Annotated in this window: 50 protein-coding genes (1 of these 50 running past the window's edge); 16 read left to right on the top strand and 34 right to left on the bottom strand. The window is 58.5% G+C overall.

Going from position 1 to position 57671, the window contains the following annotated elements:
* On the bottom strand, window positions 1-224 hold the 5' portion of the coding sequence (gene pgm, locus GY33_RS0115725) for a phosphoglucomutase (alpha-D-glucose-1,6-bisphosphate-dependent) (RefSeq protein ID WP_031388249.1). 1429 nt of this gene lie to the left of the window's left edge; the window shows 224 of its 1653 coding nt (coding positions 1-224); it begins with the start codon at window positions 222-224; its stop codon lies off the left edge, out of view.
* Window positions 225-326: 102 nt separating this feature from the next.
* Between pgm and GY33_RS20010 the strand changes: the two genes are divergently transcribed.
* On the top strand, window positions 327-1715 hold the full coding sequence (locus GY33_RS20010) for a VgrG-related protein (protein WP_051822716.1): 1389 nt from the start codon (window positions 327-329) through the stop codon (window positions 1713-1715).
* Window positions 1716-2375: 660 nt separating this feature from the next.
* Here GY33_RS20010 and GY33_RS0115715 read toward each other — a convergent pair.
* The gene (locus GY33_RS0115715) at window positions 2376-2669 is read right to left on the bottom strand and encodes a hypothetical protein (RefSeq protein WP_035272456.1); all 294 of its coding nucleotides are present in this window, start codon (window positions 2667-2669) and stop codon (window positions 2376-2378) included.
* Window positions 2670-2886: 217 nt separating this feature from the next.
* On the opposite strand from GY33_RS0115715, the gene GY33_RS21845 reads away from it, so the two are divergent.
* A complete protein-coding gene (locus GY33_RS21845; RefSeq protein WP_326923853.1) occupies window positions 2887-3600 on the top strand; it encodes a RidA family protein in 714 nt (237 codons plus the stop codon).
* A gap of 102 nt (window positions 3601-3702) precedes the next feature.
* Here the strand turns inward: GY33_RS21845 and GY33_RS0115705 are convergent, their stop codons facing one another.
* The 10 genes from GY33_RS0115705 to GY33_RS0115655 form a co-directional block, all read right to left on the bottom strand.
* On the bottom strand, window positions 3703-4452 hold the full coding sequence (locus tag GY33_RS0115705; protein ID WP_031388245.1) for a TlyA family RNA methyltransferase: 750 nt from the start codon (window positions 4450-4452) through the stop codon (window positions 3703-3705).
* A gap of 3 nt (window positions 4453-4455) precedes the next feature.
* Complete coding sequence (gene thrC, locus GY33_RS0115700; protein ID WP_031388244.1) at window positions 4456-5910, bottom strand: threonine synthase; 1455 nt, start codon at window positions 5908-5910, stop codon at window positions 4456-4458.
* A 5-nt stretch (window positions 5911-5915) separates the two neighbouring features.
* Entirely contained in the window at window positions 5916-6215 is a 300-nt protein-coding gene (locus GY33_RS0115695) for a Uma2 family endonuclease (RefSeq protein WP_051822715.1), read from the bottom strand.
* 57 nt (window positions 6216-6272) lie between these two features.
* Complete coding sequence (locus GY33_RS0115690) at window positions 6273-7559, bottom strand: ATP-binding protein (protein WP_031388242.1); 1287 nt, start codon at window positions 7557-7559, stop codon at window positions 6273-6275.
* Between the two features lie 629 nt (window positions 7560-8188).
* Window positions 8189-9007: an Eco29kI family restriction endonuclease gene (locus GY33_RS20005; protein ID WP_084185226.1), complete on the bottom strand. Its 819-nt coding sequence runs from the start codon at window positions 9005-9007 to the stop codon at window positions 8189-8191.
* 11 nt (window positions 9008-9018) lie between these two features.
* Entirely contained in the window at window positions 9019-10188 is a 1170-nt protein-coding gene (locus tag GY33_RS0115675; RefSeq protein WP_031388239.1) for a DNA cytosine methyltransferase, read from the bottom strand.
* A 2-nt stretch (window positions 10189-10190) separates the two neighbouring features.
* Window positions 10191-10607 (bottom strand): very short patch repair endonuclease, encoded by a 417-nt coding sequence (locus tag GY33_RS0115670; protein WP_031388238.1) that lies wholly within the window; start codon window positions 10605-10607, stop codon window positions 10191-10193.
* 159 nt (window positions 10608-10766) lie between these two features.
* Window positions 10767-11900, bottom strand: a complete 1134-nt coding sequence (locus tag GY33_RS0115665) for a PDDEXK nuclease domain-containing protein (protein ID WP_235185544.1) — start codon at window positions 11898-11900, stop codon at window positions 10767-10769.
* Window positions 11901-11907: 7 nt separating this feature from the next.
* Window positions 11908-13617 carry an FAD-dependent oxidoreductase gene (locus GY33_RS0115660; protein WP_031388236.1) on the bottom strand — a complete coding sequence of 570 codons (1710 nt, stop codon included), beginning with the start codon at window positions 13615-13617 and terminating at the stop codon, window positions 11908-11910.
* 25 nt (window positions 13618-13642) lie between these two features.
* Window positions 13643-16267, bottom strand: a complete 2625-nt coding sequence (locus tag GY33_RS0115655) for a PAS domain-containing sensor histidine kinase (RefSeq protein ID WP_031388235.1) — start codon at window positions 16265-16267, stop codon at window positions 13643-13645.
* A 259-nt stretch (window positions 16268-16526) separates the two neighbouring features.
* On the opposite strand from GY33_RS0115655, the gene GY33_RS0115650 reads away from it, so the two are divergent.
* From GY33_RS0115650 to GY33_RS0115595, 11 genes are all read left to right on the top strand, one after another.
* Window positions 16527-17510: a Tim44 domain-containing protein gene (locus tag GY33_RS0115650; RefSeq protein ID WP_051822712.1), complete on the top strand. Its 984-nt coding sequence runs from the start codon at window positions 16527-16529 to the stop codon at window positions 17508-17510.
* A gap of 306 nt (window positions 17511-17816) precedes the next feature.
* On the top strand, window positions 17817-18179 hold the full coding sequence (gene dksA, locus GY33_RS0115645; RefSeq protein ID WP_031388233.1) for an RNA polymerase-binding protein DksA: 363 nt from the start codon (window positions 17817-17819) through the stop codon (window positions 18177-18179).
* On the top strand, window positions 18180-19781 hold the full coding sequence (locus tag GY33_RS0115640; RefSeq protein WP_031388232.1) for an NFACT RNA binding domain-containing protein: 1602 nt from the start codon (window positions 18180-18182) through the stop codon (window positions 19779-19781).
* A 120-nt stretch (window positions 19782-19901) separates the two neighbouring features.
* On the top strand, window positions 19902-20912 hold the full coding sequence (gene moaA / locus GY33_RS0115635; RefSeq protein ID WP_235185543.1) for a GTP 3',8-cyclase MoaA: 1011 nt from the start codon (window positions 19902-19904) through the stop codon (window positions 20910-20912).
* Window positions 20913-21077: 165 nt separating this feature from the next.
* A complete protein-coding gene (locus tag GY33_RS0115630; RefSeq protein ID WP_031388230.1) occupies window positions 21078-22055 on the top strand; it encodes a PhoH family protein in 978 nt (325 codons plus the stop codon).
* Window positions 22015-24321: an HD family phosphohydrolase gene (locus GY33_RS0115625; protein WP_161788491.1), complete on the top strand. Its 2307-nt coding sequence runs from the start codon at window positions 22015-22017 to the stop codon at window positions 24319-24321. Before GY33_RS0115630 ends, GY33_RS0115625 begins: the two co-directional genes overlap by 41 nt.
* Window positions 24251-24814: an rRNA maturation RNase YbeY gene (ybeY, locus tag GY33_RS19380; protein ID WP_084185224.1), complete on the top strand. Its 564-nt coding sequence runs from the start codon at window positions 24251-24253 to the stop codon at window positions 24812-24814. Before GY33_RS0115625 ends, ybeY begins: the two co-directional genes overlap by 71 nt.
* 21 nt (window positions 24815-24835) lie before the next feature.
* Window positions 24836-26557 carry an NAD+ synthase gene (locus GY33_RS0115615; RefSeq protein WP_031388227.1) on the top strand — a complete coding sequence of 574 codons (1722 nt, stop codon included), beginning with the start codon at window positions 24836-24838 and terminating at the stop codon, window positions 26555-26557.
* Between the two features lie 13 nt (window positions 26558-26570).
* Window positions 26571-27515, top strand: a complete 945-nt coding sequence (locus tag GY33_RS0115610; RefSeq protein WP_235185542.1) for an AAA family ATPase — start codon at window positions 26571-26573, stop codon at window positions 27513-27515.
* Between the two features lie 278 nt (window positions 27516-27793).
* Window positions 27794-28021: a DUF4160 domain-containing protein gene (locus GY33_RS0115600; protein WP_031388225.1), complete on the top strand. Its 228-nt coding sequence runs from the start codon at window positions 27794-27796 to the stop codon at window positions 28019-28021.
* Entirely contained in the window at window positions 28009-28464 is a 456-nt protein-coding gene (locus GY33_RS0115595) for a DUF2442 domain-containing protein (RefSeq protein ID WP_031388224.1), read from the top strand. The genes GY33_RS0115600 and GY33_RS0115595 overlap by 13 nt, the downstream gene beginning before the upstream one ends.
* Window positions 28465-28726: 262 nt before the next feature.
* On the opposite strand, the gene GY33_RS0115590 is transcribed toward GY33_RS0115595, so the two are convergent.
* From GY33_RS0115590 to GY33_RS21565, 8 genes are all read right to left on the bottom strand, one after another.
* Window positions 28727-29122, bottom strand: a complete 396-nt coding sequence (locus tag GY33_RS0115590; RefSeq protein WP_051822709.1) for a TraR/DksA family transcriptional regulator — start codon at window positions 29120-29122, stop codon at window positions 28727-28729.
* 48 nt (window positions 29123-29170) lie between these two features.
* Window positions 29171-29740: a hypothetical protein gene (locus GY33_RS0115585; RefSeq protein WP_152555217.1), complete on the bottom strand. Its 570-nt coding sequence runs from the start codon at window positions 29738-29740 to the stop codon at window positions 29171-29173.
* A gap of 335 nt (window positions 29741-30075) precedes the next feature.
* On the bottom strand, window positions 30076-30936 hold the full coding sequence (locus GY33_RS0115580; protein WP_031388221.1) for a peptidylprolyl isomerase: 861 nt from the start codon (window positions 30934-30936) through the stop codon (window positions 30076-30078).
* A gap of 382 nt (window positions 30937-31318) precedes the next feature.
* On the bottom strand, window positions 31319-32524 hold the full coding sequence (locus tag GY33_RS0115575; RefSeq protein WP_031388220.1) for a type II secretion system F family protein: 1206 nt from the start codon (window positions 32522-32524) through the stop codon (window positions 31319-31321).
* A gap of 382 nt (window positions 32525-32906) precedes the next feature.
* Complete coding sequence (locus GY33_RS0115570) at window positions 32907-33281, bottom strand: endonuclease domain-containing protein (protein WP_031388219.1); 375 nt, start codon at window positions 33279-33281, stop codon at window positions 32907-32909.
* 401 nt (window positions 33282-33682) lie between these two features.
* Window positions 33683-35353: a GspE/PulE family protein gene (locus GY33_RS0115565; RefSeq protein WP_031388218.1), complete on the bottom strand. Its 1671-nt coding sequence runs from the start codon at window positions 35351-35353 to the stop codon at window positions 33683-33685.
* A 3-nt stretch (window positions 35354-35356) separates the two neighbouring features.
* Window positions 35357-36535 (bottom strand): type IV pilus twitching motility protein PilT, encoded by a 1179-nt coding sequence (locus GY33_RS0115560; protein ID WP_084185221.1) that lies wholly within the window; start codon window positions 36533-36535, stop codon window positions 35357-35359.
* A gap of 145 nt (window positions 36536-36680) precedes the next feature.
* Complete coding sequence (locus tag GY33_RS21565) at window positions 36681-36950, bottom strand: hypothetical protein (RefSeq protein WP_153304591.1); 270 nt, start codon at window positions 36948-36950, stop codon at window positions 36681-36683.
* A 107-nt stretch (window positions 36951-37057) separates the two neighbouring features.
* Between GY33_RS21565 and GY33_RS0115550 the strand changes: the two genes are divergently transcribed.
* A complete protein-coding gene (locus tag GY33_RS0115550) occupies window positions 37058-37342 on the top strand; it encodes a hypothetical protein (protein ID WP_031388215.1) in 285 nt (94 codons plus the stop codon).
* 372 nt (window positions 37343-37714) lie between these two features.
* Here GY33_RS0115550 and GY33_RS0115545 read toward each other — a convergent pair whose 3' ends face one another.
* The 14 genes from GY33_RS0115545 to GY33_RS0115475 all read right to left on the bottom strand — a co-directional run bounded on the left by GY33_RS0115545 (window position 37715) and on the right by GY33_RS0115475 (window position 54487).
* Window positions 37715-39493, bottom strand: coding sequence for a type II secretion system protein GspD (locus tag GY33_RS0115545; protein ID WP_031388214.1), 1779 nt, complete (start codon window positions 39491-39493; stop codon window positions 37715-37717).
* 235 nt (window positions 39494-39728) lie between these two features.
* A complete protein-coding gene (locus GY33_RS0115540; protein WP_031388213.1) occupies window positions 39729-40109 on the bottom strand; it encodes a hypothetical protein in 381 nt (126 codons plus the stop codon).
* A gap of 79 nt (window positions 40110-40188) precedes the next feature.
* Window positions 40189-40734 (bottom strand): hypothetical protein, encoded by a 546-nt coding sequence (locus tag GY33_RS0115535; RefSeq protein WP_031388212.1) that lies wholly within the window; start codon window positions 40732-40734, stop codon window positions 40189-40191.
* The gene (locus tag GY33_RS0115530) at window positions 40709-42307 is read right to left on the bottom strand and encodes a hypothetical protein (protein ID WP_031388211.1); all 1599 of its coding nucleotides are present in this window, start codon (window positions 42305-42307) and stop codon (window positions 40709-40711) included. The genes GY33_RS0115535 and GY33_RS0115530 overlap by 26 nt, the downstream gene beginning before the upstream one ends.
* A 281-nt stretch (window positions 42308-42588) precedes the next feature.
* Complete coding sequence (locus tag GY33_RS0115525) at window positions 42589-42843, bottom strand: DUF4282 domain-containing protein (protein ID WP_031388210.1); 255 nt, start codon at window positions 42841-42843, stop codon at window positions 42589-42591.
* 207 nt (window positions 42844-43050) lie between these two features.
* Window positions 43051-45300 (bottom strand): type II secretion system protein, encoded by a 2250-nt coding sequence (locus tag GY33_RS0115520; protein WP_031388209.1) that lies wholly within the window; start codon window positions 45298-45300, stop codon window positions 43051-43053.
* Between the two features lie 359 nt (window positions 45301-45659).
* On the bottom strand, window positions 45660-46715 hold the full coding sequence (locus GY33_RS20000; RefSeq protein ID WP_051822708.1) for a type II secretion system protein: 1056 nt from the start codon (window positions 46713-46715) through the stop codon (window positions 45660-45662).
* A 433-nt stretch (window positions 46716-47148) separates the two neighbouring features.
* Window positions 47149-48318, bottom strand: coding sequence for a type II secretion system protein (locus tag GY33_RS0115505; protein ID WP_031388207.1), 1170 nt, complete (start codon window positions 48316-48318; stop codon window positions 47149-47151).
* Window positions 48319-48456: 138 nt separating this feature from the next.
* Window positions 48457-49173: a hypothetical protein gene (locus GY33_RS0115500; RefSeq protein WP_031388206.1), complete on the bottom strand. Its 717-nt coding sequence runs from the start codon at window positions 49171-49173 to the stop codon at window positions 48457-48459.
* A 92-nt stretch (window positions 49174-49265) separates the two neighbouring features.
* Window positions 49266-49982 carry a hypothetical protein gene (locus GY33_RS21370; protein ID WP_031388205.1) on the bottom strand — a complete coding sequence of 239 codons (717 nt, stop codon included), beginning with the start codon at window positions 49980-49982 and terminating at the stop codon, window positions 49266-49268.
* Window positions 49983-50469: 487 nt separating this feature from the next.
* Window positions 50470-50679 (bottom strand): hypothetical protein, encoded by a 210-nt coding sequence (locus GY33_RS0115490; RefSeq protein WP_199221549.1) that lies wholly within the window; start codon window positions 50677-50679, stop codon window positions 50470-50472.
* Between the two features lie 857 nt (window positions 50680-51536).
* Window positions 51537-52373, bottom strand: coding sequence for an HD-GYP domain-containing protein (locus tag GY33_RS0115485; protein ID WP_235185541.1), 837 nt, complete (start codon window positions 52371-52373; stop codon window positions 51537-51539).
* A gap of 1 nt (window position 52374) precedes the next feature.
* Window positions 52375-53364 (bottom strand): GGDEF domain-containing protein, encoded by a 990-nt coding sequence (locus tag GY33_RS19370; protein ID WP_051822707.1) that lies wholly within the window; start codon window positions 53362-53364, stop codon window positions 52375-52377.
* Between the two features lie 328 nt (window positions 53365-53692).
* Window positions 53693-54487, bottom strand: a complete 795-nt coding sequence (locus tag GY33_RS0115475) for an amidohydrolase family protein (protein ID WP_031388202.1) — start codon at window positions 54485-54487, stop codon at window positions 53693-53695.
* A 486-nt stretch (window positions 54488-54973) separates the two neighbouring features.
* Here GY33_RS0115475 and GY33_RS0115470 point away from each other — a divergent pair, with 486 nt between their 5' ends.
* Window positions 54974-55456 carry a chemotaxis protein CheW gene (locus GY33_RS0115470; protein ID WP_051822745.1) on the top strand — a complete coding sequence of 161 codons (483 nt, stop codon included), beginning with the start codon at window positions 54974-54976 and terminating at the stop codon, window positions 55454-55456.
* Window positions 55457-55481: 25 nt separating this feature from the next.
* Window positions 55482-57632, top strand: coding sequence for a methyl-accepting chemotaxis protein (locus GY33_RS0115465; RefSeq protein ID WP_031388200.1), 2151 nt, complete (start codon window positions 55482-55484; stop codon window positions 57630-57632).
* The last annotated feature ends 39 nt before the right edge of the window (window positions 57633-57671 follow it).

The raw sequence follows: 57671 nt of genomic DNA, 5'->3' as shown, positions 1-57671 counted from the left end.
GCCCCGGCCCGGTACTCACAGACCGCCTGCGTCACGGCCAGGATGTGCGCCTCGTTGAAGGAGCACGCCTCGGCCACGCCGCGATGACCCGACGTGCCGAAGGCCACCCGTTCCTCGGCCCGGCCCGGATCCGGTTCCAGGGTGTAGTACCGGGAAAGGGCGCGGGGAATATTGGGCAGCATGTCTTGGGGAGCGATTTTTCCGGCCAAAGGATGAACGGGCATGGGGCCTCCTGGAATTGTTGAGAGGAAATGGGACAACGCCGACAACGACTGGCCCGATTTTTGTAAAACTTCAGGGAACAATTCACAACCAAGGATGAGGAGATGATCGTCAACCAACCCTGGCCGCCTTTGCTCTTTCCCGGCCAACAGCACATCCCTTCTCCGCTCTCGGGGCAATCGCCGGGATCGGAGCAGCGTCAGAACGCCGACTTTTTGGCCGAGATGCTCAAGATGTCCTTGAACGCCTCGGCCATTCAATCCATAGGCGATCTTCCCCAGCAGCCGGGAGGATCATCCGCTGATCCCACAGCCCAATTGCTGTCGGGCACATCCCCCTTGACGCACATGAGCCGGAAAGCCGCCTCGACACATGCCGCCCCGGAAACACCTACGGGAATACTCCCGGAATCGATCTCCAAAACAGTCTCGGATCATATTCCGGAAACACTGCAAAAGACCGTGTTGGACTCTCTCGCCCCAATACTGAACGGAACCGGCGCTCCAGGTGCGAGCGGGCCTGATCCCCTCTCCCAACTAATCGGCCACGTCACCGGCTCCACGCAAAACCCCGCGGCAAGTTCCCTGATCGGCTCCCCGGCGGCCCTGGTCGCCCTGATCCAGTCCGCGGTGGAGCAACCGCCCTCTTCCCCCAAGCCGTCGCTCGCGAACCCGTCCACCCTGCGCCGGGCCATTTCCGCTTATACGCCCCAGTATTCAGCGGATGGCTTGCGCCAAAAAATTGACCATTCAACACGCAGGGATTTGGGCCCGGCCCACCCCGGCCACGCGACACCGACCGAGCGACTGCATGCCGGGCGTACAGGAGTGGTGGACTCCGTCCCAACAAAGGAAAGCATTTCACAGTCCCAGCCCGGGATTCTGGCGGCCCGGTTCGAGTCCGCCAATCGCCCGAACGCCATCGGCTATGATCGCCTGGGCGGCACCTGCTACGGGACATACCAGTTGTCCTCCAGGATGGGTGGGCTGGACGCCTTTCTCAAATTCCTGGACACCGAAGCCCCCCAATGGGCCAAGCGACTGCGCGAGGCAGGGCCGGCCAACACCAAAGGCCGCACCGGAGCCATGCCCGCGGAATGGAAACGCATCCACCGGGAAAACCCGGAACGGTTCGCCGGGTTGCAGCACGCCTTTACCCAGAAAACATACTATGATCCCGCGGCCGATCTGGTGAATCGCCGCACCGGCATCGATCCGAACCAGGCTTCCCCGGCCCTGCGCGAAGTGCTCTGGAGCACGGCGGTGCAGCACGGCGTAAACGGGGCAGCAAACATCTTCCAACGCGCCCTGGACAACGTCTCCGCCAACGGTCCTCCCCGAGAGAGCGACTTGATCCAGGCCATCTACAACGAGCGGAAAACCCGATTCACCGGCTCCACCCAGGCCGTGCGCTCCGCGGTCCAGAACCGCTTTGAGCAGGAAATGCAACTGGCCCTGGCTTTACTGCCCGAAGAGCGGGACGTTCTGGTCTGATACCATTTCCAATTCAAAGCTTCTCTTTCGGTATCGGTATCGGAGTCGATTTGAAGGTTAAAGGCGAACATACAGTATCAATATCGATACCGATCCCGATAGCGAAGCGCAGACGCCGACCCCGCTAACTGCATTTTCTCAAGCAAATAACGCATAACACTACAGCGAAAGTTTGGGAGCAACCACGCATAGTCACGACCATTAAAGTTGAATCAGAAGACATTCTGGTATCTTGGGGATAATTTATCTCGACCTTGATTATTCCGTGCGGTTTCCAAGGAAGGCCGTGTGGCATCTTGCTCCATCTCCCTGAAGGGGAGAAATCGTATAGCCGGTGGTTTCAACCACCGGGTTGGGGGATATAATTGGCTTGAGTCCTGAAGGGACGACATTTCATGCCGAAAAAATAAAAAAATGTCGTCCCTTCAGGACTCACACCCTGTAATTTTCATCTCCCGGTGGTTGAAACCACCGGCTATACGATTAAATCCCTTCAGGATTGCTGAAACCTACTTCGGTAAAACGTAGTGAACGAATACCATTTCCGTAGTTCCAGATTTAAAAAAAATGAACATGCCGAAGCTTCCTCGGACGGAGAAAACGGAAGTTTCGCTGTAGTGATAATCGAATTAGATTTTAACACTCAGCTAAGCAACCTGTTCAAGAAAAATCCCGCATGGAGTCGAAAAACGTCTCCGAGTCCCAATCTTCTCCGACCATCCCTTCCATCTCCGTAAAAAACGCATCCCATCCGCTGATTTCACCCAGCTTGGAACCGTTCCTGAAGACCTTGAACGTTGTTCCCTTGGGACACTTGGTCATGTTCACCTCCACCGAGGCCCCGGAAGGCATCTGCTCGGTCCAGTGCGCGGACCAGGAACTCCGGTCCCCTTCGGTTTTCTTGTACTTCTCAAAAAAATCCTCAAAAACGCGAACGATTTCCTGCTGATCCATCGCGACGACTCCTGTTTCGGCGTGAGCCGGTTTTGTTGTTTGGGTGCTGGATGTTTTCACGAAACAGGCGCATACTCAACACTTCAGTCCCTCACTTCAGTCCCTTACAACACGCATCTTGAGAGCCGCATCGTGTCCACCAGCAACAGCCCTGCCTCCTCCCGGCATTGTCCACTCGGGATCATCACGACGATCAACGTCCGGGGGAGCGTTTTCCATGCCGACTAAACCCTGCGTCGGTTGCGGCTGGTGTTGTCTCACGGACCAATGCATGGAATCCCATCGCAAGCACGGATATCTGCCGCGTTGTCCGGAAATTGTCTGGGACGTGGAGAATGTTCGCTATAATTGTCGCTTGATGCAGGACCCCGTCAGCGGCGGGGCGTCACGAAAGGCCCTGCTCCAGGGCAAGGGGTGTTGCGCTCCGCTGAATCCCTGGAGAGACCACGTCCGCAATCGCGATCCGCTCCCGGCCGTCCGAATCGATTTATCGCCCGCTCTGATCCCCGCAACCAAACCATCTTCCGAAACCTTCGAGGAGCCCCACATGAAGCACTGCATCGCCACTTCCGACGCACCCAAGGCCATCGGCCCCTATTCCCAGGCCGTGCGCACCGGCAACCTGCTCTTTCTCTCCGGCCAACTGCCCCTGGATCCGCAAACCATGCAGTTCGTGCCCGGCGGCATCGCGGAGCAGACCCGACAGGTGCTGACCAACGCCCGGGCCGTACTGAGAGCGGCCGGCTCCGACCTGGAGCAAGTTGTCAAGGCCACGGTCCTGCTCAAGGACATGAATGACTTCGCCGCGATGAACGGGGTTTACGGCGAATTCTTCACGGCCGACCACCCGGCCAGGTCCACGTTCCAGGTGGCCAAACTGCCCCTGGACGCCTTGGTGGAGATCGAGTTGATCGCGGAAATACAGGAGTAGCGTATTCGGCTCACGCAAAGGCGCGAAGACGCTTAGGTTCAGAAAGCTTCGCAGCTTCGCGGCTTCGCGTGAGCCCCAGGCCGATTCCCACGCACCCGGCGCTCACCGTCGCGATCCGAAGCGAGCCAGGTATTCCTGGTTGCCCTTGGGTCCCAGAATCCCGGACGGGACGATCCCCAGGCAGGTCAGTCCCAACACCGCTTCGGCATGGGAGCGGACACCCGCGACCACCCTTTCCCGGACCTCCGGGTCGCGGATCACGCCCTTGGTCCCGGCCCCGGGTCCGGCTTCGAACTGAGGCTTGATCAGGGCGATGATTTCCGTGGTCGGTTTGCGGAATTGCAGGCAGGCGGGCAGGATCAGCCGCAGCGAAATGAAAGAGCAGTCCGCGACGATCAGATCCACGGGCCCGGGCAGCAGATCCGGCCCGGCATGGCGAAAGTTCACCCCTTCCAGATTGACCACCCGGGGATCCTGGCGCAGCTTCCAGTGGAGTTGACCCCGCCCCACGTCCACGGCGTAGACCTTGGCCGCGCCGTGCTGCAGGAGGCAATCCGTGAATCCGCCGGTGGACGCGCCCACGTCCAGGGCGACCAGCCCGGAAACATTCAGGTCAAAGGATTCCAGGGCCGTAAGCAGCTTCTCTCCTCCCCGGCTGACGAACCGCTCCCCTGGAGCAATGCGCAGTTCCGCGTCCAAGGGCAACGCATGTCCCGGCTTGTCCACCGGCCGGGTTGAACCGCCATGCACCAAGGTCACGCGCCCGGCCATGATCAGCCGCTTGGCCTGTTCCCGGCTTTCGACCAGGCCCTGCTCCACCAGGACCTGGTCGGCCCGAACCTTGGCCGGCAAAGCCTACCCTCGCTCCCTGACCTGCAAGCCGAGCACGCCCGCCACGGCCTGGGCCGCCTGGACCGTGAACTCCTGGGCCGGAAGTTCGGCCTTGACCTCCGGGGACAGAACCCGTCGCGGCGCGTTCATCAGTTCCTCTTTGGGCGTAATCCCGTATTCCGGCGGGAAGCTGTTCTCGAAGTACATTTTCTGGAACCCGATGAACTTCAGGGCGTGGGCCGTGGCGTCCAGCACCGCGGTTTCCCCGGCTTGCATCAGGCCTAGCTCCCGGGCCCGCAACAGCCCGGCCAGGCACTCCCCGCCCTGGGTGCAGGCAATGTGGCCGTGGCGGTTGGCCAGGAGCATGCCCTCGATCACGGCCTGTTCCTCCACCTGGACCACATGGAACAGTCCCGCCCCGCCGGCCTGCTCGTACCGGTCCACCAGGTGGCGCACCCGGGGAAAGGAGACCGGATTGCCGATCATCGCGGCCTGGGCCACGCTGGCCCGGACGGTCACGGGATGATACGCCCGCCTGGCCGGATCAGATTCGTGATAATACCGAAATACCGGGTCGGCGTGAGCCGACTGGACTCCGAAAATCCGGGGCAACTTCTCGATGATGCCCAGACTTCGCAGCTTCAGAAAACCGCTCATGATCGCCGTGACGTTGCCCGCGTTGCCGATGGGCACGAACACCGCCTTGTCCGCCACGTCCCAGCCGTAATGCTGGGCCACCTCAAAGGCATAGGACTCCTGGCCCAGGATACGCCAGGCGTTCTTGGAATTGAGCAGGGCCACCCGGTAGTTCTCGGCCAGATGCTCCACCACCTTCATGCAGTCGTCGAACACGCCGGGCAGCTCCAGGACCACGGCCCCGCTGCCCAGGGGCTGGGCCAATTGCTGCGGGGTGACCTTGCCCTGGGGCAGCAGGACCACGCTCTTCACGGCCCCGCCAACATAGGCGGCGTACAGGGCCGCGGCCGCGGAAGTGTCCCCGGTGGAAGCGCAGACCGTGAGCACCTGATCCCAGCCGTGCCGCCGGATCAGGGCCTTGAGATAGCTGAAGGCGCAGGCCATGCCCCGATCCTTGAAGGAGGCGCTGGGATTCTGCCCGTCGTTCTTGAAGGCCATATCCTGGCCCACATGCCCGGCCAGGGCGGGCGACGCGGGAATGATCGGCGTATTGCCGTCCCCCAGCCAGATGATGTCCTCGGGCTCCAGCACCGGGGCCATCAGTTCATAGAACCGAAAGATGCCCTTGAGTTCCGGACGCCTGGTGGCGGCCCGCAAGTCAAAGATCTCCCGCCACTGTTCGGGATTCGTTTGCCGCAGTTCGTCGAAGTCCAGGTCTTCCAGCAGCAAAACCTCGCTGCACTCTGGGCAGGTGTAATACAATTCATCAATATCCAGCCGGGCCCCGCAGCCCAGACAAACATATTCCATCCGCCCCCGACGGGACGGAAACTGATCGAGCATTGTGTTCATGATATCGGCTCTATGGTTTGATTGTTGAAAAACACTTCCCCCTCCTCCGCCACGTTCCGGAACACCCGTTGCCAGGCGATCTCCAGTTTCAAGCTGTCCAAATGCAGCGGCTTTTCAGTCGGCACATCGCGCAAGGTCCAGACGCCCTCATCCGTACGCCGATAAACTTCCATGGCCAAACGCTCCGGATCAATCAGTACATATTCCCGCAAGGATGAAATCAAGCGATACTTGGCAAACTTCTCCCCCCGGTCATAGGCTTCGGTGGAAGGCGAGAGCACCTTCCCGATAATCATGGTCATATCCGGCGCTGGAAGTGTTCGCCGGGTCGATGCAAGGCCGCCTTCCCATCTTCAAACCTCACCCTCCACCAGCCATTTCCACAAGGGAAGGATGGTGATGGTTCTGCCGTCATGGATCACGGTTTCTTCGTGGCTCCTGGTCAACAACCATCCCTGGTCGGAGTCGAAGTATGCCAGGGCTTCGGCAAGGCCGTTCAGCTCTCTTTTGCGCGTATCCGGGGCGTGCAGGTCGAGGCAGACATTGGCAATGACCCGACGGCCCTGGATCCGGCAATAAAAATCCACTTCCTGCTGCTGAAGAAAGTAGTACACCTCCCTGGTATGGCGACGCAGGTGCAGAAACGTCGCATTCTCGTAGAGCCTCCCGTAATCCGGGGACAGAGAGGCATCAAAGATGGACTTGAACCCGTTGTCCACGGCATAGATTTTTTTCGGGTTGCGCTGCTCTTCCCGCACGGAATTCCTGAATACCGGCACGCTGAACACGGCATACGCGTCACTCAGGTAGGAAAAATACTCGAACAGCGTGTCCTTGCCGACCTTGAAGCCCTGGGATTTAAAATCATTGAAAAGCCTGTTCATGCTGGCGCTGGTGGCCATGTTCGTCAAGCAGTATTTGACGAGGTGCTTCATCAGGGCGAGGTTCTTGATGCCGTGGCGCTCCACAATGTCCTTGTAGATGATCAGGTCCGCGTAGTCCGACAGGGTCCGCGTCCTGACGTCCGACGTGGCGGCAATGGTCTCGGCAAAGCCCCCGTGGAGGATGTAGTCCTCAAAGGCATTGGCCGCAAAGCTTGATGATCTGGACGAATGCGGGGTGATCTCAATGCCTCGGGCGCGCAGATACTCCTTGAACGAGAAGGGAAAGACCTCGTAGGTGATGGTCCGGCCCCGCAAAGCAGTGGAAAGGTCAGCGCCCAGCAGCTTGGAGGATGAGCCCGTGATGAAGATTTCCAGGTTCATGGTATCGTAAATGCGGCGCACAAAAAGTTCCCAATTCCGGACATTCTGGATCTCATCCAGGAAAAGCCAGACCTTGTGGTCCCTATTGTATGGATAAATCTCGTAATAAGCTTCCACGAGGGCGTCCAGATGCGGCAGTTCCAGCGGAAAAAGCCGGTCGTCCTCGAAATTCACGTACACGATGCTGGTTGGATCAACCTGTTCCCGCAAGGACTCAATAATCTGGTACAGGAGTGAAGTCTTGCCGCTGCGCCTGACCCCGACCAGGGAAACGACCTTTCCGGACTCCAGGGGGATTTTCATGTCCCGGGGAACAGTCGGCTTGATTTTCGACTCCTGAAAGTCCGTGATGATTTTCTTGAAAAGCTGTTTCACGTTTCATCCTTTTCTGGAAGGACAAAAATGAAAGATTGCATACTTTCTGTCAAGGACATAAGTGGTCACATGGCGTTGACACGCTCGCCGGGTTTGCTCTGGGCCCTGAATCATTCGGATAAATGCGGCGCGGAGAGAATGTTCCGCGGTTCAGCACATTGGGCGGCAGCGGAAATTTGGCGGCTGGCTGCTCGGAAAGCTGCCGCCCCCATCAACGATCATGCCTTCAGGTTATCTTTGTCTTTGCGGAAAGATCCCCGTTCATAGTGAGAATGGTGCCAGTGAGAATGGTGCCAGGTTTATTTTTCATGGCAAAGACTTCGCCGTAATAATATTCATGCTTGCCCGCCTGCTCCACCTCCCAGGCGAGATAGTCCCGGCTGTTAATGGGGATATGGGTTGGGGTTGGCCCATGCTGTTTGCTCCTTAAGAGTTTCAGTGAGAACTCAAGCTGGTTGTCAGCGATACAGACATAGTGGGGCCAGTGCCAAGACAGTCGTGCAGGCACCTCTTACACAAATCCGGCCTCCGGCCATGCATCGTCAGCGATTCGGCAGGGATGAGATGGTTGGATCAAGACGGACAAAGGGTTATCCGCCCACGCTCTTTACACATCATCAAAAGGGCGATTACTCAAGAGCAAGCAGCTTGAACAAGTGCTCTTTATCCCGAACGATAGGGTGGGCCTTGAAATGCTCGGCAATTTTGGCCTCAATTTCATGACGTTGCATTTGGTCCGCCGTCGTGGCTTCGGCCCATTTCCGGCCAGGATGCATGGTGTCCCAAGGTGAACGCTTGTTGGCGCGAGTTTTGGCGCTGTCTCCATGCTTTCCGATGCCGTAACAAATTTTGACTTCCTTGTTCCAGATGGGACGAAACAGACGAATCATGAAGTCCTCCACCGCTGACTGCATGCCGGTTTGGATGGGGGACGCTCGAAAAAAGAAATCCTTCAAGGGCAGGTTCACCTTGATCATGCTGTTGGCGTGGTCCCGAATTCGGGCATGGAGAACGTTCCCTTGTTCCTCCGTGGTTTCGGCTTGAGGATTCCTGGGATCGGCCTTCCCCACGTAAATCGGCGTCTCGGTGCATGAAATTGGGAGATACGCCAGTTCCGCTTTTCCATGGTAGTAGATGGCGTAGACCCCGGAGCCGAAAAAAGGAGAGCCCGCCAAGGTATCCAGGGGGCGCTTCTCCTGACTCGTGAAGCTGAACGCGAAAAACTTGGCGATGCCGTCGGACCGCCCAAGCGTAATGCCGATTCTTCCGAAACGGATCGGGGATATCTTTTCCCGGAATGACGTCAACTCCTTGATCAACATCCCGGACTCGTCCACGATGTTCTTGACCGTTCGTGCGTTTTTTCCGGACGTCTCTCCCATTTCGAAGACATGGATCGAATTTTTCAAGTCCTGGATTCGACGCAACAGATCACTTAATGATGACATGTCCACCCTCTTCAATCCAATTGTCGCAAAATACTGTCGCCCACGACGGCGGCCAGTCGCACGGGTACGGCGTTGCCGATCTGCCTCATGGCCTCCGTCCACGACCCGCTGAACACGTAGTCGTCAGGAAAAGTTTGAATTCGCGCACTTTCTCGGACGGTGTAGTACCGGTAGGTTCCATCGGGAAACGCGATCATGTTCTCGCCTCCAGGCACCCCGTGATCACCCGCCTTCAACGCTTTGGAAGGCGCGTCCAGGATGCTCCCCGTGTGTCCTGGATAAGGTCGGGCTCCGCCTCGGTACTCATGGTTGGCCACCGTCCCAGTCTTGCTTGTGGGATCCGGAAGGCCGACAAGCGCGTCGCGCACGGTTCCGCACCTTTTGCCGGGGGGAGGAAGGAGCCTGTAGTCCACCCTGATTCGTTCGATACGCGACGCGAACCGCTCCGGTTCGGCGGGCCTACCTTTCTTGGAAACTCGGTGTTCGTCCCAATACGAACCCGAAACCCATTGTTCCCAAAGCAGTCTATCAAATGAATGGGTAGGTTCGGGAAATGACCATTGCTTTCGAAGATCAGCCCTGAACCCAACGATGAAGACGCGGTGACGATGTTGGGGAACGCCGTAATCAGCGGCGTCGAGCAATCGATGGATGACCCGGTAGGAAAGGTCGCTTTCCACGCATCCCGTATGGTGGCGCTCAAGGCGTGACAGGTGCGAGTTCCATTCCTCCGTTGGATCCTTGACCAGCGAGGGATAGGTCAATTGCAGGATGATGTAGTTGAAGTAACTCGCGAAATTCCGTCGCAACAGTCCTTTGACGTTCTCAAAGACGAAGCATTTGGGACGAAGTTCACGCACGGCCCGAACGGCCTCGGGGAACATGTCGCGGTTGTCCTGGTACGCGCGGTGTTTTCCTCCGAGGGAAAACGGCTGACATGGGGGGCCGCCGGCCACCATTTCAATATCGCTGAACAATTCGGAGTAGCGGATCATGCGCGCGTCGTCGTTGTAGAGCCGCCACTCCTTGGCCAGCGGATGGCCGAGCGATTCGTTCAAATGAAGAGTGGAACAGGCGTGCTCGTTTCGCTCAATCAACGCCTTGTGACGCCATCCGCTTTGCTCCAGACCAAGCGCCATACCTCCGGCCCCCGTGAAAAGTTCCACTGACGAACGACACATAATCAACTCTCTTCCAAAAAAGATTTGACTCGACTTCGCAACAAGGCCTTTTCCTTAATCTGACATTCCCAGATCACCAGAGCACGCCAGCCAAGTTCCTCAAGCGCCTTGAGCACTTCGGCGTCCCGAGCCTTGTTTCGGGCAAGTTTCGCCTCCCAAAACGAAAGCTTCGATCGTGGTTGTTGATATTGACGACAGCCATGCTGATGCCAAAAGCACCCGTGAACAAGGATTACCTTCATCCGTGACCGGAAGACAAGGTCGGGATGGCCCGGCAAATCACGGGCATGAAGCCGATACCGGTAGCCCATGCCGTGAATCAAACGCCGGACGGCCATTTCCGGCTTCGTGTCCGCGTTGCGAATCCGGGACATCCGTTCGCTGCGCTGCGCCGGAGTCAATGGATCATGCCTGGACATGCGCCCGCACTCATGACTTTTTCCCCTTGTTTCCGGAGAGATGCCAGACAAAGGCTGGTTAATCAGCTTGTCAGACAATTCTCGCCTCGCCTCCCGTGATCCTTCCTGACGAGCCATGAGAAATCTTCGGCTGTTTCTCGAAGAATTGGTGCATACCTATCACGGGATGTCCCGCAACTCGTTTTCAATCTGCTCAATGCTCGGCAGACTGGTCCTCAAGGATTCCGGCAAGGCACGGGTCAGCTCAAAACCAGAAACGCCGATGGGTTTGTCTATGCCCCGCAAGGTGTATTCAGCCAAAACGCGATTGGGTTGCTGGCAAAGAATCAGGCCGATAGTGGGCTTGTCGTCAGGATGGCGGAGCTTGTCATCAACGACGCTGCAATAAAAATTCATCTTGCCGGCATATTCGGGCTTGAAATCACCGCGTTTGAGGTCGATGACCACATAACGGCGCAGCTTGAGATGGTAAAACAGCAGATCAATGTAAAAATCCTGATCTCCAATGTCGAGGTGGTATTGCCGACCGACAAAAGCAAATCCTTGGCCCAATTCCAGCAAAAATTTTTCCAAATGAGCAATGAGGCCAGTTTCCAGCTCTCGTTCGTGAAAGCCGGCTTCAAGCGTAAGAAAGTCAAATATGTAGGGATCTTTCAGCGCCTGTCGTACGAGATCGGAATCCGGAGGAGGTAATCGCCGCGCAAAATTGCTTGTCGTACGCCCCAACCTCGCATGGGCTGAAGTTTCAATCTGCATCACCAGAATATTGCGACTCCAGCCATTTTCTATAGCGGCTTGCATGTACCACTGCCGCGTGGCTGGTTTCTTGACCTTGGCCATCAATTCAGCGTGGTGACCCCAAGGAAGAGCGAGGATGAGTTCCGCTGGGAAAAGCGAGGCAAGCCTCCCCCCCGCATCGTTCACTTGTGCCACAGGCTGTGGCACTTTTGGGGGAGAAGCCGTTTGTGCCACAGGTCGCGGCACAAATTCCAGGTGAGGATATTCCCGGTAGAAAGCCAGCATTCGTTTGATGTTGCGCTCAGAAAAACCCTTTTCTTCGGGTAACTCGTTATGCAGGTCGCGAGCAAGCCTGGGAATAACGCCAGCGCCCCAGCCTTCCTTCCTTTGGCGGGCATCAATCAGCGCGCCGATTTCCCAATAGAGGCGGATCAACTCAGCGTTGACCGCCAGCATGGCGCTGGTCTGGGCGTACCGCACACGCTGCTTGATGTCGGCCAACAGACTGAGATAGTCAGCGGGTAGTTGGTTGGATTTCTCGCTCAGATGTTTCACCGGACTCCTACACCTCATCCATCCCGCTTTTCCGTATCGCCGCCACGCCCCCTTGCAGATTCAGGGAGCCCTCGATACCGGCCTCTTTCAGGGTGATCTGGGCTTCGTAGGAGCGGCCTCCGGCGTTGCAGACCAGGACCAGCGGCTTGTCCCGGGGTACTTCATCCAGCCTGACCCGCAATTCGTCCTGGGGGATGTTCATCCAGACGTCGGGGTGCTTTTCCAGGAACGGTTGGGCATTGGCGGGTCCGCGGCAATCCAGGACCTGGAAGTTGCGAAGGGGGTCGGCCCAGAGCCGGGCGAACTCGGAGACGGTCATGGAGGCGCAGCGCCCTTCCAGGATGTTTTCCGCCGCGTTGGCCGCGGCGTTGACGATGTCCATGGCCGAGGAAAAGGGCGGCGAGTAGGGATATTCCAGATTGCCGATCACGGAAACATGGGGATGGTCGCCCAGAACCGCGGCCACGGCCCCGACCCGGCCCACCAGACCGTCCCCCTTGGCGCACAGCCCCTGTACGCCCAGGACCCGGCCCTTTTGAGGGCCGCTCTTTTCCACGACCATTTCCAGGTGCATCAACTCGTTTTCCGGGAAAAAGTGAGCCCGGTCCGACTGAACGACATGGGAGTGGACGGCGTCCAACCCGGCCCGCCGAGACGCCTCCGGACACAACCCGGCCCCGGCCACGGAAATTTCGAACAGCTTGACCGCGAAGCTTCCCACGGCCCCGGGAAACTCGGCGTCGCCGCCGGCCAGATTGGTGCCGATCACCCGGCCCTGACGGTTGGCCAGGGAGCCCAAGGGGTAATATCCGGGTTGGCCCGTGATCAGATTGGTCACCTGGACGCAGTTGCCTCCGGCGTAAATGTCCGGATCCGAGGTCCGCAGATGGGTATCCACGATGACGCCGCCCCGGGGCGAGACCTCCAGCCCGGCGTCCCGGGCCAGTTCGGAGTTGGGAATCACCCCCACGGACAGGATCACCAGATCCGCTTCCAGTTCTTCTCCGTCCAGCAGCACCCGCTCCACGCCCTTGTCTCCGGCAAAACCCCGCACCGTGGCCGACAACCGGAAGCTCACCCCCTGCTCCTGCATATGGTTCTGGGCCATCCCCGCCAGCTCCCGGCTGACAAAGCCGGGCAGGATCTGCTCCGCGATTTCCACCACCGTGGTTTCCACGCCCCACATGTCCGAAAGAGCTTCGGCGATTTCCAGGCCGATGAACCCGGCCCCGACCACCACGGCCTTGCCCACCTTGCCCGCCTCCACCCGGGAGCGGATGCCCTCGGCTTCCTCCAGGTTGGACACGGCGAAAACCCCGTCCAGATCCACCCCGGGCAGATCCGGCCTGCGCGGACGGCTGCCCGTGGCCAGGACCAGCTTGTCGTAGGCAAACGCCAAGCTCTCGCCGGACTCCAGATCCCGGGCATGGACGACCTTGGCCCCGCGATCGATGCGCTCGGCCCGCTTCCGGGTCAGGACGTCCACCCCCTTGGCCTCGTGAAAGAACTTCGGGTCGCGGATCATGTGAAAGCTGGTGGCCTGCAATTCCTTGACGTCGCTGACGTCCCCGGAAACATAGTACGGGATGCCGCACCCGCCGTAGGAAACCCTGGCCCCCTGGTCGATGATGGTCACCCGAGCCTCCGGCATCAGCCGTTTCAACCGACACGCCGCCTTGGGGCCCAACGCCACTCCGCCGATGATCACAACATTCATGGTTTTAGTCCTTTCATGACAAAGGTTATTGCCGGTCAGTCGGCAAGGTGAAAAACACGCTCGTTCCCTGCCCCGACGAGCTCTCCACCCGGATTTCCCCGCCGTGCTTTTCAATAAAGTCCTTGCAGAGCATCAACCCCAATCCCGTGCTGCTCTCGCCTTCGGTACCGGGGCGGGCCGTTCTCTGGTCCAGCAAAAAAAGCTTGGACAGCATTTTCTGGTCCATGCCGATGCCGTCGTCATGCACGCCAACCTCGATCCGCGATCCTTGCCGCCCGACTCGGACTTCCACCTTTCCCTTTCTTTTCGTGAACTTGATCGCATTGCTCAAAAGGTTCCGCAGCACGGTGCTGATCATTGACGGGTCCAGCAGCGCGGTCAAGTCCCTGGAAACATGGCTCGACAAGGCGATGTCTTTTTGTTCCGCCATGGACGTCAAAAAGTGGATGTTGGCATCGACTATATCCGCCAATCGGCATTCCTTCGGCGCATACTCGATCAGCCCTTGCTGCATCCGCGCCCATTCCAGCAGATTTTCCAGCAAATCAAACACTCTTTCGGCGCTTTTATGTAAGTTCCCGGATACTTCCCGCAATTCCTTAAGTGTCCAGTTTTCGGCGTCCTCGGCGAACATCCGTGACAGCGAGAGCAGGCCGGACATGGGGGATTTGAGGTCGTGGGCAATGATCGAGAAGAATCTGTCCTTCTCCGAAAGGGCCTGTTGCAATTGTTCGCGGGATTCAAGCAGGGCGTCCTCGGCCTTTTTTCTTTCGGTGATGTCCCGCACCGCGGCCACGCGCAACAGCTCGCCCTGCACTTCAAAATTCCGGGCCTCGATTTCCGCAAAAATGACCTCTCCGTTCTTCCTGACGCACTTGGCGACATATGGGGCCGCGTAATCCTTGACAATGTTACCGAGGACAATCTCCCTGTCGTCTTGGTGAATAACCAGTTCCAGAAGGTTTCTTCCAAGCAGTTCCTCCCGCCCATAGCCCAACCCCTTAGCCAGAGCGACGTTCACATCCCTCACAATACCGTCTTTATGCAACACCACTCCTTCCATCGTCAGGTCGGAGAGAAGGCGGTAACGCTCCTCGCTCTCCTGCAGATCCTTCTCGATTTTCTTGCGAAACAGCGCTTCCCCGATATGGCTGGCAATCCCTTCCAAAATGGCGATCAGGTCCGAATTGAACTTGCCCGGGGCGCGGTGGTTGAGTTGCAACAGGCCGACGATTTCCTGGCTTTTCCGGATGGGAATCAAGGCCACGGAGGCATAACCGTCATGAATGCAACGGTTGCGCGGGTGCAGCCGCGGATCATCAGCGGCTGGGAGATCGAGAATCGGAAAGGAGTCGTTGGTCCAGCAACTGCCACCGGGAGTGAACATGGAATTCTCACGGTGATCGGCCTTTCCGGAAATGACCAGACCGCAAGTACATTCCAGTTTGATCGTTCCATCGGGATCGCGGCAAATGTCGCCCTGCGCATCGAGGGCAATCAAAGAATTTTCCATAAGCAGAAAATCCTCGGAAAACCCTGCCTGCTCGTAATAAGGGTAGTCGTCATGCTCTTTCAGTCGAATCCCCACCGCATCGCAGCCGGAGGCCTGTTTGACGGCCTGAAGGACGCGCCGGATGGACTCGGAAAATTCCGTCGTTTCATTCAAGATGGCCAGCACGTCGACGGAAAGTCCGCGATACTTCTCCATGAGCTTTCGCTCAGTGATGTCCTGGACGGTCCCTACCAGGCCGGTCACACACCCCCACGCATCAACCAGCGCGGCCTTGTGAAAGACCACGTCATGCGACCCACCCCGTGCATCCGTGACCTTGGCCTCGTAGACCTGGACACCCAACTTCTCGAACAGTTCGGCGTCCTTGGCATGGTACAGCCGCGCCAGTTCCGGCGGACTGACATCAAAGACGGTCTTGCCGACAAGTTCGTCCTTGCTTTTGCCGAAAAAATCTTCGAAAGCCTTGTTGAATCCCTGGTAGCGCCCATGCCTGTCCTTGTAGAAAACAGGCATGGGAATGGTTTCGAAAAGACTATTCAGGAATGTCTCTTTTGCCCGTAATTGCTCTTCGAGCTTGGTCTGCTCGGTTACGTCGGTAATCACGAGCATCAGGCTTTCGATATCTTCAGCGTCAGCCTGATCGCCGGGATCATGCTCCATTCTCCCAATACACCTGACCTTGATCGGCCTGTCTTTTCCGGTCAGAGAAAAATCCAGTTGTTTGCCTTCAGGCATTTTGAAAAAGGCCTTGAATCGGCCATAAAACGACGGGCGATCTTCTGGAAGCAAATAATCCGACAACGCCTTGCCGGAAAGCTGGTCCGGAGAAAGCCCGACCATGGCCGCGAACGTCGCGTTGGCCTCCTTGATCACTCCGCGCCTAGTGATGATCAGGTATCCGGCGGGAGCTTCATTGAAGAGCTTGGCGTACCGGTCCCTGGCGACGCGCAACCGCACCTGGGCGTCTCGAAGTTCTTCGTTTTGCAGCTCCAACTCGATCTGATGCACGTGATAATCATGTACGAGCGCCTTGATCTGATCCGGAGAAAATTCCTCAAAGGATCGTCCCGATTCAGCCAGGCGCTCCTCGGCCAACCTGCGCAACGCACTGATTTCGTTTTCGGTCATCTTCGCCATGGGTACACCTTTTTTCACGCCGCTTTCGAAATCGCCCCTCGCCGAGTCGCCCTTTCACCTTCCTGAAAATCCGCTGCCATCCACATTCATTAACGTGGAATACTCCCACCTTCAACCAATTTGCCGCAATATGGCCTCCCGGTCCCGGCAAAGCGTTTCCAGGCCTCCGTTCTTCCGTCGAGGATTCATCCTCTGACCGCCAAACTTGACACCACCACCCCGTGCATTAAGGTTCCGAAAATTTTTCGGGAGGTACGACGTGTCACGATTTACGGTTTTTCTTGGTTCCCTGGTCTGTCTGTTCGCTATCGGCGGATTTATTCTGACTGAAATCGCGGAGGCTCAACGCATGGGCGGAGGTCGCTCCTTTGGTTCCCGGCCCAGCTATCAGCGTCCGGCGCAACAACCCGCGCAACCCACGCAACGCCAGACCCAACAGCAACAAACGCAGCAGCAAACCGGTCAACAAAGCCAGCAGCAGGGGCAGCGGTCCGCCCAGCAGGCCCCGGCGCGGCCCGGAATGGGCGGCATGCTTGGCGGGATGTTGGGGGGCATGCTTTTGGGCGGGTTGATCGGCTCCTTGCTGTTCGGAGGCCTGGGCGCCTTTTCCGGGATCAACTTCATCGACATCCTGGTCATCGGCCTGATCCTCTTTCTGATCTACCGCTTTGTCCGCTCCCGCCGCCTGGCCGCCCAGCCCGCCGGTCCGATAGCGGCCCAAGGACCGCCCCACGGCGGAGCGGGAGACCGTCCGGAACTGGTCCTGCACCGGAGTTCGCCCCCTTCTGCTTCCAGCTCGTCTGGAGAAAAAAGCGCCTGGGACACCCTGAACGCCGAACCGTCCGGAGCGCCGTCCTCCGGAGTCACCGTTCCCGAAGGCTTTGACGTGGACGAATTTCTCACCGGCGCCAGGACGGCCTATGCCCGCTTGCAGCAGTCCTGGAACAACCGCGACATTGACGACATTCGCAACTTCACGACCCGGGAAGTCTTCGCGGAAATCAAGCGTCAACAGGCCTCCGCGCCGATGCTGGGTCAGACCGAACTGCTTCAGGTGGACGCCTCCTTGCTTGAGGTCCGGGAAGAAGGCGATAACACCGTTTGCAGCGTGCTGTTCGACGTCCTGCTTCGGGAAGACTCCGGTTCCCCCCAACCGTCGCAAATCCAGGAAATCTGGCATTTCAGCAGACCTTCCGACGGAAAAGGCGTCTGGCTGCTGGAGGGCATTCAGCAGGTCGAGTGACGACGTTTTTCCTGAGTCTTTTTACCGTTTCCAGGAGCAGCCCCATACTCCCCTGCCGGAGCAGAGGCTGCTCATTTTCTACATCTCACCACGCGAATGCCTACGACGTATGGTTGCATATTGCCATTGTAAGTAGTCATTCGTATAATACTTGTTTTCGCCAAGAGCGGCGGCGGGCGACAGCGAACTTGCAGACACCTTTCGTTCGAAACAAACCTTTGTTTCGTCCTTGGCTGTCTCGACACCGCATCAGTACCTATCCGCCCAGCATGCCTCGCAATCGGCTTTCATCACCACGGAGGGACCATGGAACAGAAAGACTTGGAATTTTTTGAAAAAATGCTCAAGGATAATATCCGGGACATCAACCAGCGCGGTTCCGACACCCTGGACGACATGACCGACAACCGCGAAGTCCATGCCGATCCCGCTGACAGGGCGACCATGGAAACCGACCGTTCCTTCATGCTGCGCCTGCGAGACCGGGAACGGAAGCTGATTCCAAAAATCCAGGAAGCTCTGGGCCGGATTCAAAACGGCTCTTACGGCATCTGCGAGGACTGCGGCGACGATATCAGCATCGAACGGCTTAAAGCCCGGCCGGTGACCACCTTGTGCATCAAGTGCAAAAGCGCACGGGAAGAAGAGGAGCAGTTACGCGGCGATTAAATGGAAGCGCTCCTCTTTCGCGGCTTGGTGGGTGAAATCGGTCCCATGCTGCTGGGCAGACGCCTGGAGCGGATCTATTCCCCGCACCCCGGTTGGTGGTCCTTTCGGCTCCAGCCTGGAGACCATCCCCGCTTTCTGCTCTTCGCCCACCACCCGGCGGACGTCGCCCTGACCCTCTCTCCCCATGCCCCGGAAAACCCGCCTGCCCCAACGGCCCAGGTGATGCGTTTGCGCAAGCATGTTCAGGGCTTGCGTATTCTGTGCTGCAAAGCGGACTGGACTCTTCGCCGTCTCTCCTTAGGCTTGGGACGTCATGATCCGCACACATGGCTCGTCCTGGACGCGCAAAAAGGCGTATTCATGGCTGACCAGCCGGAGCCTCGCGATATCGACGCATCAACAACCTCGGCAACGGATTTGAACGACTCGGAAGCCATCTCCTGGCCGACCTGGGAACAAATCCGCGACAACGACCAAATCTGGCAAAGCCACCCCCACGTCTCCCCCCTCTTACGCCGCACCATCCAGACCTTACCCGAAGATCAAGGGCGCTCCCTGCTTCAAGCGCTTCAATCCGGCATCGCGCCTGAGACATACTTTCTTTACCGCGCTCCTGGAGGCGGCAAGTCCTCGAGCACGATCCGACCGTGGGCACTTCCGTGGCCTCTTCCGCCGTCCCTGCGCCAGGGGCGCGATGAACACCCCTGTGCATCGGCCTTCCAAGCCACGAACCTTCTGGCCCAGACCATCTTCTTTCCGGATCAAGCCTCAAACGGCACAGCCGCCCCCGACCCCCGAGAGATCAAGCGCATCGCGCGACTGCGCCGCAATCTGGACGCGGATGAACACCGGCTGCGCGAGTACGTTCGTCTCGCGGACCAAGCCGAGTTAATCCGCTGCCATCTCTACCAACTTCCGGCGAAACAGCTCGCGCCCCGCTCCAAGATCGACCGGCTGACGCTGAACGATCCGAAGGGCGAAACCGTTGAGCTGACTTTAAACAAACGTCTGACCATTCTTGAGAACATGCAACGCTGGTTTCAGTTGGCCGACAAGGGGCGGCGCGGCTTGGCGCATGTGCAAAGACGACGCGACCAGATCCACTCGAATCCGGATACGAATTGGGTCGAAACAATGGGAACGCGAACCACGGCGTCTTCGAATCATCGTCCGCCGGTCCAAAAAGCCCGAAATCGCCCCAACGACAAAGGTACCTTGCCCCTGCATCGCTTTTTGAGTAGCGACGGCTTTGTCCTCTTGCGCGGCAAGAACCAAAAGGCCAATCACCACCTTCTGACCAAGGCGGCCAGCCCTTTCGACTACTGGTTTCACGCGGCGGACGGTCCCGGAGCGCACCTGATCCTGAAGCGGGACTCGCCGGGACGGGACGTCCCGGAGCGAACCATGGAGGAAGCCGCCGGCCTGGCCGGATTGGCCAGCCACTTTTCCGGGGCAGCCCGAGCCACGATCATCTGCGCCCAGGTCAAATACGTGCGCCCGGTCAAGGGAACGCCGGGTATGGCCGTCGTGGACCAGGTTCTGCGCACCCTGAGCGTGCCCTTGGAGCCGGATTTGGAAACCAAGCTTCGAATCACGGCATAGACAGAGAGTCAAACAGCCTTATATTTCCCTTTACTCTTTTTCCAAACGCTGCCTTCCCAAACGCCCACCATGACGCTTCCCAAGCCCCCCGACCCGAGCCTCCTCACAGGTCTCGACCCCATGCTTTCCGGAACCATGACCGACCAGCATGGCCGAAGCATCAACTACCTGCGACTGAGCATCACGGATCGCTGCAACCTGCGCTGCCTGTACTGCAGATCGTCCTGCACGGACCTGAAAATGCTGCCCCACGACCAGATGCTCAGTTACGAGGAGAGTTTGGAATTGATCGCCGTGGCCTCGGAACTGAACATTTCCAAAGTCCGTCTGACTGGTGGCGAACCCTTCATCCGCAAGAATTTTCTGCACTTTCTGGAACAGATCCTCCAGCGTCATCCGCACCTGGACATGCGCCTGACCACCAACGCCACGCTGTTGTCCGGCAAGATCCCGGCGCTCAAGGAAATCGGGGTTCAAGGACTGAACATCTCCCTGGACACGCTAAATCGCGAGAAATTCCAGCGTATCACCGGACGGGACTTTTTTCTTCAGGTTCGCGGGGCCATTGATCAGTGCCTGGAGCACGGGCTGAGGGTCAAGATCAACGTCGTGGCCCTGAAGGGAGTCAACGACGACGAGTTGCCGGACTTCGTCCGACTGGCGGAACGCCTGCCCCTGGATTTACGATTCATCGAGTTCATGCCCATGGGCGAGCAAACCGTCTGGACCCCGGACCAGCTCTGGACGGCCTCGGAAATTTTGCGCGAGGCTGGCGCCATCACCTCTCTCGTGCCCGTAGCCGATCGGGACAAGCGCAAGGGCCCGGCCCGAATGTTCTCCCTGGCCGACGGCAAGGGGCGCATCGGCGTGATTTCTCCCTTGAGTTCCCATTTCTGCGGGCAGTGTAACCGCCTGCGGATCACCCCTGACGGACGGTTGCGCACCTGTCTTTTTTCAGACAAGGAGTATCGTCTGCGCCCCATCCTTCGCTCGCCCAAGCTGGGACGGGAACACCTGCGCCAGGTGATCATCCGGGCCGGCAAAAACAAGCCCATGGGCCACGAACTCCTGGCCGCCCAGGGCCGGGAGCGTTCCGTGTGCCGGAAGATCATGTCCGCTATCGGGGGATAACTGAGTGTTAAAAAAGTCCTTATCCGGCAGTCCGTTCAAAAACCCCAAGTGCAAGGAGCAAAAAAAGTTCAAGGTCGAAGCGTATTTATTCATACGTGAGAGTTTGAACTTTTTGCGGCGACGCAGCAATTGGGAGTTTTTCAACGGACTGATAAGCCCAAAAAGATGACCGTTGAACGCACCTTGGAATTTCAAAGCGCTGCCGAGGCCCAAAAACTGTTCGGCCCGCACAACGCCCATTTGCGCCAACTCGCGGAGTTGAGCGGCATCACGGCGGACAGTCGGGGGTCCGTGGCCGTGCTGCGCGGTGAGGACCAACAGGCGGTGGACCAGGCCGCCAACTGCCTCGTGCAGCTTCACGGCCTGCAACGGGCCAATACGTCCATCCAGGCCCAGGACGTGGACCATGCCTGGCGCATCCTGTGCCGCGACCCCCAGGCCGACATCAAGACCGTGTTCAAGGACGTGGTCTACGCCGTGTCCCCCAAGCGGACCATCACGCCCCGGACCGTCAACCAGCGCCGCTACCTGCAGGCCCTCCGCGGCAACGACCTGGTTTTCGGCATCGGCCCGGCGGGCACGGGCAAGACCTACCTGGCCGTAGCCATGGCCGTAGCGGCCCTGACCAAAAAGGAAGTCAAGCGGCTAGTGCTGACCAGGCCGGCCGTTGAGGCCGGAGAAAAACTGGGTTTTCTGCCCGGCGACCTGGTGGAAAAGGTCAACCCCTATCTGCGCCCGTTGTACGACGCCCTGCACGACATGCAGGAATTTCACAAGGTTCAGGAGATGGTGGAGACCGGAGTGATCGAAATCGCTCCCCTGGCCTTCATGCGCGGACGCACGCTCAATGACGCGTTCATCATTCTGGACGAGGCCCAAAATACGACCCAGGAACAGATGAAGATGTTCCTGACCAGGCTGGGCTTCGGCTCCAAGGCCGTGGTCACCGGAGACGTCACCCAAATCGACCTGCCCGTGCACGCCAGGTCCGGACTGGTCCAGGCCGAAAAAGTGCTGTCCGGGGTCGCGGGGCTCGAATTCATCCATTTTCATGAGGAAGACGTGATCAGGCACCCGCTGGTGGGCCGGATCGTCCATGCCTATGACCGATTCACACGCCAAGACGCCCCCAAAAAAGCCTAGCTCCAAACCCTCCGCGCTTTCATCTTCCAAACCGGGAGGAGCGCCGCCGGACAGCCGATTCAGCGGCCTGCTGGTGTTCATGGGCGGCATGGTGCTGGTGGCCGTCCTCTCCGGCCTGAGCTTCGAGCCTGGAGCAAGGATTTTCGTCGAAGGAGAGATCGCGGGCCATGACGTCACCGCCCCCCGGGACCTGCTTATCGAGGACCAGGAATCCACTCTCGCGCGCCGGGACATGGTGGCCCAAAGCCAGCCGCCGATCTTCGACCTGGCCCAGATGCCTTTTGCCCAGATGGCCCGCCGAATTGTCAGCCTGCTGGACGTGATCGCCTCGGCCACCCCGGAAACCACGCCCCAGGTCCAGAACCTGGTGGCCGAGGAGCTGAACATCCGTATTCCGGCCGGGATGTGGACCGAATGGAACAGGCAGTCCTTCCAGAACATCGTGGTTTTGGAAGTCGTGCCCTGGCTGGAGGAAATCTATCAGAAAGGCGTTCTGGCCGACCGCCGGTTCGCTTCGGACATCACCTCAGGGATGATCGTCCGGGACCTGACCACGGACAACGAACAACTCCATCTCAGCCCGGCGGACTTTCCGGACCTGGACGGCGTGATGCGCGCCCTGGACCTGCACCTGAGGGTCAACCTGAACCTGCCGGTGACCGCGCGCCGCGCCGTGGAAGAACTGCTGGCCCCTCTGCTGCGCCCCAATCTGACCCTGAACCAGGAAACGACCCAGGCTAGGTTGACCAGCGCGGTACTGGCCGTAGACCCCGTCTTCTATCAGATCAAAAAGGGCGAGATCATCGTCCGCAAGGCCGAGCGGGTAACCGCGGAGCAGCAGCAAAAAATGCAGGCTTTTTTCGCCGGCCAGGACGGAGGGTACGACTGGGACCGCTTCAGCGGCGTGCTGATCATTTCCCTGATCTTCAGTCTGGGCATTTTCAACGCCACGGGCAAGCCCGCCAGACAGCTGACCACGAAGGACGCCTTGCTACTGGCTACCGTGGTGCTCACCTTCGCGGCCATGGCCAAGTTCGTGGCCCTGTACCGTTTTCCCCTGAGCCGGGAGCTGTTGACCATGACCCCGGACATCTTCGTCTACAGCCTGCCCGTGGCCGGGGCCGCGGGAGTGCTGGCTCTGTTCTTTCCCTTGCTGACCTGCGTATTCTCCGGAGCCCTGCTGGCCTTTCTCTGCGCCCAGATGCTTCAGGCCGGATTCGATGTGTTCCTGTTTTATCTCATGAGCGCTGTGGGCTGCGCGCTGCTCCTGCGTGACGCACAAACCAGGGCGGACATCCTGCGCGCAGGTCTGCCCCTGCTTGGTCTGCTCCTGGGAACCTGGGCCGCCCTGAATCTTCTGGATTTCCAAAGCTTCTCCTGGCTCGCCGCCGGAGCGGTGTTCAGCGCCGCCGGGGCCCTACTCTCCATCCTGCTGCTCCTGGCCTTCAGTCCTGTTGTGGAGTATCTGTTCGGCTACACCTCGCGGTTCAAACTGCTGGAAATGATGAGCCTGGAACAGCCCTTGCTCCAGTCCCTGATGGTCAACGCCCCGGGAACCTACCACCACTGTCTGATCGTGGCCAACATGGCCGAGGCCGGAGCAAAGGCAGTGGGCGCCAATCCGTTGCTTGCCAAGGTCGCGGCCCTGTACCACGATATCGGCAAGATCAAAAATCCGCACTACTTCATTGAGAACCAGTTCGGATGCGAAAACCGGCACGACAAACTGGCCCCGTCCATGAGCGCCCTGATCCTGATCGCTCACGTAAAGAAAGGCGCGGAACTGGCCACGGAACACAAGCTGGGTCCGGAAATCACGGACCTGATTCAACAGCACCACGGAACGCGCCTGATCGTCTATTTTTACCAGAAAGCGCTCAAAATGTGTGAAGAAAAGGGAACGGAATGCGTCCGGGAAGACGACTTCCGGTATCCGGGCCCCAAACCGCAGAGCAAGGAAGCCGGGATCATTCTCCTGGCCGACGCCATCGAGGCTTCCAGTCGAACCCTGGTCGATCCCACGCCCAGCCGGGTGCGCAACCATATCCAGAACCAGGTGCGCACCGTGTTCAACGAAGGCCAGTTGGACGAATCGGACCTCAGCCTGAAGGACCTGAACATCCTCAGCGAAACCTTTCAACGCATCCTGACCGGAATATTCCACCAACGCATCGACTATCCCAAACCCGAAATCCATGCCGCATCAAAGCCGTCCAAGTCCGAACCGACGAAAACTCTCCCGCCCCGCCCTGTCCCGGCCCACTGAATTCAGCCTGGCAAGGGACGCCGAGACCCTGCGCCATCCGGTCCTCCCGTTGAACCGCGCGGAACTCCGGGATATCTTAACCCGGATACTGGACGTCGCTGGGCTTTCCGGGGACCCTTCCGAAGTTTTTTCCGACGCTTTCGGCCAACCGCGGTTGGAGCTGCGGATCACTTCGGACAGAGGGATCACGGACCTGCACCAAAGGCACCTGGGCGGAGCGGGCCCGACCAACGTGCTCAGCTTTCCAACGGAATCAGCCTCCGACTTCGCGCCCAATCCGAACGCGGTCAACGGCTCCATCGTCATCAGCGCGGATGCGGTAATCCGAGAGGCTTTTCTTTACGGCCAGGACCCACGAGATCATTTCATCCGCCTGCTGACCCACGCCCTGCTCCATCTGGCCGACTTCGATCACGGCGAGATCATGGACGACCTGACCGAACAGGTGGTGGAGCACTTGCGCGAGCCCACGCCTGACAACCGTGAACCGTGAACCTCTGAACCCACCACCCCCATGCGCATCGCCCTGCTTCAAAACAACTCCACCGTCGGCGACCTGGACGGAAACGCCCGTAAGATCGCCGACGCTGTCCGGGCCGCGGCCCGGCAAAACGCGGCCCTGTGCGTCACCTCGGAACTGTCCCTGCTGGGCTACCCGCCCCGGGATCTGCTGCTGAACAAGGGCTTCATCGAAACCAGCTGGACCGTGCTGCGCGCCCTGGGTCGGGACCTGGCCGATGCTCCGCCGGTACTGGTGGGGCTGGCCGAGCCCAACGCCTCCGGACAGGGCCGCCCGCTCTGGAACTGCGCGGCCCTGTTGCGGGACGGCGAAATCCAGGGCGTTTTTCACAAGACCCTCCTGCCCACGTACGACGTTTTTGACGAGGACCGCTATTTCGAACCCTTCGACGCCCCGGGCTGGTTTGAGCTGGACGGTCGACGGATCGGGGTGACCATCTGCGAGGACATCTGGAACGACAAGGACTTCTGGACGTCCCGGCGCTACCGGGTAGATCCGGTGCAACTGCTGGCCGAGCAACGCGTCCACTGCATCGTCAACCTTTCCGCGTCTCCGTTCCATCTGGAGAAACACGGCTTCCGGCTGCGCATGCTGGCGGAGATGGCCGCAAAACACCGCCTGCCTCTGGTCTACGTCAATCAGGTGGGCGGCAACGACGACCTGATTTTCGACGGACGGAGTTGCGCCTTCGACGCCAAAGGCGGGCAAACCGCCACGGCCGCGGCCTTTACAGAAGACCTGGTCGTGGTGGGCATTGAAATGGGCACTGTCGGCTCCGCGCCTCGGCGAGCCGACCGTCTCGCGGTTACCGTTGGCCCGAACCTGGGATCGATAGCGCCCGCCGCCATGGCAGCGCCAACCGGCGACGGCTCACGGGAAGAGGAAATCTGGAACGCCCTGGTCCTGGGTGTTCGGGACTACCTCCATAAAATCGGCTTCAGCAAGGCCCTGCTGGGTCTGTCCGGCGGGATCGACTCGGCCCTGACCGCGGCCATCGCCGCCGAGGCCCTGGGACCGGAGAACGTCCTGGCCGTGCTTTTGCCCTCGCCCTACACCAGCCGGGCCAGCATCGACGACGCCGTAAGCCTGGCCGCCAACCTCGGCGTCAAGCACCTCACCCTGCCCATCATGGACCTGATGCGGGGCTTTGACACGGCCCTGAGCCAGGCCTTCGCCGGGTACGAGAAAGACGTGACCGAGGAGAACATCCAGGCCCGGATCCGGGGCAACCTGCTGATGGCCCTGTCCAACAAATACCGGGCCATGCTGCTGACCACGGGGAACAAGTCCGAACTGGCCGTGGGCTACTGCACCATGTACGGGGACATGGCCGGAGGCCTGGCGGTCATCGCCGACGTGCCCAAGACCCTGGTCTACGCCACGTCCCATTGGCTGAACGCCCGCCGCGGGCCCGTGATCCCGGAACGCATCCTGACCCGCCCCCCCACGGCCGAACTGCGCCCGAACCAGACCGACCAGGACAGCCTGCCGGAATACGACGTCCTGGACGCCATCCTGGAGCGCGTGGTCCAGTTGCACCGCTCCAGTGAGGAAATCATCCGCGAAGGCTTCGCCCCGGAGGACGTCCGCCGGGTGGTCGGGCTGATCAAAAACGCGGAGTTCAAACGCCGCCAGGCCGCGCCCGGCCTGAAAATCACCGATGTGGCCTTCGGCTCCGGCTGGCGCATGCCCATCGCGGCCCGCTGGCCGATTTAGACGAGGAGAACGATTGCATCAGGAACTACTGCCCGTAGCTCAGGGCATCAGCCGCCACCTGCTGGGCAAGGAACATGAAGTCCGGCTGGCCCTGGCCTGTCTGCTGGCCAAGGGGCATTTGCTGATCGAGGACATTCCCGGGGTGGGCAAGACCACGCTGGCAGAGGCCATGGCCCGGGTCCTGGGGCTGGACATGCAGCGCATCCAGTTCACCAGCGACCTCCTACCCGCGGACATCCTCGGCGTCTCGGTCTACGACCGCAAGGAACAGACCTTCAGCTTCCACCCCGGCCCGGTCTTTTCCCAGGTCATCCTGGCCGACGAGATCAACCGGGCCACGCCCAAGACCCAAAGCGCCCTCCTGGAAGCCATGGAGGAAGGCCAGGTGACCATGGACGGCCGGACCAGGGCCTTGCCCCGTCCGTTTTTCGTCATCGCCACCCAAAACCCCCTGCACCAGATCGGCACCTATCCCTTGCCCGAGTCCCAATTGGACCGCTTCCTTATGCGCATCAGCCTGGGCTATCCGGACGCGGCCACGGAGCGTAAACTCCTGCGCATCGACGATCCCCGCGATGCCTTGCGTGCAGCCCCGGCCATGCTCAGGCCGGAACGGCTGGTGGAATTGCAACAAGCCGCCCAGGAAATCCATGTCTCCGACGCCCTTCTGGACTATGTCCAGGCCCTGCTCCTGACTTCACGCCGATCGGCGACCTTCCAGACCGGCCTCTCCCCTCGGGCAGGACGAGCCCTGCTCCACGGAGCCCAGGCCTGGGCCTTCCTGGAAGGCCAAACCATGGTCCTGCCCGAACACGTCCAGGCCGTCCTCCCCGCGGTCACCAACCACCGCCTGCAATCCTCCTTCCTCACCGCCTCCGACTCCACCGACCAAGCCTCGGAAGAAACCGCCACGAATCCCGCCGCCACCCTCCTCAAAACCCCGCTGCCCCATCCGTGATGGAAATGGGGCTAAGGAGGAAACATGGGGCTGAGGGATGAGACCTAAAGCCTGAGGGCTGAAGAGAAATGCTGGAATGGAAAGAAGGGATGGAGCGATAAGAATTGCCCCCGACCTTCGCTGGGGCAGGCTCTGAGGGCTGCAACATGAAGTGATAGGGCGAAAACCTGAAGAATTGATCGTGCCGGCCTTTGCTTCATTCCCCTCCTGGGAGGGGCCAGGGGTGGGTTGCCTTTTCACTATTGTCATATAGATTTTTTTTCTATACAATTGAAAAAATGACGACGAAACGTCGATTTCGCAACAAATACCGGTTGGAAGTCCGCGAGGATGACCATCCGCCGATGCACGTCCACCTTGTCGGCGGCAGTATCGACGTACTCATCGACCTGGATACACTCACCTGCCACGGATCCATGCCGAAAGGCCTGCGGGAGGATGTTTTGGACTGGATCGCCGCCAACCGGAATGAACTGATTCAGGAGTGGAAGAAATGGCACCCATGAAACGACCGCGATTACGTGATGTCCAGGCCCTGTCTGGATACAAGCTGAAAATTACATTCATCAACGATCAAACGTTTGTTGTCGACAAACGCGAATCCGTCTTTTCCAAACCTGGCCTCGCCCCTCTGCGTGACCCCGAAGCATTTGCCAAAGCCAGAATCATTCCCGGAGAGGGCTGGACCGTGACCTGGCCCGATCAGGACATCCAGATCGGGGCGGACACGCTCTGGCTCGATGCCTTGGAGCAGTCGGCGATGGACGAAAATACCCGCTCCTTTCTCGCCTGGAGAGCCAGGCACGGCCTCTCCCTGAAGGACGCCGCCAACGCCCTCGGCCTGACTCCACGGACCATCAGCGCCTACGGCACCGGCTCCCGTCAGGTCCCCCGCACCATCGTCCTGGCCTGCAAAGGCTGGGAAGCCGAAAAGAGGGATGAAAGCTGAGGGATGAGACCCGAGGGCTGAAACCTGAAGAAGACAACCCACCCATGGCCCCTCCCAGGAGGGGAACTGCACCGCATTCATCGCGTAGACTCCGAATCGACTTGTCACCATTTCCACCCACTCCCCGCACCACCCCATTCCATTCCCCTCCTGGGAGGGGGCAGGGGGGGGTGGCATTTTAACGAAGAACCAGGAACAACGAACGAGACAACGTCTCCCCCTCAGCCCTCAGGTTTCATCCCTCCGCCCTCTCCCTTCCCCTTCACCCCCATACTCGGCCGTACCCCGCCCCTGCCCGAGCCCAGTCCATTTCCATGCCCCGTTCGATTTCCCGCATGCATTGCACGCACATCCTGGCCGCGGGATGAACATCAAGGCGACGCATGTCGATGGCCTCGCCGCAGGATTCGCAGAAGCCGTAGTCTCCGAGATCCATGCGGTGAAAAGCCAAGAGGATCTCGCGTTTCAGGCGGCGTTCCCGATCCGCCTGCAGGAGCAGCATGCGCCTTTCGGCCTCCAAAGTGGCCCGATCATTATCATCCGCGCAGGATGGAACGACATCCCGGATGGAATGGTTGATCCGATCCACGTTGGCCGTGGTTTCAGCCAGGAGATCTTCCAGGCTGAGACGGAACGAAGCCAATTGTTCATGGGTCATGTTCATATCTCCTTATGAGGTATTGGAGTGACGCCACTAGATTCCATCCTACGCCGGTTCAATCGGCTCGGCAGGCTTCCTCGCCCCTTTCTTCCGACGCAGACGCAACCAGATCAACAGCGCCAGCATCACCGGCAGGCCGACAATGCCCGCGGGCTGAACCTTGGTCTTCAGGATGTGTTCCCATTCCGGAATATAGGTGAACACCTCCCGAGGGCCGCCCTCCGCGTCCATGAACCGCCAGAAGCCGTCATCACCGCGCACGAAGCGCATTGTGTCCAAAAACCGCTCATTGCCGCGCATGTCCAGGACCTCAAAGGTGGCCTCGGCTTCCCGGCCCATAAGGCGCAGCTCCATCACGTCGTCCATGGCGTAGAACCGTCCCCTGTACGGCTCATGAACGCCCTTGTACTTCTCCTGATTCACGTAAGGTTCAATGAAAAAGGCAAAGTCGTCGTACGTCGGCTTTGCCTTGTCCAACATCACCCGCACCAAGCCCTCGGTGCTGTGCCCCCAGGCCTGCCCGACGACGACCACCGAAACCACCGCCAGCAAAGCCAAAACCAGCATGGCGCGAACACTCCAATTAAAGATATTTTCATTTGCATTGTCAGTCATGGGACCTCCGTGTTCTAAAGATAAGGGTGAGGGCTGAAACCTGAAACCTGATGGGGCGCTCTTCGCTCAGCCAGATAACCGTGATTCCAAATAACCAAGAACAAGGAACGAGGAACGGGGAAACGTTATTTTGTTCGTTGTTCTTCATTCTTCGTCGGGAATCGGAGAACATGCGCAGGTTGAGCCAAAGACCTGAATCCTCGATCTACCGCGGACCGTTCCCCTCTTGGGAGGGGCCAGGGGTGGGTCGGCTTTGACAACGATGAACCAGGAACGACGAACGGAACAACGCCTCCCCCCTCAGGTCTCAGGTCTCATCCCTCAGATCTCTCTTTTCATCCTTCTTTCCCCTCTTCCAACCTTTCCCTGAACAGCTCCGCCGCTTCCGGGTCGATCTCGACGCCGTGCTTTTCGCGCAGATGTTCATAGGCTTCGCGCCAAGCCTGGCGATAGCGTGAGTAGAGGACATCGTTGCGGATGTATTCCTTGCGCTGCTCAAAATCCTGCGTTCGGTTCGTAAGCGCCTCTTCCAGGCACAGTACCGCGAAGCGATCCTCGTGCATCACCACCGGGCCGCATTCCCCGATTTCCAGAGAGAGAATGGTCTGCGCCCATTCGCCCGGAAAACGTTCCAAGGGCATCGGGTCCAGGGTCAGCACTTCCACGCCCGGCAGGGCTTCAGCCTCCGCGTCCAGGGCCGCGCGACCGTCCGCGCCTCCCAGGAGTCCGGCCTCGCCTTCATCCAGGGTGTGGAACACGGTTGCCCCATAAATGTCCGGCAAGGCGTACATGCCGATATTGTCCTCGAAAAAGCCCCTGACATCCTCGTCCGTAATGCTCTCTCTCGGAATTTCGGCGACCAGATCCGGCTGCAACGTACGCAGCAGCAGTTCGGCCTGAAACTGATGCACGGCCTGCCGAAATTCCGCCAATTCCGTGAAACCCTGTTCATGAGCCTCGCGAATCAGCGATTCCATGTTCCGAACATGCTCCAAAACATATTCCGGCGTGACCCGTCCGGCGTGTTCCTTGGCCTCGGTCATCCGTCGCGCGTAAGCCAACAGAAATGCGTCATCCATCCGCTCCGAGACAACAGTATCGCCCGCTTTCTCCCCACCGCCCGTCAAATGCGAAACCTCCACCTCCTGGCATCCGACCAGCATGGTGGAGATAAAAAAAATGAAAAGCAATTTCATAAAAGTGCTGCGTAGAATCGACATGTGAACTCCTTATGTAATGTTCGTTGTTCTTGGTTCTTCGCCGGATAGCGTCGGAAATACGCAAGTTGAGTGAAGGCCTGAATCCGCAGGGTACCGCGGACCATTCCCCTCCTGGGAGGGGCCAGGGGTGGGTTGGCGTTTGGGCATTCACTGCCGAAATCGCGCCCCGAGCACGACACCTCTCAACCCACCCCTTAATCCCCTCCCTGGAGGGGAACTACGCCGTGCTCCTCGCGTAAGTCCGAAGCCAGCCCGCCAATACTTCCACCCAATCCCCTCGCCACCTCAATCCACTCCCCTCCTGGGAGGGGCCAGGGGTGGGTTCCCTCAGGTCTCAGGTTTCAGCCCTCTCCCCTTTTCACATCGATCCGGCATACATGGCCAGCATCCCGGAAATCAGTCCATAGACCACCAGCCCGACCACGCCGCCCAGGGTCAGGATCAGGGCCGGTTCGACCATGGCGCTCATTCGGGCGATCTTGTCCTCCAACAGCCTTTCATGCACCTCGGCCACGGTGAGCATGGATTCGCTCATCAGTCCGGAGTGCTCGCCGATATTGGCCATGGACATGGTGATGGGCGTGAAGGCCCAGCTTTCCTTGAGGGTGACGGAAAGCGGCTCTCCGGCCATGACCCGGTCCACGGTCCTGTCCAAAAATGCGTTCACGGCCGTGTTCGGGATGGTCGCGCTGGTGGCTCGCAGGGCTTCCACCATGGGAATCCGGCTCTCCAGGAGCAGGCTGAACGTCCGGGAAAAAGAGACCACCACGCCCAGGCGGATGATCGGACCGACCACGGGCAGATAGACCTTGCACCGATCCAGGTAATACCGAGTCAGGGGCACGGCGTGCATCACGGCCAAGGCCCCAATCCCGGCCCCCAACCCCATGAGCATGTTCAGCCCGTTGTCCTGCAAAAAAGCCGTGGAATCCATCAAAAACTGGGTCACGGGCGGCAATTTGCCCTGGATCAGCCCCATGAACCGGGGAATCACGAACAGAACCATGAACACCACCACGCCCAACCCCACAACCAGCACGATGCCCGGGTAGAAGAAGGACATCATCAGCTTCTTGCGCAGGGAGGACCGGCGTTCAATATAGTCGGCGATGCGCTGAAAGACCGTGTCCAGAATGCCGCCCATTTCCCCGGCCCGGATCAGGTTCACCATCATGGGCGAGAACACCCGCGGATGGTGGGCCAGGGCATCGGAAAGCGGCGAGCCCCCCTCGACCCTGGACAGGACCTCGGCCAGCACGGCCTTGACGTTCATTCGGTCGGTCTGGTCGTGCAGAATGCGGATGGCCTGGGTCACCGTGACCTCGGACTTGACCAGCGTGGCCAGCATCCGGAACAGGAGCACCTTGTCCTTGGTGGTCACGGGCAGAAACCGCGTGGGTGAGAACGCTCCAAAACCCCCGCCGACCCCGGCCTCCTCCACGGAAATCAGGGTCACCCCCCTGGCCCGCGCCTCAGCCGCCGCCGCCCCCTGGCTCTCAGCCTCGATCCGCAACCGGATCATGTTCCCGCCCGAATCCATGGCGCGGCAGTCAAAATAGGGCATGATGTTTTCTCGTTCTTCGTTCTTCGTTTGCGGCTGCGCCGCGTTTCTTTGTTCTTCGTACGTCGTTCGTCGTTATTGTTACTTCACCGCTTCTTTACCTGCTATTGTTGAGGTAGAAATTACAACCCGAATCCCCCCGAAACCGCATTCCATTCCCCTCCAGGGAGGGGCCAGGGGTGGGTTGGCGTGGGAGCATTCACTGCCCTGAGCACGCCTCAAGTACCCCAATCCAACAAACCCACCCCTTTATCCCCTCCCTGGAGGGGAACTACTCCGTGCTCCTCGTGAAAATCCGAAGTCACCCCGCCAACATTTCCACCCAATCCCCGCGAAACCACATTCCATTCCCCTCCTGGGAGGGGCCAGGGGTGGGTTGGCATTCTTACCTGTTTTCCTCAATCCAACGCTGAATACTCATCATCACACTCTCGAGATCACGTTTGACCTGGTCATCGCGGAAACGTAAAAAACGCACGCCAAGAGATTCAAGTCTTTCCTGGCGGTACGTATCTCTCTTCCAGACCTCCTCAAACTCATGGGACGCTCCATCAATTTCAATCGCCAGCATCAGTTCCTTGCAATAAAAATCCACGATGTAGTCGTTGATAGGACGCTGTCGGTCAAAATCATATCCAAGCATCTTTTTTTGTTTGAGTTGGCTCCAGATGAGCACTTCAGGGAAGGTCATATTCTTGCGTAATTTTTTGGCCAGTTCTTTGAGCTTGGGATTGTAGGGGATTATTTTTGGTGTTTTCATCTGACGGTGAATACCTGCTAACCTCAATGACTTTCAACCCACCCCTGGCCCCTCCAAGGAGGGGAACTACTCCGTGCTCCTCGCGAAAATCCGAAATCACCCCGCCATCATTGCCACCGATCAGCGCGAAACCGCATTCCATTCCCCTCCAGGGAGGGGCCAGAGGTGGGTTGGCATGTGGGCTTGCTTTGCCCAAACCACGCCTCAAGCACGACAATCCCTCAACCCACCCCTTAATCCCCTCCCAGGAGGGGAACGACTCCGTGCATCTCGCGTAAAACTTTAGCCAACAAGCATTATTTCCACCCAATCTCCGAGCCACCGCATACTAATCCCCTCCTGGGAGGGGCCAGGGGTGGGTACCTCAAGTTTCAGGTCTCATCCCCCCAACCCTATCTTTTTCATTCCATGGTCACCCGCATAATCTCCTCCGGCGTGGTCAAACCCATTTTCACCTTGTCCACGCCGTCTTCCAGCAGGGAACGGTAGTTGCCGGCGGCTCTGGCCGTGCGGGCGATTTCGTGGCTTGTGGCGCCGTGCATAATGCGTTCGCGCAGTTCCTCGTCCACCACCAGCAATTCGAACAGGCCGACCCGGCCGCTGTAGCCCTTGTGGTTGCACAGATCACATCCATCGAGCGATCGGTGGATCATGAACGCGCCCTCGGGCGTGTCCCGCAGGCCCAGCATGTCCAGTTCGGCCCGGTTCACGGGCCGGGGTTGTTTGCAGTGGGCGCAGACCAGGCGCACCAGGCGCTGGGCCAGGATGGCCCGGGCCGAGACGGCCACCAGAAAGGCCTCACCGCCCATGTCCAGGAGCCGGGAAAAGGAGCTGGGCGCGTCGTTGGTGTGCAGGGTGGAGAGGACCAGGTGGCCGGTGATGGCGGCCCGCAGGGAGACCCGCAGGGTGTCCGTGTCCCGGATCTCGCCGACCATGATGATATCCGGGTCCTGGCGCAGGATGGACCGCAACCCGGAGGCGAAGTCCAGCCTTACGCCGCCGTCCACCTGGGTCTGGTTCACGCCGCGCAGGGTCAGTTCCACCGGATCTTCCAGAGAGGTGATGTTCGTCGTATCCGAGCGCAACAGTTGCAGAGCCCCGTACAGGGTCGTGGACTTCCCCGACCCCGTGGGGCCGGTGACCAGGATCAGACCATGCGGGGAGCGCAGGATGGACTTGAACCTGGTGAGGCTCTTTTCGTCCATGCCCAGGGAGTCCAGCAAGATCTGTTCGTCATGGGGCGGCAAAAGCCGGAGCACCGCTTTTTCACCGTAGTTCACCGGCAGGATGGACACGCGCAGATTCACGGCCTCCACCTCGACCTTCAACAGCGTGGGCTGGAAGGCGAAGGAGCCGTCCTGGGGAGCGCGACGCTCCGCTATGTCCAAGTTGGCCAGCACCTTGATCCGGGAGATCAGCTTTTGGCCCATGGCCGCGGGCAGGGACTCCACCCGGCGCAGCATCCCGTCCTCGCGGAAGCGGACCAGAAAGCCGTCCATCTGCGGTTCGAAGTGGATGTCCGACACGTTGTTCTGGGAAATGGCCCGGACCATCAGCTTCTCCAGCAGTTCCACCACCGCGTTCAGATCTTCGCCGTTCACCGACTGGGTCCGGAAGTCGATCTTGGTGTCGAATTCCCGGGCATAGGCCATTTGCTGGATCTTGCGCAGTTGCCGTTCCGTGACCAGAACCAGACGCACGGGAGCCCGGACCAGACGCGAAATGTTCTGAAGCATGGCCCGGGGCACCGGACCGTTGCAGGCCAGCAAGAGTTCATTGGCCTCGTTGCGCACCAGGGGCATCACCCCGGCCCGACGGGCCATTTTCTCGGGGATCAGTCGCACCACGCGGGGATCCGTGGGCGTCCCGTTTCCGGTGTACAGAGGAATCTTGGTAAAGTCGGACAAGGCCCGCATGACCTGATCCTCGGTGAGCAGCCCCTCCCGGATCAACAACTGCCCGATTTTTTCCTGGACCACCCGCTGTACGGACAGAACATGCTCCAGGTTCTCCGAGGTGATCAGGCCCTGCTGGACCAGGTAGCCGCCAAAGCGGTCGCCGCGAGTCATCATTGTCTATCCGGCTCCGTTTCCGACATTTGAAGGCACCGGGCGAACCCGGCTCCTGATCGTGCATGTCCCGTTGTTCAAAAGACCACGCAAGGTCAGGCGGTTGCGCATCATTTCCTGGTTTTTAGCTGAAAGCAGGGCTGTTTCACTGGAGATCAATCCCGCCTCCATCAGGCTGATGAGGGATTGTTCCATGGTCTGCATGCCGTCGCACTGTCCGGTCTCGATGGCCGAGTAGATCATGTCGTCCTTGGCCAGCCGGATCAGGTTGGAAATGCCCGAGGTGGAAAACATCAGTTCCACCGCCGGAACCCGCCCGCTTTTGTCCGCCCGGAGCAGCAGCCGTTGGGAAACCACGGCCCGCAGGGTGGAGGAAAGCTGCTGCCGGATCTGGGTCTGTTCCCCGGCCGGGAACGAGCCCACCATGCGGTTCACGCTGGACATGGCGTCCTTGGAGTGCAGCGTGGAAAAGACCAGGTGCCCGGTTTCCGCGGCCATGATCGCGGTGCGCATGGTGTCCAGGTCCCGGATTTCGCCCACCAGGATCACGTCCGGGTCCGCGCGCAGGGAGTCGCGCAGCGCGTCGGGGAAGGAATGCACGTCCGTGTGCAGTTCGCGCTGATTGATGATGCAGTTGCAGTTCTGGTGCACGTACTCGATGGGGTCCTCCACCGTGATGATGTTCTTGCGCTCCGCCCGGTTGATGGCGTCGATGATCGCCGCCAGGGTGGTGGATTTGCCCGAGCCGGTCACGCCGGTGACCAGCACCAGCCCGTCCCGAAAGGTAGGCAGGCGGGACATGCTCGCCGGCAGGCCCAGGCTCTGAAAATCCGGGATGCCCTTGGCCAGAAGGCGGATGGCCACGGAAAGCGCCCCGCGCTGATAATACGCCGCGAATCGGAACCGCCCCACAGAGGCGCTGCTCACGGCAAAGTCCACGGAACGCTTCTCCTCCAGCACCGTTGCGTAACGCGGCGGCATGACCTGACCAAGCAAAGCCCGAATCTCCTCATGGGCATAGGCCTCGCAGCTCATGGGCCGCAAATCCCCTCCCATCCGGAACACCGGCGGCTCGCCGTAAGTCAGGTGCAGGTCCGAAGCATCCAGTTCCACGGTCTTGGCCAGCAACTCTTCCATGCTGTCCGGCTTGTGTTCATTTATGATTTGTTGGGTGATGGTTGTCATGGGTTAAATAGGGTTGAGGGATGAAACTTGAAACCTGAAAAGAGAGGGGTGAGGGATGAGACCAGAAACCTGAAGGGGCAAACCCACCCCTGGCCCCTCCCAGGAGGGGAACGGAGCAGAGGTCGACTCGACAAATCTTCAGGTTTCAGCCTCCAGGTTTCAGCCCTATCCTTTCCCCTCTCTTGTATTCACCCTGTATATTCATTACATATCTCAAAAGGAGACTTGAACTTTGAAAAAACTTCTCTGGAGCGAGGGAAAAAATTCGCGGCTTCTGGAACAACGTGGCCTTTGTTTCGAGGACGTCTTGCTGGCTGTCCAGGAAAACAGACTCTTGGCCATAGAAGTCCACCCTCGCCGAGACAGGTACCCCCATCAAAAAATTCTGGTGGTTGACCTCAATGGGTATGTTCATATTGTTCCCTTCGTGGAAAGCGAATCCGTCGTATTTTTGAAGACCATTTATCCTGACAGAAAATACCATAAGAAATACGCTCACCTTCTTGAAAAGGAGCCTCAATCATGAATAACATCCCTTACCTGGATCAGGAAGAGCAAGAACTTATCGAATCGATCCATCGGGACGACTATCAACAGCCTCCGGACATGGCCGCGGAGATGCGAGAATTTTCTTACTTGGTCGACAAGACGATCAACAAAAAGAAAGCCATCAGCATCCGCCTGCTGGAGTCCGACATCCAAAAAATCAAGGCCAAGGCCATCCGGGAAGGCATCCCATACCAAACATTGATCAGCTCCCTCATCCACAAATATGCCAACGACAGGGTATCGTCCTCGGCGATTTGATGCTGTTTGTTCGCCGTTCCGCGAACGGTGTTCGTCGTTCGTCGTTCGTCGTTTCCGCGAATTTGCGAGGTCTGGAGTAGAAGTCCGAATGCCCACGAACCGCATTCAAATCCCCTCCTGGGAGGGGCCAGGGGTGGGTTGGCATGTGGGCTTGCTTTGCCCAAACCACGCCTCAAGCACGACAGTCCCTCAACCCACCCCTTTATCCCCTCCCAGGAGGGGAACTACTCCGCGCTCCCGATGCCAATCCGATATCAACCAGCCCAACCCTTCCACCCAATCCCCGAGCCACCGCATTCCATTCCCCTCTCGGGAGGGGCCAGGGGTGGGTTTTCTGAACGAAGAACAAAGAACGGAACAACATCTCACCCATCACTCTTCACCCATCACGCTCCCCTCTTCCACCGGCTTAAAAAGCCGCCCCTCGGGAATCATCCGCTCCCACGCCTCTTCCGCCTCGTCCAAAACCCGGCTGCTGCGTTCCAGGAATCGACGGGTGGTATCCGGGCCTTCGTCTGGAGCGGCGATGATGTGGGGGGTGATCAGGATGACGGTTTCCTTGCGTAAGGCCCGACGCTCTACCTTCTTAAACAAGTAGCCCAGGGCAGGGATGTCACCGAGAAAAGGCACTTTTTGTTCGAAATCTTGGTCTTCTAGGCGGATGAACCCGGCCAGGGCCACGGTGTTGCCTGAGGGCACGGCCAGGATCGACTTGAACTCGTTCTTGTCGATGCCGTCCAGAGGAAAAGGCACTGGTTGGCCGGTGAAGTCGTTGATCAGGGTGATGCTGTTCACTCCGAGATTGGGCTGGTCAATGTCCGCCTCGATCTCCATGGTGATGGTCCGATCCGCGTTGATGAAGCTTTTGATTTTCAAGTCAGTGCCGATTTCTTCGATATCCACCACGGGGATAAAGATCACCCGCTCTGTTGTCTCAGTCACTGGCACAGTTTCCTTTGTCACCCCGGTACGTAGCGGAATCTGCTGGCCAACAAAGAAGCGAACCTCGACATTGTCTGCGGACATCAGGAATGGTGAAGCAATGGTCTTCAGACGATTCTCATTGGCGAACAATTGGAGACGCCCCATAAGTTTTTCTGTTGAAAAAACAAATGAGAAAGTGTTTGCAGTTAGAGCGTCAACGCCGCCAAGCGTCCCATATTGTGCCCATAATCCTCCTTGATCAAGAAAACTCTCGTTAATAACCTCAGGAAACTGAAAAAATGACTCAAACCCATCCCCCAGATCCAGCCTGACGATCTTCACCTCCAACAACACCTGCCGGATCGGGGTGTCCAGTTCACGGATCAGGCCGGTGATGTGCCGCAACAAGCCTTCGTCCGTGGAGCGAACCACTATAGAGTTGTTTTTCTTGAAAACGGTGATCACGGCAGGAAGACGTCGTCCAACGGTGCTGGCGGCGTCCTCGATCTGGGAGACGGTCTCTGCCTCGCCTAGTTGAACCAACAGTTTGCGCTCGTCATCGGTCAGCGCCGACGAAGTCGTGCCGGTCGTGGCCCCCGCGCCCACGGCCCGGGCCTCCAGGTGGCCATAGACCGACTCTCCGCTTATCTCCTTGTACTCCACATCCGGCCCGAGCATGGTGGCCAGAAGAGCCGCCATATCCTTGGCGTTGGTATAGCGCATGAAAAAGGCCTGAATTTTCTCAGAACGCTGGAAGACCATGGTGTCGGCAAAGGCTTTTTCGCTCATCACCGCCGTCACTCGGCCATCCGTACGGAACCAAAGTTCGTTGCCACGCAGCAGGGCCTCCACGGCCGTACTCAAATCCACGTCCTTCAAAAACAAGCGAACCTTTTTCCCGGCTACCGGCCCCTGAAGCATCAAGTTCACCCCGCCCACTTCGTTGAGCAGTTCCGCCGCGACCTCCAGAGGCACGTCCTGAAAAAATATTTCCTTTATCTTCTGCTTGCCCGCCGGATGCCGGAACCCTGGACGCATCACCCTGTCCTGGCCCGTTGGCTGATAGGAGCTGATCCGGCGCATATCCGGTTCCTTTTGCGGAATGCGCACGATGGGCTCGGTGTCGCGTTGGAGCACGGGCACCGACGGCGCGTACCGAAGATCAGCGGCAGGCTGAACGGTCTTGCAGCCGGGAAGGAGGAACAGCAAGAGAACGAGAAGGAACAACCCACCCCTGACCCCTCCCAGGAGGGGAAAGCCTGAATTGAACCCACCCCCGGCCCCTCCAAGGAGGGGAGTGATTCGCGGTTGTGCGGAAGCATGGTGCTTCTTTATCGAAGAAATGTCTGATGCAACACGAACAGCAGAGCCCAAATTCCCCTCCTGGGAGGGGTCAGGGGTGGGTTGAGGGCTGGCCTCATCAAAGTCTGCATCATGAGCCCCTGCCAAAGGAAGAATATGCCTACTCACGCTCTTCCACCCCGATCTCGTACCAGTAATCGTCCTGCCCACGCAGCACCAAACGACGCTCCCCCATGCCCTCCACCCGGAACTCGTGCCGCAGTCCGTCCACCATCACTTCCAGTCGGTCCAAAGGCTTAAGCACCCGATACCCACGCAAGGACCGGATATAGACCACGGCCCGGAAGGAATCCTCCGTAAGCAGCAGGCCGCGCAGTTTGACCTCGTCCGCGGCTTTGGGAAAGTCGTAGGCTTCCAGAGGCGGCGAGGGGCTGAAAAACGGCTCTCGGGCCTGAGCTGGAGGGGTCCAGTAGAACATCAGGCAAACGACGAACACGCCGACAAACCCGGCAATAGTTTTAGATCGGTTCAAAACAGACATGACCATGATTCCCGTTATCTGCAATTATTGACTCGTCCATCAAGTCCAAGAGCGCTCCGCCACAAGACTGAAGCGGGCACTATCCCATGATCCATAAATCCATGACAATTCTCAAAACCCAGGGCTTGTCCTCCCTGGAAATGCTGACCTGTTCCACAAGCATCGGCGTGCTGTGGGAGCGTAGATCCCGCAGCAGGGCTATGAACCCCGCGAAATCCCCTTCCGCCGTGACCCTGAACACCCGCCAGGTGAAGAACTTCTTTACTTCGCTTTGGGGAACCACGTTCAAAACGCGCAGGTTACGCCGCTCCATTTCCTGGTAGGCCCAGTGCTGGGCGCGAATCAGGGCTTCCTCGTCGCCGACGCGGATGTCCAGCACATTCAGTTCCTGCTCCAGTTCCGCCAAGGTCTCTCGCTGGCTTTCCAAACGCCGCCGCAATTGAAACGGCTGTTCCGCGGCCTGCATCTCATTGAGCTGGGTGATGCTCCGGTTCAGTTGCTCCCTGGCCCGGACCAGGGCTCGTTGTTGGGGGTCGTAGACATGCTTGAGGTAGAAGAACAGCATGCCCGTGATCACCGCGGCGATCAGGCCGAATTTTTCAAGTTTGGTCAGCTTTCGAGCCACTTCCCGCCTCCAGGTGCATTTCGAACCGATGGGACGCGCCCTTGCCTCGCGCCTGCTGTTGCGGCTCCAGACGTCGCACGACCACGGACAGCCCGGCGTCCTCCCGCAATCGCAGCGCGTATTCGAGAATCGCGGAAGCGGAAACGGCCTCGCCGGATACAAATATCCGCCCCGGCTCGCGCTGGTTTTCACGGACGTCGGACAAGGCCACGGTCATGGGAAGATGAAGAATCAACGCCTCGTACAATTTGATGCGATCCCGTAAGGGCTTGTCCCACTCGTCCCTGACATAGGCCACCTGCCGCCGCAGCTCCCTGACCTGTTCCTCGACTTTCTGAATGTCGCCTTCCAGACGCTTGACCTCGTCGTGCTCCTTCTTGCGCTCGGAGAGCTGGGCCTCGATGTCCCGGCGCCGCTCTGACAGATCACTTTCCTGATAGCGCATCAGCAGATTGTGCCCCAGCAGAACCACGAAGAGAAACGAGGCCGCGGCCAAGGGCATCAGGTAGATGCTCTGCCGGATGCGCACCGCCGGGGGCACGGCGTCGGAAATGCCGATGGCCTGCATGCCTTTGCCGCCCAACTCGCGCATGGCCGCGCCCGCGGCCGTGGCGAACATCGGCCCTTCTTCCGAGCCCGCCGCGGTCAGGCCGGAGGTGCGTTGCAAAAGCACCGGTTCAACTCCAGTAGGAGCCAGGGTGCGCAGAAAGGCCACGATCCGATGATCCATGGCCCCGACCCCGGTCAGAGCCACGGGCAGCGGCCCCGGCGCCTGTCCGAAATTGAAGCGCAAGCTGTCTTCCAGGTCCGTCATGGTCCGCCCGTCCAGGTGCGCCCGGATCATCTCCGCCGTGACGTTCATGGCGTTGATGGCCAGGGTCGAGCCGCCTCGTAGCAGAGCGAACCCCGAGGAGGCCGCGCCGATTTCCAGCACGCCCCGGTCCGACTCTTCGTGCTGATACAACAAGGGCACATGAAAGCAGACCTCGCCGGGATAAACCCGGGCCAGCTTCAACCCGGCCATCCGGAAACGCTCCCTGGCAGCCCGGTAAATGTTCTGTTCCAGCACGGCCACCTGGACCATGATCTCTTCAAGCTCTTCCCGGATTTGCCCCGGCTCCACACGGAGCTTCTCCACCTCCACCCCGGCCAGGGACTGGTGCCCGGGAACGCCGGTATACGTCTCGGCCTCCCACTTCACGGCCTCGGTCAGCAAATGGCTGCGCATGCTCAGAACCCGCTCCCGGTTCATGGGCAGGACTACCAACCGGGCCAGAGGCGTGACGAACACGGTCTGGATGTTTTGTTTGCAGTTCAGGCGGTTGCGGATTTCCTGGAGCTGGGCGATGCCCGGCAGATCATCACCGGCTTCCGGTGCCTTGACCGCCACGAACTCCATAATCTCCCGCTCCCGACCCTTGGCCCGAACCAAAGCCGCCCGAACCTCGTCTTCCACATACTCCACGCCCAGACACAAGGTGCCGGGCATGGGCAGGCGGGACAGGAGCCTGGAGAAACTCGGACGACCGATTTTGGAGGGGGAAATGCGAGACTTTTTCAGTTTGAAAAACACAGTGATTTTTCTATCTTCACCCTTGGAACGCCGACGATGCCAAGTGTGGTGTTTGTTCGTTTGGTAAATGCTTGTTGTTCGTTGTTCATCGTTCTTCGTTCATCGTTCTTCGTTCTTTGTTTGTTGAGAGAAAGGGCTGAGTGGTTGTTCGAGCTGGCTGTGCATCATTCCCCTCCAGGGAGGGGCCGGGGGTGGGTACACGAATCACCACTGCTCCACAAAAATACAAGCTTCAAAAACTATAAACGATGACTGACAAAACGAATTAGAGTTTATTAGAATTACTTCTGACGCAATTCCTGAAGCGCCTCATTCATTTTGAACAAAACAATCATCAGCTCACACCAGATTCTTGCGGCTATTGCTCCACCAACAGCATATACCAACCCCATAAGAAACTTTCCAGCGGTAAACCCTTCATGTCCTCCAAACATTGACCCCAAGCCACTGAATACTGCGACGAAAAGCAGTAACCAATAGACGAGAGTAATAATCTTTGGTGTCAACATTTTGTCGAAATACAGAACGTCATACATGAGTATACTCTCTTTTTTATGGTTGATCGACGGCGCAACACGGGGTTTGAACCCACCCCTAACCCTAACCCCTCCCTGGAGGGGAATTTACGCCGTGCTCCGCATCCTTCTATCAATATGCATCGAAAAAAGGCCCACACACCCGCGAATCCGCAATCCACTCCCCTCCTGGGAGGGGTCGGGGGTGGGTTAAAGGCCTACTGGCACCTACCAAAACCGCGACCCGTCCAAATACAAATTCTGTATCTCTGCCTTCTTAGAGGGATGGCCAAACGCGGGAATAATTTTTTCCCACCGTTTTTGATTAGTGCCATCATTGTATTCGCAAACCAGATACCTCCCGCCGGTAACAGCAGTTCCTGGAAGGGGTTCACCAACATTATTGTCGGAAGTGTAGCGAAAAACCCTAATATTTGCGTCGTTCACATACATTGCCGAACCATAAAGCCGATACCCAATTAACCAAGCATATGGGCCGCTGCCGCCGGGCTGGTAAAGAACACCTGTATTAAAACTGCAATAAAACTCATCGGGATTACCTGTGGCTACCCCAACTCCTCCACAAGCCACCTCCACAAAACCATCACCTAAACCGCCTTGAGGAACCCCATTCAAATCCAGCACCCCGTACAACCTGCATTTAATACTATTGAGGTCTGACGCGCTCAAATTATCAATCCACAAATTATCCACCGTTAAAAACCCGCGATCCCATTCTTCGCGATAAACGACCCGCAGTATATTGTCCGTGTTGTCGTAGAAGCCGGCACCCGACGGCGTATCAACTTTTTCTGTTGAATCCGGCTTATAATCATCAATCTTGAAGTTCTGTTTTTTGCGTTCCAGGTATTCCTGAGTCAGCTCAATGCGTTTGGCAATACTTTCATTCGGGTCAAGCCCTCTATAATCGAACGTCCTTTGAGGGAATTCAAAAACTTCTCCGAGGCCCCCATAATCATAAAAGAACCCGCCGGACTCCCCGCCGGACAGAATCAGGAAGGCGTCCTTATTGTCCAGGTTGAAAAAGTGCAGGGGCTGTTCAAAGGCATCGGAGAGGTACTCCTCAGGTTCAGCCTGTCCAAGCTTTGCATGATTATCTATGGGTTTGGGGATGTACGGCGTGCGCCAGCCAATGCCATTATCAGTGCTCTGTAAACTTGGATCCTCGATACTCTCCCTGTCCCACATTCCACGGGGTTGGCCGTAGGTGTAGTCGGCTGTTGTGGCAGAATTCGGATCACGCCATTGACGCTCCCAAATGCCCTTGGGGAGATCACAATCAAAGCCCACCGTTTGACTGTTCTGGCTGGTGCATTGAAGCGCCCCTTCCACTCGCAGGCAATTTCGGCTCTCTATACTGCCTGCAGTACCCCGAACATAACTGCCGCTGAGGATGTCACCGTTCTCGTCACGGACCTCGCCGGGCTGCACTTCCCACTCGTTTGTGCCACCGACCTCCATGCAGACAGTTCCGTCGCAGGGATAGGGGTGACCGCCGGTTGTCTCCAAACTGTTGGGATCCCGATCAAACCTGCACACATAATTAAACAGCTCCGGCCAATCCAGCAGATCCCCGGTATACCCTGTATTCGGGCCGGACGGGGATTCGCCGATCAGGGCGCGGACGATGTTTTGTTCGATTCGGTCTTCGGTGAGAAATATCAGTTTGGTGGTAACGCTGCTCCGGCGGGAGGAATGGGTCTTTACCGCCTTCCAGTCGCTCTTATGCAACGCCCTGACAATCTTGCCCTGGTTTTCTGAGGAATCCGGGTCGCAGTCCTGCCCATAACCATCATCCTCGTACCCAAATCCGCGCGGCCCCAGTGAGACAATGCAGAATGTTTCGCCGTTATCCGTAATAAAAAACCGAAACGCCCGGTTCCAACCGTCCGTGAGCTGTTCATTACCTTGCAGGAGGTGAAAATATTCACGGTCCGTTGGATATAATCCCTCGTATTCCGCCTGATTCTTGGCATAGTGCCTTCCCAGGGCCGGGTTACGGGTCACAGGCGGAGTTAGGTAGGGGCCTTTCCAGTCGTCGCCTGTGATATCCGGCGAAGTCTTATCAGTGAGATACCTGGTCCACAGCCCTCTGGGCTGGCCCAGACTTTCCTTCTTTGTGTCGGACACTTTCTGGAACGGTAGCCATTGGAAGCGCCCGGCCTCGTTAAATGCTCCACGCACGCCTCCCAGGCCCGAGCCCCCCGGCTCATACAAATCCGGCCACTCCCCCATATCCCCTACATACCCGCCAATAATCCGACTCATGTCGTACGGATCCTTGACCTGATCATGTCCGAGTATGGCTTCAACGATGGAGTCCATTTTCTCGGTGGTCACCCGCTCCCGCTGCGAGTCGTCCAAAGTCCCCCGCATGGGCCAGATCATGGCCGCCATAAGGCCCATGATTCCGACCACGACGAGGACTTCCAGGAGGGTGAAGCCGTTGGGTTTCATGTTGGTATGTTCGTCGTTCTTCGTTCGTTGTTAAAAAAAGGGCTGAAACCTGAGGGCTGAAACCTGAAATTCCTACGCGCGCCCCCCTGCTCCATTCCCTCATCCCTCCGCCCTATCTTTTCTTCAGGTCTCAGGTTTCAGCCCTCAGCCCTATCTTTTCAGCCCTATCTCTTCATCTCACCCAAGAAGGAGAAACCGCTTGGAGGACTCGTACGAGGTGAACGAGGCGAACAATCCCCCTCTTGGGTGGCATGCAAAGATAAAAGCAAGTCATTTTCAAAATCCACGGGAGGAGCCGGAAAGCTCCTCCCGCGGGGTTGAAGGTTGGAATGGAGGATTAGGTCAGGTCTATATCCAGCCTAGTCTTCGAAGAATTCTTCCAAAGCTTCTTCAGCGGCTGTGCGGGCAGCTTCAGTATCGTCAGCGGCGGCGTAGATCGCCCATTCCTCGAACTCCTCAGCCGTGGCGAAACGATGGCCTTCCGGGCATTGGGTGATGAACATGTAGCCAGCCTGGGCTTCTTTCAGGTCGAACTCACGATAGGAGCCGCCGTTGGCCTTGGCGAACAGGTAGGTCATCATGTCGTCGTCGTAGCGAGCAACGGTGGCTTCCAGGCGAGGCAGGAGCACGTTGTAGTTGTTCCAATGCACATCGTCTTTGTTGATCCCGCCGGGGCACAAGCCGGCAGCGGAGATCATGCCTTCCTTGATCAGGTCGGAATCCGGGCCGATGCCCAGCATGATGCGGCCGAGCCAATCCGGGTTGCCCCATTCGTCGTAGTCAGAATTAAGAACGCCGGCAGTCGTAACCACGCCGGGGCCGGTCAGGTCGGCATCTACATCTTCAGCACCCATGCCGACCATGAGCACGCCCAGGCCTTCGGAAACTCCAACACGACGCAGGGTGGACTCCCGGTCGCCTTCAGCAACGGGATCATCCGCAGCATAGGCGTTAGTATGGCTACCGATTGTACCCTCATAGTTGTAGGCATTCAGGTTGTACACAGAGCCGATGCCCATGGCGCGCAGTTCTTTCGCCTCATCCTCGTCCAGGATATGCACCTGGAACAGGTTGCGATCAAAGAACTCCTCGAAGAATGTGGCCTGGCCCTCGTCCGGGTATTCCAGTTCGCCTGTGTGGGTAGGCCGGAAGTATGCAGCACCATCATCAGATTCATCCACTAGGTTGACCATGCCGCCGGGCAGTCTGCCTTTCTGTTCACTATACGCGGACAGGGCTGAGATCATCCGCTGCTGGTTCGTGTCGCACACCACGTCGATGGTGCCGTCGGTGATGCCCGCGAAGCGCGGGGCGACCATGGCGACCAGGAAGCCCATGATGGCCACGACCACCAGGATTTCCAATAGGGTGAAGCCCTGCTGTCCTTTTTTCCGGTTCATTTTCCGTTTCAACATTTGGTTTACTCCGTATTCAATAATGAGGGTTTGAATGGAGCAGCAACTCACCCCCAGAGTCTACCGCGAAACAAAATAACCACGAACTCGAATCTTCCAGGCCGGTGAAGAGAATCCCCGCCTACGTCATCCCTGACGTACTCAAATCCTCCCCACCAACTCTCCCCTTCCGGTCCCTCGCCGCGACAGGGGAAGCGTTTTACTTGGTCGGCATCACCTCCTTTAGGGATGAAAAGAAAGGGCTGAGGGCTGAAACCTGAAACTTGAGGGTTGAAACCTGAAGTTGGTTTCCGGTATAATGATAATCCGCTGTTTCATCCCGCCAAACCTCGTTCTCCATCACAATTTCAAATCATCCACACTTTTCAGGCCTCAACCCTCAACCTAATCTCTATCTTTTCAGGTTTCAGTCCTCAGCACTATATCCCAGGCCTTACGGCAACTCACTCACGTTAAAAACCAAGCTCCAGCGCAAATCCTGCTCCGTGGGCATGGAAGCGAAATCCCAGGTCGCGTGGGGTTCCAGCAGATCAACGACCCGCTTGGCGTACTGGGCGACACCATCCTGGATCACGCCGGGACCGTTAACAATCTCTCCGGCTGTCAAATTTGTCCCGGCGGGATAGCCCACGGCAACGATCTGCCCGCGGTTGGGGTTTGCGGGATCATTAAAGTTGGCCGGGAGGTTCCGTGCGGAGTTGGTGTCCACGATATTGGCGAACGTGGCCGCCTTGAGCCGCTCGGAAGTGGCTGTCAGCCGGGGCATGAGGATGTAGTAGCCGTCCCAGGTGTAGTTTTCCGTGGTGGTGGCCACCGGGGTGCGGCCGGCATTGGAGGCCATGCCGCTGGTGACCAGTTCGGTTTCCGGTCCCAGCCCGAACACGATACGCCCGAAACTGTCCGCGCGGGGAGCGGACGGCGGACGGGGAGCACCGACATATAAGAATTCCGTGGCGTCATCCGCCTCGAACCCGACTATGGACATGGCCACGCCCACGCCTTCACGCGGCACCACGGCCTCCATGTGCGGTCGCTTGGCATTTTCCGCAACCACTTCAACATTATTCCAATTGTAAGTTCGCTCGGTATGAGTGGCATCAGCTCTCCTTCCCACCGTGTCCCCGGCCTCAACAGTACTCCCATTCCAAGACGACCCCAAAACTTCGCCGTACTGGTTCAGGTTGTACATCCGGCTGACGCCCAGGTTGCGCAGTTCTTTTGCCTCGGCATCGTTCAGAATATGGATCATGAACTTGTGGTTGTTGTTGTGGTTGAAGCGCAGCACCTCGGGCCCGTCTCCGGGATCCTCGTTGTCCACGTAGGGGATCTGGTAGCGGGCATCCGCCAAAGTATCACCATCGGTCATCACCAGATTGACCAGTCCACTGGGATAACGGCTTTTTTGCTCATAGAACGCCGAAATCATCTGGTCTCCCCTGCTCTTGCTGGTGTCGCCGACAACCTGAACCGTCCCTTCGGTGACCCCCGCGAACCGCGGCGCGACCATGGCCACCAAAAAGCCCATGATAGCCACCACCACCAGGATTTCCAGCAGGGTGAAGCCCTGCTCTCCTCGCCTGTACCGCTTCCTCAAGCCTGTCATGACAAACCTCCGTTTCCGTGCTTCCGCGTCGATCCCCCACGGACCACGGCGCAGCCGCTTGATAGAAATCGTTGCCTCTTCATCGCCAGTCCCGCACCGGCCGATACCGTTTTTCGAAACTTTTCTCTTTCAGGCCGCCTATTGCTCCGCGGCCTGAGCCCGGGCAGCGCGGCGCTGTTCCCGGCCAAGCCTGTCCAGTTCGCCGGGGTTGATATGCCCCCAGGAAACAAAGGTGAATACGTCGGACGTTTCGAACAGATCTTCAGGGGCCATGGTCGGAAAAACATCCTGCACAAGCCGGCGGGCCTCGACGCGCCGCTGTCGCTCGGCATCCGTAATGGTTCCGGCCTTCTGCTTGGCGCGCAGATCGAACCAGTCCGCGGGCCACAAGCCGTCCTTGTACTTGACGACCACGCCCTGCATGGTGGACTTGCGGTAGAACTGGAACACGAAGTTCTCCGCGCCGCCGCTGATCCCGGCGGGCGGCCAGGTCCGCTGCCTGGGGTCGTCGCGCATCAACAGGTCCAGAAAGTCGATGCTTCCACCCGCCGACGGCGTAACGATCACCAAGTCCGCCAAATCCGCGGGCTCGTCGCCGAACAGCACCCGCAAACCATGACTCGTTGCCAGAAAGGCCGATGACGAACTCATGCAGCTGTTGCCGTAAAACTCGAAAACATCGGTCAAGGCCAATTGTCGCGTCTGGCCGTTCTTGACGATGGTAATGGGCGGCAGGTTCTCTATCTCAGCCGGATATTTACTGCCAAAGACCGGGCCGGGCGAGATCCACGTTCCCAAAATCAAGGCCAAACTCAGCAAACCAGCCCCCACCGTCTTCCTTTGCAACACCGTCATTCCGTTTACTCCTTTCGTATTGATCGATCCGTGACGAAACGTCGGCCATCCAATCATGCTTTCCAGTCACAACATCGACGCCTTCGCGTCAGCTATTCATCGGATTGCGCACGGGCTTTTCGCCGCTGTTCCCGAATCAACCGATCCATCTCACCCTGTTCAAGATGGCCCCAGGCGACGAAGGTGAAGACCTCGGGCTCGGTAAACAGCTCCTGAGGGGGCGTACTGGGGAAATTCTCAATGACGGAGCGGCGATCATTTTTACGCTTCTCGGCCTCGGCTTCGGTAATGGTTCCGGCCTTGGCCTTTTCGCGCAAATCAAACCAGTCCGACGGCCACAACCCGTCTTTCAGACCAAAGGTCACACCCTGCATCGTGGACTTGCGATAGAATTGAAACACGAAATTCTCAGCTCCCATTTCAATGCCGGCGGGAGGCCAGGTGCGCTGGGACTGGTCTTCGCCTTTCATGGCCAGATCAAATAAATCCATCGGTCCGCCCGCGGATCTGCTGATCAATAGCAAATCGTTCAAATTTGGAGTTTCTTCACCAAACAACAACTCCAACCCATAACGCATGGCCATGAAGCCCATGGTCGCCCCTGGGCAAGCGTTGCCGTGATAATCGTAGGCGTCGGTCATGGTGATGGAACGAATCTCTCCATCCTGTACAACGGTAATCGGAGGCGTGTTCAGAGCCGAAGCCGGATATTTCTTCTCCGCCGCCCCAACGACACTCCCCAACCCGACCACCACGGCCATGACCAAACAAACAACCCCGCCACGAAAACAACCAACGAACCCGCACATAAATCCTCCGAGATTTTACTGTGAAATAAGGTGAACAAAGGAACGAAACCTGAAATTGGTTTGCGGTATCATGTTTATCCGCTGTTTCATCCCCGCCAAACCTCGCTCACCCCCACACAATTCCAAATCATCCCCACTTTCACCCCTGACTCCTGAGCCCAATCTTTTCAGCCCTCAGGTTTCAGGTCTCATCCCTCAGCCCTCTCTTTATTGATCGACCGGCACGACCGACGCCCCGTTCCCACGCTTCCCAAAACAACGCATGGAGGAGCGTCGTTTTGTTTCGGCGTGGGGGTTTTGGAGCGCCGGTCGTGTGGTGCGTACCTGTCGGGATGGATTGTTGATGGAGTCTGCCTGACAGATTTGCCGGTGATCAACGGTACGCACCACTTGCCGCTCGTCATCGTCGTTACGGAAGGTCGCCCCGGGTGGACGGACGATCTGGGAGGTAGGGAACGGCTGTTCGCGGGAGACATGGAGGGGCGCATCACTTCCCCTCCTCGCGAGCGCCTTCCGGCCAGTCCACCACGAAGCGGTATTCCTTGCCGCTGCTGACGATGATTTCTTTCTGACCCCGTCTGAGGAAGCGCATCTCCACGGTGACGGTCCCGAAACCGTCGTGGAGATAGAGGTCGGTATAGAGTTCGAGGATCTTTTCGAGGATCGGAGTATGCACTCCGCGCAATACATTGGTCACGCCCGTCTCCTGTTTCGTTTCCCGCCCATTGTCCGAACTCTGAACCGGGTTCGGCCTGGACGCGTGATGTGAACAGTCGGGTCGACCGAGCGGGCCGGACGATGCACCAGAGTAGATCATTCGAACGGATTGCACTTTATACATACAAGGTAAGGATTCCAATTATCATTTTCCTGTTTCCGTTAATCTCCACCATACCCACAGCAGAACAAGACGCCCGCCCTTGCCGATCCGGGCGGAATAGCCTGAAAATGTACCGACACAAAAAAAAGCGGGACTACGGCGCAACAGGGAAAAAGAATCTTTTCCCCACATATGTGCCGTCGTCCCGCCCCCACTTGCTCCGCGACCGCTTGCGCGTCCGAAACCCGTAGAACGATCCGTGACCAAATTCGAGTGTACCTCTAGCCCGGAATGAAAAACCTGTCAAGCGATTTGAAAATTATTTTCAAGACCAGTGACTTTTTGTTCTTCGTTCGTGGTTCTTCGTTCGCTTCACCCCGTCCACCCGCCACCAACCCCTGGCCCCTCCCAGGAGGGGAATGGATTGCGGTTGGTTGGGAACTGGGTAATGTTATTGTGGTCGAGCTGGGAGGTGGATGGAAGCACGGTGCAAGCTCCCCTCCTGGGAGGGGATAAAGGGGTGGGTTAAGGTTTTGTCGTGCTGGAGGTGTGGTCTCGGCGGTCAACGTCCACCCGGCAACCCACCCCTGACCCCTCCCAGGAGGGGATTAGTCCGCGATTCCTTGGGGATTCAACTTTCCACCTCAACCTTCGCATATCCTCCAATCCCCAACCAAGAACAACGAACGAAGAACAAACCAAAAACGCCTCCTCCAGCCCTCAGGTCTCAGGTCTCAGGTCTCATCCCTCAGCCCTGCCTTGCCAGCTCCTTTGCCCGTGCAGACATGGCAGCGATAATCAGCGCCCGGACACTGCTCTGACGCGGATTCGGTCCGCACGTCGGTTTTGCGCAGCACCCGTTCACACATGATTCGGGTGACCAACAAATCCAACGTACAGCACTCGTCCGCCACTTCGGCTTCCAGCAGCATGTCGACCATCAGCCCGCAGAGTTCCGGATCGAACTGGCTTCCGGCGTTGCGGCGGAGTTCCTCGATGGAGCCGCCCAGGGTCAGCCGGTTCCGATAGGCGCGGGATTCCATCATGGCTGAAAAGCTGTCCGCGAGACAGAGAATCCGGGCCCCATAGGGGATGTTCCCGCCACGCAACCGATTCGGGTAGCCTCGGCCGTCCCAACGTTCATGATGGTGCAGGATCATCTTGGCGATGCCCGTGGACCCGTTCATGATATGCACCGGGCCGACGATTCTGGCCCCGGTGGCCGGGTGTTGGCGGATCATGGCCCATTCCGTATCGGTCAGGGGCTCGCGTTTGCACAGCACCTCGTCCGGGATGCCGATTTTGCCGATGTCGTGCAGATGGCCGGCAATGTGGATCACTTCGGCCTGATGGATGGACATGCCCGCTCGCAGGGCCAGGCAACGAGCCAGATCGGCCACCTGCCGGGAATGGAAACTGGTGGAGTGGTCCTTGGCATCGATGGCGTTTCCCAGCGAAGCCGCGATCTGGTGCAGGGACTCGCAGATCCCGGCATCGCCTCCGACCTTGTTCGAGGCCCCGCCTCCCATCGACTCCATCCGCGAATGGAAAACTTCCGACTCCATGAACATGTTATCCGCGCTCCTTGTGCACATTTACGCGACTTCCGCCGTTGCGCTTGGCCTCGTAGGCGGCCTGATCCGCGGAGGACAGCATCCGCACGGCGTCGTCGAGATACCCGTCCTCGGTCCTGATCATTGTCGCGACGCCAATGCTCAGGCTGGTTTCGCCAATCCGAATTTCGTTGTAGGCCCGCAGGATACGCCCCGCGATGACCTCGGACCGCTCCAAATCGATGCCCACCAGCAGAACGCCGAACTCGTCGCCGCCGTAGCGGAACGGAACATCGACGCCATCCCGGACATTGGCGCGAATAATCGCGCCCAGGTTGCGGAGCAGATCGTCCCCGGCCTGGTGGCCGTAAGTATCATTGACCGCCTTGAACTTGTCCGCGTCCAGAAAGAGCATGGTCAGCGGACGTTCCGTGGTTCTGGCCTCATGGGCCAACTCGCTCAGCTTTTCCTCCATCCCCCGCCGGTTGTACAACCCGGTGAGCTGATCCCGCATGGACATATCCGCGAAACGAAGCCGATCCTTGTGGGTCTTGGCCAGCTCCGCCTCCAACTGCATCTCCCGGCGGGAAATGACATGGGCCATCCAGTTCAGGTTACGCTTGAGAACCAGAACGTCCCGCTCCTCGTCCACCTGGGCGGGCAAATCAAACTTGACGTGATAATTCCCGCCCTTGAGCTTCAGGCAAAACCGCTCCACCTCCCGCAGATCGCGCATGACCAGATAGTCGGCCACGCCCCTGGAAAGGGGGCCGATAAAAGCCAGTGTCCCGACCAGGGCGATGATGAAGTAGGTTTGCAGGTCCGCCGGGCGGGATTCCAGCAAGATCAGCCCGCCGATGGACGGCAGAACGACCAGGGCGATGAGCAGCAGCCGAACCTTGATGGTCACGCTCCACCCGTAGACAAAGTCCACCACCGGCCGAAGCAACGCGTCGTACAGCCGCGTCGCCGCACCGGGCTTGTCCACGGTCATGGATACATCCGACATAAGTTTATCCTTGATTTGCAACACATATTCCGCTCACTCACCCTACTCAATACGCCCCTAAACCAGCAAAAAGCACCTATTCGCAAACAAGTCGACTGTCAATAAATTTGAAAACAACTTTCAATATCTCGGCACAAAATTTCTTGTTTTTTGTTCGTTGTTCTTCGTTCTTTGTTCGTCGTTGGCGGTTTGCGGAGGTGTTGGGGCACTAACCGTCAATCCGGCGCGGGTTGATTGGTTGAGCAAGCAAAGCCACCAGCCGGACTCCACTCCCATCGCGCCAAAAAACGAAGAACAAAGAACGAAAAAACGACGAACGCCCCCCCCCTCAGCCCTTTCCTCTCCCCTCAAACACCCCGTTCCCCAACACCGCCTGGATCTCTTCCTCGCGCATCCCGGCCTTGGTTTCCAGGAGCCGGATTTCGTCCAGGGGGTCGAACAGTGGGTAGTCGCTGCCGAACAGCAGCCGTTCCCTGGGATGCTTGCGCAGCAGTCCGCGCAGGAGATCCTTGGGAATGAACCGCAGGGAGCTGGAGGTGTCCAGATACACGTCGGTCCCGGCCAGGACCTCCAGGGCCTGTTCCCAATGCAGATAGCCGCCGAAATGCGCCGCGATGATCGTCAGTTTCGGAAAATCTCGGCGGATTTTGGCCAGTTTGGCCGGACTGGACGGATTCAGATCCGGAGGAAGCCGGTCGCCGACGTGAAACATGAGCGCGAACCGGTTGCCGATGGCCTCGAAAAACGGATGCAGGACCGGATCGTCAAGCCGGAATCCCTGAAAGTCCGGATGAAACTTCAGGCCCCTGATCCCGGCCCCCTCCAGGCGGACAAGTTCCTGTTCCCAACCCGCGAACCCGGGATGCAGGGTTCCGAAGGCGATCAACTCGGGATGCTCGGCCTGGATGAACATGGACCAGTTGTTCGCCGGCACGACCTGATCCGGGGTGGTGGCCGCGGTATGCACCGCCGCCTTGTCGATCCCGGCCCGCCGCAACCGGAACAGTAAATCCTCGGGCAACCCCGTGCCCACGGGAAGTATCCCGTAATGGGCGTGCAATTGGGCCAGGACTTTGTGAGCAATCTTGGGGTGGAAGGCGTGGGTGTGCCAGTCGGTGCGCATGGTCGTTGCGTGATGGTCCAAGGCCTGGTTATTCGTGAAAAAAACAGCCCGCTTTGCGTAAAGCAGCGGGCGATTGGGAGATCGCGAAACCGGAAGGCTATCAGTCAAAGAAGGATTGCTTGTCAACCGGAACCAATTCCTTCCGCCGAGCCCCGGTCCGCCCTGCCCGCCGATGCCATTCTCACGGTATTCATGCCGCCTCGAAAAAATGATAAAAATTGGACATTATCCGGGCTGTACACTGTCGTCTCCTGTGATAATATAAACGATATCTGTCATAACTGAGTGTTCAGAAAGTCCTTATCCACAGTCCGTTCAAAAACCCCAGGTGCAAGGAGCAAAAAAAAGTTCAAGGTCGAAACGTATTTATTCATACGTGAGAGTTTGAACTTTTCGCGGCGACGCAGCAATTGGGAGTTTTTCAACGGACTGATAATCCTTCAATTTACCTTCGGCCTCCAGCCGAACAAAAAAAGGGGGTTCAGAATGCGGGAAGCCGCGGCTCACAAAGGTGTGGGCAATGAGTTGCTGCAGTTGGTCACGTTTCACATCGGCGACGAGGAGTTCGGCGTGGAGATCCTCAAGGTTCAGGAGATCATCCGGATGATGGGGATCACCCGGGTGCCCAAAGCCCCGGACTTCGTGGAAGGCGTGATCAATCTACGCGGCAAGGTCATCCCGATCATCGACCTGCGCAAGCGCTTCGGGATGGTCTCCCAGGAACACGACAGCCAGACCCGGATCATTGTTCTGGAAATCAATACGGTGATCGTCGGTTTCGTGGTGGATTCCGTCTCCGAAGTCCTGCGCATCCCGGCCAACACCGTGGAACCGCCGCCGGCGATCATTTCCGGGATCGAATCCGAGTATATCAGCGGCGTGGGCAAGCTGGCGGACAGACTCCTGATCTTACTGGACCTGGACCACTTATTAAGCAGAGGCGAACAGAGTATGCTTTCGGGCATCTAACCCGCACCTGGAAGGAGCAATCACCATGCTGAAAAGCATCTCCGTCGGAATGAAGGTGTCGTTGACGGTTGGCATTGCCGCGGCGATTATTTTCGGAGTCATCATCTGGTCGTCCTCGACCGCTCTCCATGAAATTTCCCTGAACAGGGTTCATGAAGCCATGGACATGGAAGGGCGCATCGGGGCTGAGCAAATCCGGGCGTACCTGGAAGTAGAGTTAAACAGGGCCGGGGACTTGGGGGCGGCTTTGCTGGGATTAAAAAACTCGGGCGACGCGTCCCGGGAGACCGGCGTGGAAATATTACGGACCGTGCTGCGCGAAAACCAGCACGTACTCGGTGTCTGGGTCTGTTTCGAGCCGAACGCCTTTGACGGCCTGGACGGGCTCTACGCCCATGCGCCCGGGCATGACGCCTCGGGGCGCTTCATCCCCTATGCCAGCCGGTCCGGAAACGTGATCTCCGTCGCTCCGCTGGAAGACTACGACAAGCCGGGACCGGGGGATTATTATCTCAAGGCCAGAAATTCCGGCGCGGAAGCGATCATTGATCCCTACTACTATAACGTAGGAGGCAAAGAGACCCTGCTCGTCACGGTCAGCGCTCCCATCCTGGAGAATGGTCGGGTCATCGGCGTGGCCGGAGTGGACCTGAGCACGGACCGAATCCAGGCCATGGTGGGAACCATCAAACCTTTAGGCGAAGGCTACGCTTTTCTTTTTTCCAACAACACCACGTACGTGGCCCACCCCAACCCGGAGCAGATCGGCAAATCGATCCTGGAAGTCCGGTCCGACGCCCAAGAGCGGGACCGGGATGTTCGTCAGGGCAGGCGCAGGATTGAGGAAAGCAGATCCCTGGCCACGGGGCTGACGACATACTTCGTCTTCACGCCCATCAACATCGGACGGACCCAGACCCCCTGGTCCCTGGCCATCACCGCGCCCATCGACACGCTGATGGCCGACACCAAAAGCACCGTGAATCTAAGCGTGATCAAGGGCGTCGCGGGCCTGCTGATTCTTTTGGGCCTGATTTTCCTGCTGAATCGCTACCTGGTCGCCAAGCCCATTCAGGGCTTGATGCTTTTTTCCGAAGCCGTGGCCAAGGGCGATTTACAGGCTCGCTCGAATATTGATCAGAACGACGAGATCGGCAAGTTGAATCAGAATATTCAAAAAATGGTCGCTGCCCTGGTCTCCAAAATGAAGGAGGCCGAACACCAGTCCGAACTGGCCCGCCAGGAGACCGAGAAGGCCCAGGTCGCCACCCAGGAAGCAGAGGAAGCCCGAGCCCAGGCCGAAACGGCCAAGCGCGACGGCATGCTTCAGGCCGCGACCAACATCGAAGGCGTGGTGGAACGCATGACCTCGGCCTCGGAAGAACTCTCGGCCCAGGTGGAAGAGGCCAGCCGAGGGGCTGAGGAGCAGACGAACCGGACCGGCGAGACGGCCACGGCCATGGAGGAGATGAACGCCACGGTCTTGGAAGTGGCCAAAAACGCCTCCCAGGCCGCCGAAGCGTCGGACATGGCCCGGACCAAGGCCGTAGACGGGGCCAAGGTGGTCAGCGACTCGGTCAAGGCTATCAACACGGTGCAGACCCAGGCCCAGGAGATGAAGAACAACCTGGATCAGCTCGGTCGCCAGGCCGAACAGATCGGCAAGATCATGACCGTGATCGAGGACATCGCGGACCAGACCAACCTGTTGGCCCTGAACGCGGCCATCGAGGCGGCCCGGGCCGGGGATGCCGGGCGGGGGTTCGCCGTGGTGGCCGACGAAGTGCGCAAACTGGCCGAGAAGACCATGAACGCCACCAAGGAAGTGGGCGAGGCCATCTCCGCCATTCAGCAGGGCACCCAGGCCAACATCCGGGGCATGGATCAGTCCGTGAGTGCCATTGGGGACGCCACCAGACTGGCCAACCAGTCCGGGGACGCGTTGCGGGAAATCCTGGCCCTGGCCGAGCAAGCCGCGGACCAGGTCCGCTCCATCGCCACGGCCGCGGAACAGCAATCCGCCACCAGCGAGGAGATCAACCGCGGGGTGGAGGACATCAACCGGATATCCTCGGAAACCAGCGAGGTCATGAACCAGTCGGCCCAGGCCATCTCCGAACTGGCCCAGCAGGCCGTAGAGTTGCAGGATTTGGTGCAACGGATGAAGAGCGGCTGAAAAGTCCCGATTGATTACGGACTCAACTTTCGGGGTTGC

It is taken from the genome of Desulfonatronum thiodismutans, from assembly GCF_000717475.1.
Lineage (GTDB): Bacteria > Desulfobacterota > Desulfovibrionia > Desulfovibrionales > Desulfonatronaceae > Desulfonatronum > Desulfonatronum thiodismutans.
The sequence above is the reverse complement of the archived record's forward strand: the minus strand, read 5'-3'. Positions and strand labels throughout refer to the sequence as shown.

Excerpts from the sequence above, each read along its gene's own strand:
- GY33_RS20010 (WP_051822716.1), top strand. The coding sequence starts at position 327 with ATGATCGTCAACCAACCCTGGCCGCCTTTGCTCTTTCCCGGCCAACAG.
- GY33_RS0115715 (WP_035272456.1), bottom strand. The coding sequence starts at position 2,669 with ATGGATCAGCAGGAAATCGTTCGCGTTTTTGAGGATTTTTTTGAGAAG.
- GY33_RS21845 (WP_326923853.1), top strand. The coding sequence starts at position 2,887 with ATGCCGACTAAACCCTGCGTCGGTTGCGGCTGGTGTTGTCTCACGGAC.
- thrC (WP_031388244.1), bottom strand. The coding sequence starts at position 5,910 with ATGCTCGATCAGTTTCCGTCCCGTCGGGGGCGGATGGAATATGTTTGT.
- GY33_RS0115695 (WP_051822715.1), bottom strand. The coding sequence starts at position 6,215 with ATGATTATCGGGAAGGTGCTCTCGCCTTCCACCGAAGCCTATGACCGG.
- GY33_RS20005 (WP_084185226.1), bottom strand. The coding sequence starts at position 9,007 with ATGTCATCATTAAGTGATCTGTTGCGTCGAATCCAGGACTTGAAAAAT.
- GY33_RS0115675 (WP_031388239.1), bottom strand. The coding sequence starts at position 10,188 with ATGTGTCGTTCGTCAGTGGAACTTTTCACGGGGGCCGGAGGTATGGCG.
- GY33_RS0115670 (WP_031388238.1), bottom strand. The coding sequence starts at position 10,607 with ATGTCCAGGCATGATCCATTGACTCCGGCGCAGCGCAGCGAACGGATG.
- GY33_RS0115660 (WP_031388236.1), bottom strand. The coding sequence starts at position 13,617 with ATGAATGTTGTGATCATCGGCGGAGTGGCGTTGGGCCCCAAGGCGGCG.
- GY33_RS0115655 (WP_031388235.1), bottom strand. The coding sequence starts at position 16,267 with ATGGCGAAGATGACCGAAAACGAAATCAGTGCGTTGCGCAGGTTGGCC.
- dksA (WP_031388233.1), top strand. The coding sequence starts at position 17,817 with ATGGAACAGAAAGACTTGGAATTTTTTGAAAAAATGCTCAAGGATAAT.
- GY33_RS0115640 (WP_031388232.1), top strand. The coding sequence starts at position 18,180 with ATGGAAGCGCTCCTCTTTCGCGGCTTGGTGGGTGAAATCGGTCCCATG.
- moaA (WP_235185543.1), top strand. The coding sequence starts at position 19,902 with ATGCTTTCCGGAACCATGACCGACCAGCATGGCCGAAGCATCAACTAC.
- GY33_RS0115630 (WP_031388230.1), top strand. The coding sequence starts at position 21,078 with ATGACCGTTGAACGCACCTTGGAATTTCAAAGCGCTGCCGAGGCCCAA.
- GY33_RS0115625 (WP_161788491.1), top strand. The coding sequence starts at position 22,015 with ATGACCGATTCACACGCCAAGACGCCCCCAAAAAAGCCTAGCTCCAAA.
- ybeY (WP_084185224.1), top strand. The coding sequence starts at position 24,251 with ATGCCGCATCAAAGCCGTCCAAGTCCGAACCGACGAAAACTCTCCCGC.
- GY33_RS0115615 (WP_031388227.1), top strand. The coding sequence starts at position 24,836 with ATGCGCATCGCCCTGCTTCAAAACAACTCCACCGTCGGCGACCTGGAC.
- GY33_RS0115600 (WP_031388225.1), top strand. The coding sequence starts at position 27,794 with ATGACGACGAAACGTCGATTTCGCAACAAATACCGGTTGGAAGTCCGC.
- GY33_RS0115595 (WP_031388224.1), top strand. The coding sequence starts at position 28,009 with ATGGCACCCATGAAACGACCGCGATTACGTGATGTCCAGGCCCTGTCT.
- GY33_RS0115590 (WP_051822709.1), bottom strand. The coding sequence starts at position 29,122 with ATGACCCATGAACAATTGGCTTCGTTCCGTCTCAGCCTGGAAGATCTC.
- GY33_RS0115585 (WP_152555217.1), bottom strand. The coding sequence starts at position 29,740 with ATGACTGACAATGCAAATGAAAATATCTTTAATTGGAGTGTTCGCGCC.
- GY33_RS0115580 (WP_031388221.1), bottom strand. The coding sequence starts at position 30,936 with ATGAAATTGCTTTTCATTTTTTTTATCTCCACCATGCTGGTCGGATGC.
- GY33_RS0115575 (WP_031388220.1), bottom strand. The coding sequence starts at position 32,524 with ATGCCCTATTTTGACTGCCGCGCCATGGATTCGGGCGGGAACATGATC.
- GY33_RS0115570 (WP_031388219.1), bottom strand. The coding sequence starts at position 33,281 with ATGAAAACACCAAAAATAATCCCCTACAATCCCAAGCTCAAAGAACTG.
- GY33_RS0115565 (WP_031388218.1), bottom strand. The coding sequence starts at position 35,353 with ATGATGACTCGCGGCGACCGCTTTGGCGGCTACCTGGTCCAGCAGGGC.
- GY33_RS0115560 (WP_084185221.1), bottom strand. The coding sequence starts at position 36,535 with ATGACAACCATCACCCAACAAATCATAAATGAACACAAGCCGGACAGC.
- GY33_RS21565 (WP_153304591.1), bottom strand. The coding sequence starts at position 36,950 with ATGAACATACCCATTGAGGTCAACCACCAGAATTTTTTGATGGGGGTA.
- GY33_RS0115550 (WP_031388215.1), top strand. The coding sequence starts at position 37,058 with ATGAATAACATCCCTTACCTGGATCAGGAAGAGCAAGAACTTATCGAA.
- GY33_RS0115540 (WP_031388213.1), bottom strand. The coding sequence starts at position 40,109 with ATGTCTGTTTTGAACCGATCTAAAACTATTGCCGGGTTTGTCGGCGTG.
- GY33_RS0115525 (WP_031388210.1), bottom strand. The coding sequence starts at position 42,843 with ATGTATGACGTTCTGTATTTCGACAAAATGTTGACACCAAAGATTATT.
- GY33_RS0115520 (WP_031388209.1), bottom strand. The coding sequence starts at position 45,300 with ATGAAACCCAACGGCTTCACCCTCCTGGAAGTCCTCGTCGTGGTCGGA.
- GY33_RS20000 (WP_051822708.1), bottom strand. The coding sequence starts at position 46,715 with ATGTTGAAACGGAAAATGAACCGGAAAAAAGGACAGCAGGGCTTCACC.
- GY33_RS0115505 (WP_031388207.1), bottom strand. The coding sequence starts at position 48,318 with ATGACAGGCTTGAGGAAGCGGTACAGGCGAGGAGAGCAGGGCTTCACC.
- GY33_RS0115500 (WP_031388206.1), bottom strand. The coding sequence starts at position 49,173 with ATGACGGTGTTGCAAAGGAAGACGGTGGGGGCTGGTTTGCTGAGTTTG.
- GY33_RS21370 (WP_031388205.1), bottom strand. The coding sequence starts at position 49,982 with ATGTGCGGGTTCGTTGGTTGTTTTCGTGGCGGGGTTGTTTGTTTGGTC.
- GY33_RS0115485 (WP_235185541.1), bottom strand. The coding sequence starts at position 52,373 with ATGTTCATGGAGTCGGAAGTTTTCCATTCGCGGATGGAGTCGATGGGA.
- GY33_RS19370 (WP_051822707.1), bottom strand. The coding sequence starts at position 53,364 with ATGTCGGATGTATCCATGACCGTGGACAAGCCCGGTGCGGCGACGCGG.
- GY33_RS0115475 (WP_031388202.1), bottom strand. The coding sequence starts at position 54,487 with ATGCGCACCGACTGGCACACCCACGCCTTCCACCCCAAGATTGCTCAC.
- GY33_RS0115470 (WP_051822745.1), top strand. The coding sequence starts at position 54,974 with ATGCGGGAAGCCGCGGCTCACAAAGGTGTGGGCAATGAGTTGCTGCAG.
- GY33_RS0115465 (WP_031388200.1), top strand. The coding sequence starts at position 55,482 with ATGCTGAAAAGCATCTCCGTCGGAATGAAGGTGTCGTTGACGGTTGGC.